This is a genomic window from Kineosporia succinea (assembly GCF_030811555.1).
Classification (GTDB): domain Bacteria; phylum Actinomycetota; class Actinomycetes; order Actinomycetales; family Kineosporiaceae; genus Kineosporia; species Kineosporia succinea.
This window is the reverse complement of the sequence record NZ_JAUSQZ010000001.1, coordinates 4193197-4250382: the sequence shown is the minus strand read 5'-3', so window position 1 is coordinate 4250382 and position 57186 is coordinate 4193197. Positions and strand designations below refer to the sequence as shown.

50 protein-coding genes and 2 tRNA genes (2 of these 52 cut by a window edge) are annotated in these 57186 nt (G+C 68.9%); 26 read left to right on the top strand and 26 right to left on the bottom strand.

Annotated elements, in window-relative coordinates:
- The 3 genes from J2S57_RS18315 to J2S57_RS18305 form a co-directional block, all read right to left on the bottom strand.
- A protein-coding gene (locus J2S57_RS18315) for an alpha/beta hydrolase (RefSeq protein WP_307244542.1) crosses the window boundary here: on the bottom strand, positions 1–1234 show its 5' portion. The gene continues 602 nt to the left of window position 1, outside the view; only the first 1234 of its 1836 coding nucleotides appear in the window; it begins with the start codon at positions 1232–1234; the stop codon falls past the left edge of the window.
- The gene (locus tag J2S57_RS18310) at positions 1231–1392 is read right to left on the bottom strand and encodes a hypothetical protein (RefSeq protein ID WP_307244540.1); all 162 of its coding nucleotides are present in this window, start codon (positions 1390–1392) and stop codon (positions 1231–1233) included. Before J2S57_RS18310 ends, J2S57_RS18315 begins: the two co-directional genes overlap by 4 nt.
- A gap of 257 nt (positions 1393–1649) precedes the next feature.
- Complete coding sequence (locus tag J2S57_RS18305; protein WP_307244538.1) at positions 1650–2234, bottom strand: hypothetical protein; 585 nt, start codon at positions 2232–2234, stop codon at positions 1650–1652.
- 258 nt (positions 2235–2492) lie between these two features.
- Here J2S57_RS18305 and J2S57_RS18300 point away from each other — a divergent pair, with 258 nt between their 5' ends.
- Together J2S57_RS18300 and J2S57_RS18295 are read left to right on the top strand one after the other, a co-directional pair.
- Positions 2493–3398 (top strand): YDG/SRA domain-containing protein, encoded by a 906-nt coding sequence (locus J2S57_RS18300; RefSeq protein ID WP_307244536.1) that lies wholly within the window; start codon positions 2493–2495, stop codon positions 3396–3398.
- Between the two features lie 130 nt (positions 3399–3528).
- The gene (locus tag J2S57_RS18295) at positions 3529–6648 is read left to right on the top strand and encodes a DEAD/DEAH box helicase (RefSeq protein ID WP_307244534.1); all 3120 of its coding nucleotides are present in this window, start codon (positions 3529–3531) and stop codon (positions 6646–6648) included.
- Positions 6649–6694: 46 nt separating this feature from the next.
- On the opposite strand, the gene J2S57_RS18290 is transcribed toward J2S57_RS18295, so the two are convergent.
- Together J2S57_RS18290 and J2S57_RS18285 are read right to left on the bottom strand one after the other, a co-directional pair.
- Positions 6695–6904, bottom strand: coding sequence for a DUF397 domain-containing protein (locus J2S57_RS18290; protein ID WP_307244530.1), 210 nt, complete (start codon positions 6902–6904; stop codon positions 6695–6697).
- Positions 6901–7785 carry a helix-turn-helix domain-containing protein gene (locus J2S57_RS18285; RefSeq protein WP_307244528.1) on the bottom strand — a complete coding sequence of 295 codons (885 nt, stop codon included), beginning with the start codon at positions 7783–7785 and terminating at the stop codon, positions 6901–6903. The genes J2S57_RS18290 and J2S57_RS18285 overlap by 4 nt, the downstream gene beginning before the upstream one ends.
- Positions 7786–8131: 346 nt before the next feature.
- Between J2S57_RS18285 and J2S57_RS18280 the strand changes: the two genes are divergently transcribed.
- Together J2S57_RS18280 and J2S57_RS18275 are read left to right on the top strand one after the other, a co-directional pair.
- Positions 8132–8431, top strand: coding sequence for a hypothetical protein (locus tag J2S57_RS18280; protein ID WP_307244526.1), 300 nt, complete (start codon positions 8132–8134; stop codon positions 8429–8431).
- Positions 8432–8442: 11 nt separating this feature from the next.
- The gene (locus J2S57_RS18275) at positions 8443–8790 is read left to right on the top strand and encodes a hypothetical protein (RefSeq protein ID WP_307244524.1); all 348 of its coding nucleotides are present in this window, start codon (positions 8443–8445) and stop codon (positions 8788–8790) included.
- A 218-nt stretch (positions 8791–9008) separates the two neighbouring features.
- On the opposite strand, the gene J2S57_RS18270 is transcribed toward J2S57_RS18275, so the two are convergent.
- Both J2S57_RS18270 and J2S57_RS18265 read right to left on the bottom strand, forming a co-directional pair.
- Complete coding sequence (locus J2S57_RS18270) at positions 9009–9320, bottom strand: excalibur calcium-binding domain-containing protein (RefSeq protein WP_307244522.1); 312 nt, start codon at positions 9318–9320, stop codon at positions 9009–9011.
- 86 nt (positions 9321–9406) lie between these two features.
- The gene (locus J2S57_RS18265; RefSeq protein WP_307244520.1) at positions 9407–9946 is read right to left on the bottom strand and encodes a hypothetical protein; all 540 of its coding nucleotides are present in this window, start codon (positions 9944–9946) and stop codon (positions 9407–9409) included.
- Between the two features lie 525 nt (positions 9947–10471).
- Here J2S57_RS18265 and J2S57_RS18260 point away from each other — a divergent pair.
- The gene (locus J2S57_RS18260; protein ID WP_307244518.1) at positions 10472–11302 is read left to right on the top strand and encodes a DUF7007 domain-containing protein; all 831 of its coding nucleotides are present in this window, start codon (positions 10472–10474) and stop codon (positions 11300–11302) included.
- A 25-nt stretch (positions 11303–11327) separates the two neighbouring features.
- On the opposite strand, the gene J2S57_RS18255 is transcribed toward J2S57_RS18260, so the two are convergent.
- Positions 11328–11828 carry a hypothetical protein gene (locus tag J2S57_RS18255; protein ID WP_307244516.1) on the bottom strand — a complete coding sequence of 167 codons (501 nt, stop codon included), beginning with the start codon at positions 11826–11828 and terminating at the stop codon, positions 11328–11330.
- 215 nt (positions 11829–12043) lie between these two features.
- On the opposite strand from J2S57_RS18255, the gene J2S57_RS18250 reads away from it, so the two are divergent.
- The 5 genes from J2S57_RS18250 to J2S57_RS18230 all read left to right on the top strand — a co-directional run bounded on the left by J2S57_RS18250 (position 12044) and on the right by J2S57_RS18230 (position 18186).
- Positions 12044–13102, top strand: a complete 1059-nt coding sequence (locus J2S57_RS18250; protein ID WP_307244515.1) for an iron-siderophore ABC transporter substrate-binding protein — start codon at positions 12044–12046, stop codon at positions 13100–13102.
- A complete protein-coding gene (locus tag J2S57_RS18245) occupies positions 13099–14142 on the top strand; it encodes a FecCD family ABC transporter permease (RefSeq protein ID WP_307244514.1) in 1044 nt (347 codons plus the stop codon). The genes J2S57_RS18250 and J2S57_RS18245 overlap by 4 nt, the downstream gene beginning before the upstream one ends.
- Positions 14139–15191, top strand: a complete 1053-nt coding sequence (locus J2S57_RS18240) for a FecCD family ABC transporter permease (RefSeq protein WP_307244513.1) — start codon at positions 14139–14141, stop codon at positions 15189–15191. Before J2S57_RS18245 ends, J2S57_RS18240 begins: the two co-directional genes overlap by 4 nt.
- Positions 15188–16024, top strand: a complete 837-nt coding sequence (locus J2S57_RS18235; protein ID WP_307244511.1) for an ABC transporter ATP-binding protein — start codon at positions 15188–15190, stop codon at positions 16022–16024. The genes J2S57_RS18240 and J2S57_RS18235 overlap by 4 nt, the downstream gene beginning before the upstream one ends.
- A 92-nt stretch (positions 16025–16116) precedes the next feature.
- Complete coding sequence (locus tag J2S57_RS18230; RefSeq protein ID WP_307244509.1) at positions 16117–18186, top strand: MMPL family transporter; 2070 nt, start codon at positions 16117–16119, stop codon at positions 18184–18186.
- A 29-nt stretch (positions 18187–18215) separates the two neighbouring features.
- On the opposite strand, the gene J2S57_RS18225 is transcribed toward J2S57_RS18230, so the two are convergent.
- Positions 18216–18674: a DinB family protein gene (locus tag J2S57_RS18225; protein WP_307244508.1), complete on the bottom strand. Its 459-nt coding sequence runs from the start codon at positions 18672–18674 to the stop codon at positions 18216–18218.
- Positions 18675–18806: 132 nt separating this feature from the next.
- Between J2S57_RS18225 and J2S57_RS18220 the strand changes: the two genes are divergently transcribed.
- Genes J2S57_RS18220 through J2S57_RS18200 form a run of 5 tightly spaced genes read left to right on the top strand, consistent with a single transcriptional unit; the run spans position 18807 to position 27249 of the window.
- Complete coding sequence (locus J2S57_RS18220) at positions 18807–20564, top strand: ATP-binding protein (RefSeq protein WP_307244506.1); 1758 nt, start codon at positions 18807–18809, stop codon at positions 20562–20564.
- A gap of 8 nt (positions 20565–20572) precedes the next feature.
- Positions 20573–21736: an exonuclease SbcCD subunit D gene (locus J2S57_RS18215; protein WP_307244504.1), complete on the top strand. Its 1164-nt coding sequence runs from the start codon at positions 20573–20575 to the stop codon at positions 21734–21736.
- Positions 21733–25026 carry an AAA family ATPase gene (locus J2S57_RS18210; protein ID WP_307244502.1) on the top strand — a complete coding sequence of 1098 codons (3294 nt, stop codon included), beginning with the start codon at positions 21733–21735 and terminating at the stop codon, positions 25024–25026. The genes J2S57_RS18215 and J2S57_RS18210 overlap by 4 nt, the downstream gene beginning before the upstream one ends.
- Positions 25023–26042, top strand: coding sequence for a hypothetical protein (locus J2S57_RS18205; RefSeq protein ID WP_307244500.1), 1020 nt, complete (start codon positions 25023–25025; stop codon positions 26040–26042). Before J2S57_RS18210 ends, J2S57_RS18205 begins: the two co-directional genes overlap by 4 nt.
- Positions 26043–26055: 13 nt before the next feature.
- Positions 26056–27249 (top strand): winged helix DNA-binding domain-containing protein, encoded by a 1194-nt coding sequence (locus J2S57_RS18200; protein WP_307244498.1) that lies wholly within the window; start codon positions 26056–26058, stop codon positions 27247–27249.
- Here the strand turns inward: J2S57_RS18200 and J2S57_RS18195 are convergent.
- Entirely contained in the window at positions 27165–27776 is a 612-nt protein-coding gene (locus J2S57_RS18195) for a TetR/AcrR family transcriptional regulator (protein WP_307244496.1), read from the bottom strand. The two genes, J2S57_RS18200 and J2S57_RS18195, sit on opposite strands and share 85 nt — an antisense overlap.
- 121 nt (positions 27777–27897) lie before the next feature.
- On the opposite strand from J2S57_RS18195, the gene J2S57_RS18190 reads away from it, so the two are divergent.
- Positions 27898–30120 (top strand): MMPL family transporter, encoded by a 2223-nt coding sequence (locus J2S57_RS18190; protein ID WP_370882485.1) that lies wholly within the window; start codon positions 27898–27900, stop codon positions 30118–30120.
- A 75-nt stretch (positions 30121–30195) separates the two neighbouring features.
- Here J2S57_RS18190 and J2S57_RS18185 read toward each other — a convergent pair whose 3' ends face one another.
- Together J2S57_RS18185 and J2S57_RS18180 are read right to left on the bottom strand one after the other, a co-directional pair.
- Positions 30196–31851, bottom strand: coding sequence for a sensor histidine kinase (locus tag J2S57_RS18185; RefSeq protein WP_307244492.1), 1656 nt, complete (start codon positions 31849–31851; stop codon positions 30196–30198).
- A 245-nt stretch (positions 31852–32096) separates the two neighbouring features.
- Entirely contained in the window at positions 32097–32747 is a 651-nt protein-coding gene (locus J2S57_RS18180) for an NUDIX domain-containing protein (protein ID WP_307244490.1), read from the bottom strand.
- A gap of 183 nt (positions 32748–32930) precedes the next feature.
- On the opposite strand from J2S57_RS18180, the gene J2S57_RS18175 reads away from it, so the two are divergent.
- The 7 genes from J2S57_RS18175 to J2S57_RS18145 all read left to right on the top strand — a co-directional run bounded on the left by J2S57_RS18175 (position 32931) and on the right by J2S57_RS18145 (position 42132).
- Positions 32931–33776, top strand: coding sequence for a calcium-binding protein (locus tag J2S57_RS18175; RefSeq protein ID WP_307244487.1), 846 nt, complete (start codon positions 32931–32933; stop codon positions 33774–33776).
- A gap of 221 nt (positions 33777–33997) precedes the next feature.
- Complete coding sequence (locus tag J2S57_RS18170) at positions 33998–35482, top strand: hypothetical protein (RefSeq protein WP_307244485.1); 1485 nt, start codon at positions 33998–34000, stop codon at positions 35480–35482.
- A 215-nt stretch (positions 35483–35697) separates the two neighbouring features.
- Positions 35698–38361, top strand: a complete 2664-nt coding sequence (locus J2S57_RS18165; protein WP_307244483.1) for an AMP-binding protein — start codon at positions 35698–35700, stop codon at positions 38359–38361.
- Positions 38362–38449: 88 nt separating this feature from the next.
- On the top strand, positions 38450–39922 hold the full coding sequence (locus tag J2S57_RS18160; protein ID WP_307244481.1) for an AbeC-like domain-containing protein: 1473 nt from the start codon (positions 38450–38452) through the stop codon (positions 39920–39922).
- Complete coding sequence (locus tag J2S57_RS18155; protein WP_307244479.1) at positions 39919–40683, top strand: discoidin domain-containing protein; 765 nt, start codon at positions 39919–39921, stop codon at positions 40681–40683. Before J2S57_RS18160 ends, J2S57_RS18155 begins: the two co-directional genes overlap by 4 nt.
- Before the next feature lie 190 nt (positions 40684–40873).
- Complete coding sequence (locus J2S57_RS18150; protein ID WP_307244477.1) at positions 40874–41677, top strand: hypothetical protein; 804 nt, start codon at positions 40874–40876, stop codon at positions 41675–41677.
- Between the two features lie 101 nt (positions 41678–41778).
- Positions 41779–42132, top strand: coding sequence for a PASTA domain-containing protein (locus J2S57_RS18145; protein ID WP_307244475.1), 354 nt, complete (start codon positions 41779–41781; stop codon positions 42130–42132).
- 696 nt (positions 42133–42828) lie between these two features.
- Here the strand turns inward: J2S57_RS18145 and J2S57_RS18140 are convergent.
- From J2S57_RS18140 to J2S57_RS18125, 4 genes are all read right to left on the bottom strand, one after another.
- A complete protein-coding gene (locus J2S57_RS18140) occupies positions 42829–44598 on the bottom strand; it encodes an ATP-binding protein (RefSeq protein WP_307244472.1) in 1770 nt (589 codons plus the stop codon).
- Positions 44599–44720: 122 nt separating this feature from the next.
- Positions 44721–45092, bottom strand: coding sequence for a hypothetical protein (locus J2S57_RS18135; RefSeq protein WP_307244469.1), 372 nt, complete (start codon positions 45090–45092; stop codon positions 44721–44723).
- Between the two features lie 136 nt (positions 45093–45228).
- A tRNA-Ala gene (locus J2S57_RS18130) sits at positions 45229–45304 on the bottom strand.
- Positions 45305–45414: 110 nt separating this feature from the next.
- Positions 45415–47004, bottom strand: a complete 1590-nt coding sequence (locus tag J2S57_RS18125; RefSeq protein ID WP_307244467.1) for a pectate lyase family protein — start codon at positions 47002–47004, stop codon at positions 45415–45417.
- Between the two features lie 232 nt (positions 47005–47236).
- Between J2S57_RS18125 and J2S57_RS18120 the strand changes: the two genes are divergently transcribed.
- Entirely contained in the window at positions 47237–47617 is a 381-nt protein-coding gene (locus tag J2S57_RS18120; protein WP_307244465.1) for a hypothetical protein, read from the top strand.
- A 187-nt stretch (positions 47618–47804) separates the two neighbouring features.
- Here J2S57_RS18120 and J2S57_RS18115 read toward each other — a convergent pair.
- From J2S57_RS18115 to J2S57_RS18090, 6 genes are all read right to left on the bottom strand, one after another.
- Positions 47805–47877: transfer RNA gene (locus J2S57_RS18115), tRNA-Ala, on the bottom strand.
- Between the two features lie 75 nt (positions 47878–47952).
- Positions 47953–48534 carry a hypothetical protein gene (locus J2S57_RS18110; RefSeq protein ID WP_307244463.1) on the bottom strand — a complete coding sequence of 194 codons (582 nt, stop codon included), beginning with the start codon at positions 48532–48534 and terminating at the stop codon, positions 47953–47955.
- A gap of 97 nt (positions 48535–48631) precedes the next feature.
- Complete coding sequence (locus J2S57_RS18105; RefSeq protein WP_307244461.1) at positions 48632–49243, bottom strand: histidine phosphatase family protein; 612 nt, start codon at positions 49241–49243, stop codon at positions 48632–48634.
- Positions 49240–49674: a ribosome silencing factor gene (rsfS, locus tag J2S57_RS18100; RefSeq protein ID WP_307244459.1), complete on the bottom strand. Its 435-nt coding sequence runs from the start codon at positions 49672–49674 to the stop codon at positions 49240–49242. The genes J2S57_RS18105 and rsfS overlap by 4 nt, the downstream gene beginning before the upstream one ends.
- A 36-nt stretch (positions 49675–49710) precedes the next feature.
- On the bottom strand, positions 49711–50322 hold the full coding sequence (gene nadD, locus J2S57_RS18095) for a nicotinate-nucleotide adenylyltransferase (protein ID WP_307244457.1): 612 nt from the start codon (positions 50320–50322) through the stop codon (positions 49711–49713).
- A 4-nt stretch (positions 50323–50326) separates the two neighbouring features.
- Positions 50327–50494, bottom strand: a complete 168-nt coding sequence (locus J2S57_RS18090; protein WP_307244455.1) for a hypothetical protein — start codon at positions 50492–50494, stop codon at positions 50327–50329.
- A 136-nt stretch (positions 50495–50630) separates the two neighbouring features.
- Between J2S57_RS18090 and J2S57_RS18085 the strand changes: the two genes are divergently transcribed.
- Positions 50631–51590: a glycosyltransferase family 2 protein gene (locus J2S57_RS18085; protein ID WP_307244452.1), complete on the top strand. Its 960-nt coding sequence runs from the start codon at positions 50631–50633 to the stop codon at positions 51588–51590.
- Here the strand turns inward: J2S57_RS18085 and J2S57_RS18080 are convergent.
- Both J2S57_RS18080 and J2S57_RS18075 read right to left on the bottom strand, forming a co-directional pair.
- Positions 51557–52288, bottom strand: coding sequence for a matrixin family metalloprotease (locus J2S57_RS18080; protein ID WP_307244449.1), 732 nt, complete (start codon positions 52286–52288; stop codon positions 51557–51559). The two genes, J2S57_RS18085 and J2S57_RS18080, sit on opposite strands and share 34 nt — an antisense overlap.
- A gap of 2 nt (positions 52289–52290) precedes the next feature.
- The gene (locus J2S57_RS18075) at positions 52291–52755 is read right to left on the bottom strand and encodes a hypothetical protein (protein WP_307244448.1); all 465 of its coding nucleotides are present in this window, start codon (positions 52753–52755) and stop codon (positions 52291–52293) included.
- A gap of 112 nt (positions 52756–52867) precedes the next feature.
- On the opposite strand from J2S57_RS18075, the gene J2S57_RS18070 reads away from it, so the two are divergent.
- On the top strand, positions 52868–55438 hold the full coding sequence (locus J2S57_RS18070; RefSeq protein WP_307244446.1) for an ATP-binding protein: 2571 nt from the start codon (positions 52868–52870) through the stop codon (positions 55436–55438).
- Here the strand turns inward: J2S57_RS18070 and J2S57_RS18065 are convergent.
- Together J2S57_RS18065 and J2S57_RS18060 are read right to left on the bottom strand one after the other, a co-directional pair.
- The gene (locus J2S57_RS18065; RefSeq protein ID WP_307244443.1) at positions 55404–56099 is read right to left on the bottom strand and encodes a class I SAM-dependent methyltransferase; all 696 of its coding nucleotides are present in this window, start codon (positions 56097–56099) and stop codon (positions 55404–55406) included. The genes J2S57_RS18070 and J2S57_RS18065 overlap by 35 nt on opposite strands.
- Positions 56100–56114: 15 nt before the next feature.
- Positions 56115–57186, bottom strand: partial view of a glutamate-5-semialdehyde dehydrogenase gene (locus J2S57_RS18060; RefSeq protein WP_307244441.1) — the 3' portion only. The gene runs 239 nt beyond the window's last position; 1072 of the gene's 1311 nt are visible here — the last part of the coding sequence; its start codon lies off the right edge, out of view — the gene reads right to left on this strand; the stop codon is at positions 56115–56117.

Here is a 57186-nt window from a genome sequence, read left to right as displayed (position 1 = left end):
CCTCCTGGGTAAGGGCGTCTCCGTTTTTGACGAGCAGCGCGGCTGAACGCTCCCTGAGATTCTTCATGTCGGTGTCGTACCCGTCGATCGTCTTCGCGTTGGACGACAGACCTGGGGTGAAGACCGCAACGTTCTCCGCGACGTCGACATCACCGGTGGCGATGGCCACCTGGGCGCGCTCCTGACTGAGATCCAGGGCGAGAAGCTGTTTGTCGTCCTTCTCGACAGCCTTGCCGTCCATCGAAACTCCGTCCCGGTCTATCAGCTTCTCAGCCATCTTCAGCGAATCGACCTTGTCGCGAGCTTCCTGGTACCGCGAGTAGGCGTCACTCAGTTCCTGGGACGGATAACCCGACAGCCCCGCGTCCGCATGCTCTGTGACGATGCGGAGCTGTTCAGCTTCGGCGTCTCTGAGCTTGCGCTCCCACTCGGCCAGGTAGCGAGGCAGCAGAACGCGATTGGCCGCATCGCGGGCGTCGGCCGCGATGCCATCTCGATTGTTGATCCATTCCGGGTGCCCCAGAATGACTTTCAGCTTCTCCGACGGGCTGAGACTGTTCCAGTAGGCGCTGTTCAGATCGGGCGTTCCCTTACCCTCCGGAGGAGGGTAGACATCCGGCTTGCGCCAGTTGTCGCCGTCTTGGGCGGCCGTCTCCAGATCGGGCGCATCCATCCTCGCCAGCTCACCGGACAGGACCCCATTGTTGAGCACATGGGTCAGTTCTTGATCCAGGTAACCGGCGCGACGCAGGACCGCCTCGATCATGGTGACGCACTTGTCCACCAGCCGCTGACGTTCTTCGGCCGCCAGCTCGAGGTTATGGGGATCACGCTCGGGCGGGATGTACGTCTTGTCGACGACGATCCCTGCCCCACCCTCCGGTTCCTTCACATCGGTGACTGTGCCCTCAGCGTCGATACTGAGCTCGTTGGAGGCGGCGAAGTCGATGATGTCCGCCACCAGGCTCTGGATGCCGGTCACCGCATCGTGAGCGGTGAGCAGTCCTCGCCGCACTGCGGCGACCTCGGTCATCCGGTCTTCGAGAACCTCACCGATGGCGGTGAGCTCCTTCTTCGCACCGTCGGCCGCGGTACCGGTCCAGTGGGTGGGCTCGACCTTCACCAGGTCGTCGCCGAGATCGATGAGCTTGTCCTCGATCGAGCGCAGCTCCTCGGCTGCGTCGTGCAGGGCCTCGGGGGCCCACTTCTTGATCTGCGACCACGTCGCCGTCACCGCGAAGCCTCGGGGACCAGGTCGTTGAAGCTCTTGGCCCCGGCGTTGTCGCCCCGCTCGTAGCCTGCAGCAGCGGTACCCAACGTGTCACCGTACGAGGACACGCGTTCACGCAACTGCTTGAACTGGGCATTCCACAGGGAGCCGACGTTCTTCATCAGAGTGACGCTGGACGCCCCCCGGGATCGACCCCGTCGCCTTGCTCAGCTCGCCACCCGGATCGAGTGCCCCAACCCCCGAGGCGACACTCGCTGCCTTCTCCTTGCTGCTCAGCAACTCTGACGCAAGAACTTTGAAGTGCCCGCTCACGTACTTCCCCTCCCTGGCTGGAGGAGAAGGTATCAAACACATAAATGTCACTCTTCGTGGATGTTTCGCTACCGCGGACGGTGCCGGGGTGGCCTGCCTCCAGCTCTCACCCGCCCGCGCCCACGTCGTTGTTCGGCGCGTTGTCCCCCGAGATGTCACCGCGCTCAACGATTTCGGAATCCGGCGGGAGCACGTCGTCCAGCTCCTTCGAGGTGGCGGGCCGGGCCTCGAGCGCAGCTTCACGCATCAGATTGGCCCCGGCCCTGGTACCGCTGACCCGCACCAGGAGATCGTCGCGGAGAACCGCGTACTCCTCCCGATCGCCAGCGACTCGGCGCCAGCCGTCGTCGTCACGGGTGCATTCCACCGTGATGTCCACCCCCTCGGCCCCGGGAACCGGCAGCGCCGGACAGGTGATGTCGTCGAGCGTGGCCCGCTCGACGGTGAGGCGCAGGTCGTCACCACTCTCGGACACGTAGATGGTCTGGTAGCCGTCAGCGCCGTAGACCCCGCTGCCGCCGGCTGCGGCGTTGTATCCGTCCACCTCGAGCACGTAAACCAGATCGGCGTCGAAACCGGCGGCCAGAGCGCGTTGTCGCTGTTCCTCCGTCGCGGCGGCGGCTGACTCACCGCATCCGACGAGCGCCAGGAGAAGGGCACCCGCTATCAGGGCCGAGATCCCTTTTATCATGACTCACAAGCTACGAGCGCGGCACTGGGCGCAGCATCCATCGAAAGCATGATCGGAGCCCAGGCGAGCGGTGTCCGCTTCCTAGCACTCCCGCCGAGCCCATGCACCCTCCCCTGAAGTGCAATCCGACCGGCACTCCTGAGGGCATCTCGCTACAGACCTCCCGACTAGGCCCAGCGACTCCCTCCACCAGAGTTCGACGCCGCTACTTGGCGAACAACACTCGTATCATAAGTCACAGTTCTCTAATATCGACACATGAGCGAGCCAAGCATCTTTGGTCACATTGCCGGGCATCCCACAGGGTCCGTCTTCGCGAAGCGCGAGGATGTTCGCCAGGCCCGACTCCACCGACACGGGAGGCGTGGAATCAGCGGAAACTACGAGGAAGGAGCGGACGCCATCTGCCTTTCCGGAGGCTACAAGGACGACCGCGACGAAGGCGATTGGATTCTCTACACCGGCGAAGGTGGCCAAGACGAGAAGAAGGTTCAGGTAGAGGATCAGAAGGATACACAGGGAAACTCGGCATTGAAGCTGTCTGAGACCATGAGTCTTCCCATCAGAGTCATCCGAGGCGCGAACGCGAAGGGCACACACTCGCCCAAGTCCGGGTTTCGCTATGACGGTCTTTACATCGTGGCCCGCCATTCCTACCGCGCCTCATCAGACGGTCCAATGATTTTCCAATTCGAACTGGAACGCGTACCCGAAGCTGACGGCGAATCCTGGAAAGAAACTTCTGCTCGCAGTTTCGCACTCACCCCTCCCATCGGAAACACCAAACCCGTTCGTACTGCTGGTGTCATACAGCGTGTCGTGCGCAACACCGAAGTATCTCAATGGGTTAAGCAGGCATACGACTCAACCTGCCAAATTTGCGGGGTACGCCTGGAGATTGACGGCAAGGGTTACGCCGAAGGGGCCCACATCCGGGCTCTCGGCAAGCCACACAACGGTCCGGATATTCCAGCCAACATTCTCTGCCTTTGCGCCAACGATCACGTACTTTTCGACCGAGGGGCTCTGTACATTCGCGAAGGATGGGTCTTTTTGACGGCGAACCGGACGAAGCTTCAGAAGTTGCGAACGTTGAAAGGCCACGACATTAAGGAAGCTTTCACGCGCTACCATCGAGAAAATTTTGCACAGGTTAGGGACTAGCAATTCCCGAGATGCTGGCGATTGTCTGACTGTCGCTCGCGCATGCGCCGCGGCTCAAATCGCCGAGATGGCCCCCCGCACGTCCTAGGATGACGAGGTTGGTCTCACGAGTGCGCGAGGAGCACACCTCTTGGACACCGGGCTCTACGAATCTCTGATCACGACTGAGCTACAGAATCGGCTGACGCTCCTTCAGGGTCTCGCCAGTGAAACAGCCGCAGTAGACCCTGCCGAGCAGCCCATAGTGTTGACGCGGTACCTCAGTCGAGTCATTCAAGACACGCTCACTGCTGCAAGATCAGCCGATCGCCCCTCGATTGTCGAGGGCATCCTGGAGCAGCTACGCTCCTACGGCGCCGCCGCTGAGACACCTGCCTTGGACGAAAAGCTCAACCATCAGCAGTTGCACCAAATCTATCGGCGTGACTTCATAGCCACGGGTGGTGCGGTGCTACTTCGCCCGGCCACGCCTCTTTCCGAGGCTTCTTTACTGACAAACGCCCGCGGTGAGCCAACCCTGGCTGCCGAGCTACGCGCCGAACTGGCCAGCGCCGACCGAGTGGATCTGCTCTGTGCCTTCGTGAAGTGGTACGGCCTGCGGCTGCTCGAAGACCAGCTTCGCGAACTCAAGAACCGCGGCGTCCCGATCCGCGTCCTCACCACGACCTACATGGGTGCCACAGACGCCAAGGCTCTCGATGCCCTGGTCAACGAGTTCGGGGCGGAGGTCAAGGTCAACTACGAGACCAACCGCACCCGACTGCACGCCAAAGCCTGGATGTTCGAGCGCAGAAGCGGTTTTCACACGGCCTACGTGGGATCCAGCAACCTGTCGCGTGCAGCGCTCGTTGATGGCCTCGAGTGGAACGTTCGACTGTCGGCGATTGACACACCTGACCTCATGGAGAAGTTCGAGGCCACCTTCGAGTCATATTGGCAGGACAAGGAATTCGTCACCTATGACCCCCGGGAGCATGGACCGCTGCTCCGCCGAGAGCTCGACCGGGCCGCCGGTAAGAACGCGGGCGGAACGCAGAGCGCTCTCCTTTTGTCCGGCCTTGAGGTCCGGCCGCTGCCACATCAGCAGGAGATGCTCGAGCAGCTCGATGCCGAGCGCAAGCTCCACGATCGCCACCGCAACCTCGTAGTCGCGGCGACAGGTACCGGTAAGACGGTCATCGCTGCGCTGGACTACAAGCGGCTTGTTCAAGATCAAGGAGACCTGTCGCTCCTCTTCGTTGCCCACCGGATCGAGATCCTCCAACAAGCGCAACGCACCTACCAAGAAGTGCTAGCCAACGCGTCTTTTGGAGAGCTTCTTGCAGACGGTAAGACTCCGAGCCGAGGCCGGCACGTATTCGCGAGCGTTATGTCGCTCCATGCTGACAACCTGGCGCTGATCCAGCCGGAGGCTTTTGACGTCGTCGTCATCGACGAGTTCCATCATGCTGCAGCGGCGTCGTACCGACGCATCATGGACCAGTTGCAGCCGAAGGAGCTGCTCGGTCTGACAGCAACTCCCGAGCGCGCAGACGGGGTCAACGTCAGGGACTTCTTCGGCGGGCGGGTGGCAGCAGAGCTCCGCCTTTGGGACGCGCTTGATCAGAACCTTCTCGCCCCGTTCCACTACTTCGGAATCCACGATGGAACCGACCTCGAGAAGATCACCTGGAACCGGCAGCGCCGTTCGTACGACACCGAGGCGCTCACCGAGCTCTACACCGCCGACGCGGCTCGACTGAACATCATCTTGCGAGAGGTGGGCGAAAAGGTTCTCGACCCTGGGCAGATGAAGTGCCTGGGCTTCTGCGTCAGCGTCAAGCACGCCGAGTACATGGCCGAGCGGTTCTCCGAGGCCGGCATCCCCTCCATCGCGCTCTCCGCGAATACGCCAGCCGCCGAGCGACAGCATGCTCGCGGTGCTTTGCGGAGTGGCCAGGTCAACGCCATCTTCACCGTGGATCTCTTCAACGAGGGTGTCGACATCCCCGAGGTCGACACGGTGCTCTTCCTCCGGCCGACTGAGAGCGCCACGGTCTTCCTTCAGCAGCTGGGGCGAGGCTTGCGCATGAGTGAAGGCAAGGCGGTGCTCACGGCGCTCGACTTCGTGGGCCATCAGCGAGCAGAGTTCCGATTTGACCAGCGTTTCCGTGCTCTCACCGGCCACCTCGGCAAGACCTTGGAGCAGCAGGTCGCCAAGGACTTTCCGCTGCTACCGCCTGGGTCACAGATCGTTCTGGATCCGGTGGCCAAGGAAGCCCTGCTCGCTTCCTTGAAGCAGCAGATCTCTCCACGCTGGGCGACCATGATTTCGGAAGTCCGCGAACTGCAACCTTCTTCACTCAAGGACTACTTGGAGTTGGGACAACGCGAACTCGCTGACGTCCTCAAGAAGGGAACCAAGGACCGATCCTGGGCAGCTCTCGAGCGGGCTGCCGATCCGGATCTTCCACCGCTGAGCACGATCGAGTCAGCGCTCCTTCGGCGCATCCGGGCTTTCGCCCACGTAGACGACCGGGAACGAGCTGAGCACTACACCCGCATGCTCTCGACCTCAGACACCGGAGACAGCCTCCGACAGCGGCGCCTCGCAGACATGCTGTTCTTCTCCTTCTACCCGACTGGCGATACGTTCACCAGCGCTGATCAGGGCTTGACGAGTATCCGCACCCAGCCCACGGTTCGCCGCGACTTTCAAGAGGTGGTCGAGCTCAGCTTCGATAGGGCTCGGCGCATGACGGAAGACCTCACTCCCTACGGGCAGGAATTTGCGGATGTCCCCCTCAGCATCCATGCCAGCTATCAGCGTGAAGAGATCCTTGCCGCGGTTGGCCACGCATCGCTGAAGAAGCCCCCGAGCAACTTCCGCGAGGGCGTCGCCTGGTGCGAAGCCATCAACTCCGACATCCTCTTCGTCACCTGCAAGAAGGCTGAGAAGGACTTCTCGCCCTCCACGATGTACAAGGACTTCGCCCTCACCCCTGAGCTCTTCCACTGGGAGAGTCAGTCGACGACGTCGGACGCTTCACCGACCGGTCAGCGGTATATCCATCACGCAGAGCGCGGTTCGCACGTTCTTCTTTTCGTACGAGCCATGCAGGATGGTGAAATGGGCACGTCGCCTTACGTTTTCATGGGACCACTGGAGTATGTCTCCCATCAACACAGCCGCCCTATGGCCGTTACCTGGCGATTGAAAACCCCCATGCCGACCGACATGTTCATGGCCACTCGAATGGTCAGTGTGTAGCCAGTTCGAGGGGGCAGACCGGTGCCTGCCCCCTCGAACCACCCGCTTAGATTTCCGGACGGTCGAACTCTGCGTTGCGAACCCCTGCCAAGAAGGCGTCCCACTTGACCGCAGACGTGATGACGACCGAACCAGGCTCGTCGCTCTCCCGCAGAGCAATATCTCCATCTTCCAGGAAGGCAACTTCGACGCAGGCACCGGTGCCGTTGCTGCGACTACTCTTTCGCCAGACGGCATCCTTCAAACGATCATTCATTTTCTGAACTCCCTCGCGACGTGTCTCATCAGTTCAGCAGAGGCAGCCTGGTCGAGCGATGAAGACCAGATGCTCGTCCAGGCCGTGTCATAGTGCTGCACCTCGGCCGGCCTGTCGAGGTACAGCGCACCCGTCAACGACTCGATGTAGACCGTCGGCGGTTCACTTTCCCGCCCGTCAGCCGTCACGGGAAAGCGCAGGGTGATAAAGGGACCCGAGTGAATCCCGTCGTGATACCCGGCGGCGAAAGGCAGGACCCTGATGGCAACATGATCCAACTGGCTGAGCTTCGCGAGGTGCTCTACCTGGTCAGCCATGACCTCGGCTCCGCCGACGGGACGCCGTAGAACCGACTCACCGATGACGGCCTGAAATCTGGGCGGCGCGGTCACCCTGGTCAGTAGCGTCCCTCGCCCTATGCGCACACGCACACGGTGGTCGATCTCTTCAGGTGACTCCCCGAGATGCGCATTCTCGATCAGCGTCCGCGCGTAAGGCTCGGTCTGCAAGAGTCCTGGGATTAGATCCGACTCGTACCAGCAGAATTCAGAGGCAGCCTCCTCCAAGCCTATGTAGACGTCGAAGTACTCAGGGATCACATCTCCATAACTGTGCCACCATCCACGCGCCCGCGTCTCTCGCGCCAGCGCCGTGAGAACCCCCGTCATCTCAGTGCTTGCACCGAAAACCCGGCACATCGCCTCTGCGTCATGGATGCGAATCGACGTCTGCCCCGTCTCGATGCGCCAGATCTTGCCTTCCGACCATCCCAACTCTTTAGCCGAGGTCCGAACAGTCATGCGTGCTTGGCCTCGCAACTCACGCACGCATCTGCCGAACTGGCGACGTGGAACGGTCGACCCCGTGACTTCTGCTTGCACCTCATCCCCCTAGGTACGCAGTAGATCGTACATCCACAATAGAAGACTTCAGTCGGCACCACTAAATGGCCTGTCACCCCGCAACTTCCACACTGTGAGTGCCGTAATTAGAATCTTGCACAACGATCGGGAAATTGCCAATCTAGATCCCGACAGGCAACAATCCAGCAGCACAAGGACTTGGAACCAGGTGTTGGGACGGGGGTTTCAAGCCAGCACCCGTCGGGCACCCGCGCCCACAACACAGGCCGGCGGCCCCTCCCAAGAACGCCGGGCTCCTCGCCGAGCCTCCCTCCGCTCCGGCGGGGAGTCCGGCCCATGAACCGGGGAAAGAAGACACGTACAAATGTCATTGGAGACGATGTGGACCGGCTGGCTGTCCATAGAACTACGTAACGGCCCGGCCGTCACGAACGTGGACGTCAACGTCCGCTACGAGCTCGTGCTCTTCTACCTCGGTGACCGCAACATCGCCGTCATCGACCGGGAGCGGTTCCGGGGCTGGCTGGTGCACCCGCACCACGAACTGCGGCACGACGACATCGTCCTGCTGCAACTACTCGGCGAGGCCTGCATCAGCATCGACGCCTCGACCCCCTACGTCCTGCCGAAAGACGCTGTGCAGGAACTCGTCCGACTCGTCTAGGAGACCCTTTCATGCGCGAAGTGCAGCACGACGAGATGCATCTCTGGGAGAAGACCTCCGTGGTCGATCACGAGGCCATCGATCACGAGCGTCAAATAGGGGACGTGGTGCTCGCCTCCGGCGACACGGTGCGCGTACGGGTCGCGCAACGCATCGACTTCGATCTCTTCGCCGACCCGGTGGCCAGTGACGTGAGCCCTCCCCGCATCACTCTGGGCGAGACGTTCGAGCTCACCGCGGTCGAGGCGGTGGCCCTGGCCAACCACCTCTACGAGTCCGCCGACTTCGTCGACCGGATCGTGGCCGAGACCCACCGCCCGAGCCTGGTGACCGAGATCCGCAACCGCCGCGTTCTCTAGAGAACCGGCCAGGTGGAGGGGGTGCCGCGAGAAGCCGCGACTCTGCGGGGAGTCCCGTGGTCGTCCTCGCCGACTCCCCGCACGGACCTCGACCTACTCACGGGCGACGCCATTGACGTCACCCAGAGCTGCTGCCCGAGAACCACTTCCCCGCTCAGGACAGCATCTCTGCCCGGGAGTGCACCGGCCTCCACCCCGTGATCAGCCGGAACGAAAGCTCAGCGAGCCTCGCAGGCCACGCCGTCCTTGTCGCGGTCGAGCTTGGTGTTGACCTTGTACAGCGCGGTGCGGATGGGAATGAGGCTCGAGGGCACCGGCTTGCTCTTGCCCTTCACCACGTCCTTGCCACCCTTCTTGCGGATGCCGTGCTGGTAGTCCTTGTGCAGCGCCGTGCAGTTCTTGTACACCTTCGGCTTCTTCGCGGCAGCCGCCTCGTACGACTGCGCGGCCACGAGCTGGGCCGGCGCGGACGAGGCCGCCGTGGCACTCGGCACTCCGGCCAGCCCCGCCACGGCCAGCCCCAACGTCATGACACCGATTGTTGCAATGCGTCTCATGTCGGTGACGATAAGGGAACCTGCGGTGCCCTGTGGGACAAATGGGAAAGCTCGGGACCTCAGTTGCCGAAGTACAACTCGTTCAGGCTTCCGAGCCCGCTGGCCTTCAGCACGTCCGCCCGCACGTCGGGGCAGGCGGCCGAGGTCTTCTCGTCCAGCTTCACCGCCGCGAACGACGTGTACGCCCCCGAGTCCACTGCCTTCACCGCCGACGTCCAGTAGGCCCCGAGCGTCATGGCGATCAGCTCGGCGTAGTCCTTCTCGCCGTAGGTCAGGAGCTGCACCGGCATCACCGAGCACGCGACCTGCCCGATGCCGTCCGCGCCGGCGTCCGTGGCCATCGACGTCAGCAGCTTCTCCAGGGCGATCATCTGCTCGGTGCGCGACTCGGCGGCCTTCGCCGTCGTCGAGTTCTTCAGGCCCACCAGCTCGAGCTTGATCTTGCCGAGTTCGGCCGCCTGGGCCGCACCGGGGCTCCAGGTGGTCTGCGGGGTCTTTTCAATGGTGGACGCGTCGGCACCACCACCCGACGAGCTCCCGCCGCCACATCCGGTCACCGCAAGACCGACTGCGGCCACCGCCACCACGAACCGCTTCATCGACTCATCCCTCCGGACCAGGGCATCCGTTCCCCGGGCCGCAGCAGCATGGCAGGTGAGCCGGGTGCCGATCCAACCGGTGAACCGGGCCTGCGCACCCGGAGGAGACGGCACGCTCTGCCAGCCTCGGGACAGCGTCGAATCGTCGCTCCCGGGACATCGGCGCCAGATCCTCCCGAGATCCGGTCTCGCTTCCCGAGATTTTTTCGGTCGGCGACACCGTCACACCCGCGATCACCGAGAGCCAAGGGGTTCATCGCCGAAGCACCGCTCCCCGCACGATCGGGCCGGTCATCTCGACAACGTCGGCGCGCATCCACTACGCAGCGCGACTCCGAGCACTATCGCAGGGCCCTGACCAGGGACGTTGTATCTATGCCGGGGCAAATCACATCGCCTATACCTGTCCACATCCGGGCAGAAGTCAGTTACCGTCGATGCCTCACCTGTCACAGAGAGCCGGTTTCGTCACTGGCTCCCCCACTTGGCGGGCACGCGCCACGCACCAACAGGAGGACCGAACCGATGCTCACCACCGAAACGCCGTCCCTGAGTCCCTGGGGCAGCATCCGCTCGTTCGAACCGGTGGGCGACGACGGCATCCTGCGCGTGCACACCGACTCGAGCACCGGCTACTTCGTGCCGCGGCAGCTCAACGCCCGCGTCCACGGCGCCTGGCAGGTGCGCACCGGCTGGTACCGGGACAGTGAGACCGATCCGCACTGGGCCATCGTCGCCATCACCTTCCCCACCCTCTTCCCCGAGGACACGGTGACCCGCGCCCACGAACTTCAGCAGCAGGCCCATCCCGCCTGCTACACCACCGTTCTCGCCGACGAGCTGGCCGCCGTCACGTCCCCCTCCGGTATCGCCCTCCCCGCGGCGACCACTCCCCCGGCGACCACTCACAAGGCGACCACCTTCAAGGCGATCGAACCCCGCGTGACCCAGCCCGACGCGTCCTCCGTCCACCCCCAGCTGACCGCCCTGATGACCGCCACGAACAACAGCGAAAACCCGCTCCCCGCCCGCACTCCGCGCACCCCCGAAGCCCCGGACGGGCCCCAGACCCCGGACGCTCCCGAGGCTCTGGCCCCCGAGCCGGAGCCGATGAGCGGCAAGCCCCCGACGCGCCGCCCGGCCTGGGTGCGCAAGGCCGGCCCCATCGCCCGCCAGGCCTGGGCCGACTGGCACGAGACGGTTCCCACCGGCTTCGTCGGCGTCGTCGCCTCTCCCGACGCCGACCCGTCCGACGAGTCCTGGCACCTGGTGCCGGTGAAGGAGTACGAGGAGCGCGGCACCTTCCGCTTCGTCGTCGACCCCGAGCGTCACGAGACCTGGCCCGGTCACCCCTGATTCACGATCGGCCGACCCGCACGACCTAGACCGGCAGCTCACGCACCCAGACGACCACGTCGTGCTCAGGCCCGGGCGCCGATCCTCGACGCCCCCATCCGAGCGATGCGATCCCGGCCGCCACGGGCGATTTCGTGGTCGCCCGCTGCTCACGCCGGTGCGACAGCAGCGCCCGCGCCAGCTCGTCCCCCAGTTCCGCGGGAGAACCCGGCACCAGGCACAGGTCGAGCACGGCGAACGTGCGCATGCCGTCCTCCCAACTGAAATCCGCGCCCTGGTGCGGTTCCAGACCGTGCCACCACCGCGTCCCCAGTTGAAGCGGGCCACCGTAGACGCACCCGACGAGGTGCTCGCCCTCGAAAGCCGCGACCGTCATGAACCCCGGCGCGGCCGCCTGACGCGTGAGCAGGTCGCGGTGGTCTGCCAGCGAGTGTCTCGGGTGGGCGAGGTGGTACACACCGCGCACGTCGGCGAAGTGCTCCATCGTGGCCGGCCCGTCCCACACCCTCAGTTCGGCAGCACTCATCCACCTATTCAACGCCTGTCGCCCCGCAACGAACCAGAGGGGTAACGGAAGGAAAACAGAACGGTCACAGTGAGCATTCGACGTGAACCGGGCGTGGGCGAAGTAAGGTTAGGCTAGCCAATGCTTGCGATCTCCTATGGATCCACGGCGAAACGTCGTCCCCAACAGCACGCGCCCTCCTTCCCGACCGGGAGGTCCGCGCGAAAGGAAACACCGTGTTCTCACGTCGTCGCCTGATGACGGGTGCGGTCACCGCCGCAGCCGCCCTCGTCCTGGCCGCCTGTGGAGGCGGCTCGGACTCCGAGGCCGGCAGCTCCACCTCCGAGACCTCCAGCGCGTCCGGGGCGTCGTTCCCCATCACGGTCAAGCACGCGCTGGGCGAGACCGTCGTCGAGAAGAAGCCTGAGCGCGTCGCCACCGTTCAGTGGGCCAACCACGAGGTGCCGCTGGCCCTGGGCGTCGTCCCGGTCGGCCTGGCCAAGGCCAACTTCGGTGACGCGGACGGCGACGGCTACCTGCCCTGGGTCAAGGACAAGCTGACCGAGCTGAAGAGCGACACCACGCCGGTGCTGTTCGACGAGACCGACGGCATCGACTTCGAGGCCGTGGCCGACACCCAGCCCGACCTGATCCTGGCCACCTATTCGGGCATGACGGCCGAGGACTATAAGACCCTCTCCGAGATCGCCCCGACCGTCGCCTACCCGAACGGTCCGTGGGAGACCAGCTGGCGCGACATGATCAAGCTGAGCAGCCAGGCCATGGGCCAGGCCACCCAGGGCGACGAGCTCATCGCGAGCATCGAGTCCCAGATGAAGGACGCGGCGGCCAAGTACCCGCAGATCGCCGGCAAGAAGACGATGTTCCTCACCCACGTCGACACCGCCGACCTGAGCAAGGTCAGCTTCTACACCGACAAGGACACCCGCGCGCAGTTCTTCACCGACCTGGGCATGGGCACGCCGGGCAGCATCGCCGACGCCTCCGCCCAGACCGATGAGTTCTCGCAGGAGGTCAGCGCCGAGACCGTCGACACCTTCGACGACGTCGAGATCATCGTGACCTACGGCGACGACAAGCTGCTCAAGCAGCTGAAGGACGACCCGATCCTGTCGAAGATGCCCGCGGTCGCGAGCGGCGCCATCGTGGCCCTCGACGGCACCAGCGAGGTCGGCACGGCCGCCAACCCGACGCCGCTCGCCATCAGCTACGTGCTCGACGACTACGTCAAGATGCTCGCCGACGCGGCCGACAAGGTCGACGCCGCTCAGTGAGCACGACTGAATCCGTGACACCCTCGGGCGCCGCCGTCGTGCGGCGCCCGAGGCGTGTGCGCGTGCTGTGGTTCTTCGTCTGCCTGGCCCTGCTGGCCGTGCTGATGGTGGCGTCTATCGCCATCGGCACGCGTTTCGTCGCGGTGGGCACGATGTGGGACGCGTTGAACGGCGCCGACGACACCCTCGACGAGGCGGTGATCAGGGTCAGGATCCCGCGCACCGTGCTGGCCGTGCTCGCCGGTGCCTCACTGGCCGTGTCCGGCACCGTTTTCCAGGGGGTGACCCGCAACCCGCTGGCCGATCCCGGCATCCTCGGCATCAACATGGGCGCCTCGCTCGCCGTGGTCGTGGGCCTGGCCTGGTTCGGGCTCAGCAACCCGAACAGCTACATCTGGGTGGCCATCGCCGGGGCCGGGCTGGCAGCCGTGTTCGTCTACGCGGTCGGTTCTCTGGGACGTGGTGGTCCGACACCGCTGAAACTCGCGTTGGCGGGGGCGGCCACGTCGGCGGCACTCGTCTCGTTCGTCACCGCCGTGATCCTGCCCCGGGGTGACATCTCCGAGAACGTGCAGTCGTGGCAGATCGGCGGCGTGGGCGGAGCCACGTTCGAGCGGATCGGGCAGGTCGTGCCGTTCCTGGCCGTCGGCCTGGTGATCTGCCTGCTGTCGGCGCGCAGCCTGAACTCGCTGGCCCTGGGCGACGACGTGGCGGCCGGTCTCGGTGAACGCGTCGCGCCGGCCCGAGGTCTGGCGTCGCTGGGCGCGGTCATGCTCTGTGGGGCGGCCACCGCGATCTGCGGGCCGATCGGCTTCGTCGGCCTCGTCGTCCCTCATCTGTGCCGCCTGCTCGTCGGGCCCGACCACCGCTGGCTGCTGCCCTTCACCGCGCTGACCGGCGCCAGCCTGCTGCTGGCGGCCGACGTGATCGGCCGGATCGTGGCCCGCCCGGCCGAGATCGAGGTCGGCATCGTCACCGCACTGGTGGGGGCACCGTTCTTCATCTACATCGTCCGCCGCCAGAAGGTGCGCGCCCTGTGACTGATCTTCGTACTGCCTCTACCGCAACGGTTTCTGCTGTCACCCAGGGGCGGCGGCGTCGTCAGCGCCGTCTGTTCGCCGTGGTCGCGGTTCTCTCGGTCCTGATCGTGGTCATGGCCGCGATCTCGCTGATGGTGGGCCGCACGTTCTACCCGGCCTCCGACGTTCTTCGCGTCATCGTCGGTCAGGAGGTCCAGGGCGCGACCTTCACCGTCGGGCGCCTGCGCCTGCCCCGCACCTGTCTCGCCGTGCTGGCGGGCGCCTCGTTCGGTCTGGGCGGCGTCACCTTTCAGACCATGCTGCGCAATCCCCTGGCCAGCCCGGACATCATCGGGATCAGCACCGGGGCGAGCGCGGCCGCGGCCGTCGCGATCATCACGCTGGGCCTTTCCGGTTCCGCGGTGTCCGTCTTCGCGATCACGGCCGGGCTCGGCGTGGCCCTGTGCGTGTACCTGCTGGCCTACAAGGACGGCGTGAGCGGTATCCGGCTGATCCTCATCGGCATCGGGATCGCGGCGATGATGAACTCGATCATCTCGTACGTGCTCTCGACGGCCGGGCAGTGGGACCTGCAGGAAGCACTGCGCTGGCTCACCGGCAGCCTGAACGGGGTGCGCTGGGAAGAGGTGGTGACGGTGCTGGTCACGATGGTCGTGCTGGTGCCGCTGCTTCTCCTTGGTTCCCGCGACCTTTCGATGCTTCAGCTGGGTGACGACACCGCGTCGGCCCTGGGCGTCCGTGTCGACCGCACCCGCCTGCTCGTGGTGGTGTGCGCGGTCGGCCTGATCGCCTTCGCCACCTCGGCCACCGGCCCGATCGCGTTCCTGGCGTTCCTGGCCGGCCCGATCGCCGCCCGCCTGGTCGGCCCGGGGCACTCGTTGCTGCTGCCCTCGGCCCTGGTCGGGGCGCTGCTGGTGCTCGTGGCCGACTTCGCGGGGCAGTACGCGCTGGGCACCCGCTTCCCGGTCGGCGTCGTCACCGGCGTGCTGGGCGCGCCCTACCTGATCTATCTCATCATCCGCTCGAACCGGGCCTCAGGAGCACTGTGACCGCCGAACACCAGCTCAGTGCCGAGAATCTCAGCCTGGGTTACAAGGACCGCACGGTCATCGAGGGCCTGGAACTGGCCGTGGCGCCGGGAAAGGTCACGGCGATCGTCGGGGCCAACGCGTGCGGCAAGTCCACCCTGCTGCGGTCGATGTCACGGCTGCTCCCGCCCCGCGCCGGGCAGGTGCTGCTCGACGGCAAGGAGGTGCACAAGCTCCCCGCGAAGGAACTGGCCCGCACCCTCGGTCTGCTTCCCCAGTCACCCATCGCGCCCGAGGGCATCACGGTCTCCGATCTGGTCGGACGCGGCCGGCACCCGCACCAGGGGGTGTTCTCACGCTGGTCCGCGGCCGACGACCTGGCCGTGGCCGCCGCACTCGAGGCCACCCACACCGTGGAGCTGGCCGACCGAGCGGTGGACGAGCTCTCCGGCGGTCAGCGGCAGCGGGTGTGGATCGCGATGGCCCTCGCCCAGGAGACCGATCTGCTGCTGCTCGACGAGCCCACGACCTTCCTCGACGTGCAGCACCAGGTCGAGGTGCTGGACCTGCTCACCGACCTGAACCGCTCGCGCGGCACGACGGTGGTGATGGTGCTGCACGACCTGAACCTGGCCGCGCGGTACGCCGACCACCTGGTGGCCCTCGCCGCCGGAAAGGTGCACGCAGCCGGTCTTCCCGCCGAGGTGCTGACCGAGGACACCGTGCGGGCGGTGTTCGGGCTCGACTCGAAGGTCATCATCGACCCGACGTCGGGCGGGCCCCTGATGCTGCCGATGGGGCGGCACCACATGGTGGACGCTTCGGTCGGTCTCCCCCCGCCAGAAAAGGCGTGACTTCCGGCGAGCACGTCGGGGCCTGCGTGGATACCGTGCCCATGGTGCTCACGTGATCTTGGCCGGTCCCTGACTCTGCCCGGAGGATGCTCATGACCACGCTCTCCCGTCTGGTGATCGCACGACGCTGGTGGGTGGTGGGGCTGTGGGTCGCGCTCACGGCCTTCGGCGCCTTCGCCGCGCCGAAGGCCACCGAGCGTCTGACCTTCGACTTCGGGCTTCCGGGGCAGCCCGCCTACGAGACCAACGTCGACATTCTCGAGGCGTTCGGGTCGGGCGGGAACGGGGCGCCGGTGCTGCTCGTGGTCGGCGACGGCACCCGCGAGCTCCCGGATCAGACCGCCGGGGCGGTCGCCGAGACCGTGGCCCGGGCGGCCCCGAAGGCGCGCATCGCCACCTGGGCCGACGACCCCGACCTGCTCTTCGCCGACGGGAAGACCGGCGTCGTGCTCGTGTACCCGGTTCCCGTCGCCTCCGACCAGCCCTACGCCCCCGCGTTGTCCGCCCTTCGGCCCGCCGCCGAGCAGCTGACCGCCGAGCTCGGCACCCCCGTCGTGGTCACCGGGCGCGACGCCCTGAACTTCGAGGAGGACGACACCAGCGGCAGCGCGCTGGCCGAGACGCTGGCCGGCGGCATCGGGGCCGCGGTCGTGCTCACCCTGGTGTTCGGGTCGTTCCTGGCGCTGATGCCCCTCGTCGTCGCGGCCGCGTCCATCCTCACCACGTTCGCCATCCTCTGGGGACTGACCGGGCTCACCGACGTCTCGTTCGTCGTCCAGTACCTGCTGGCTCTCATCGGCCTCGGCGTCGCGATCGACTACGCCCTGCTGCTCGTGACGCGCTGGCGCGAGGAGACCGGCAACGGCGCGAGCCCGGAAGAGGCTGTGCGTTCGGCGATGTCGACCGCCGGCCGTTCCGTGCTGTTCTCCGGCATCACCGTCGCCGTCAGCCTGGCCGCGCTGATCGCGGTGCCGGTTCCGTTCATCCGCAGCGTCGGGTACACCGGCCTGCTCATCCCGATCCTCAGCGTCGCCGCGTCGCTCACCCTGCTGCCGGCCCTGCTTCTGATCCTGGGGCAGCGACTTTCGTGGCCGCACCGGCGCACCACCGATCCGGAGAGCAGACTCTGGCGCGGCGTGGGACGTTTCGTGGTGCGGTACCGCTGGATCTCCGCCGTCGTCGCCGCCGTGGCCCTGATCGTGCTGGCTCTGCCCAGTTTCGGGCTGCGTCTGGGCCAGGCCACCAACGACTCGATCGCGGCCGGGTCGGGTGCGCCCGCCGCCGCGATCCGGGTGCTCGCCGGTGACGGCCCGGGGGCGGGACTCTCGGCACCGGTCGAGATCCTCACCGACTCCCCCGAAAGCCTGCTTCCGAGACTGCGGATGATGGACGGCGTGGGCGGCGTCGCCTCTCCCGGTCAGTGGCGCTCGGCGAACGGTGAGTACGTGGTGGACGTCTGGACGCAGGACGACGCCAACTCCCGTTCCGGGGCTGCGGTCGCCGCTGAGATCCGGGACGTGGCCGAGGGCCTGGGCGCCCGGGTGGGCGGGATACCGGCGCAGGACGAGGACTTCATCTCGTCGGTCTACGGCAGCGCCGGATGGATCCTGGTGGCGATCGTCGTGGTCACCTTCGTGTTGCTCGCCGCCGCCCTGCGCTCGATCGTGCTGCCCGCGAAGGCCCTGCTGCTGAACGTGATCTCACTGGGCGCGGCGTTCGGGGTCACGGTCTGGATCTGGCAGGGCGGGCACGGCACCGAGCTGCTCTTCGACCGTCAGCCGTCCGGCGCGGTCACGGTCTGGATCCCGATCGCCATCTTCGCCTTCCTCTTCGGCCTCTCGATGGACTACGAGGTCTTCCTGCTCTCGCGCATCAAGGAGGAGCACGACGCCGGCCACAGCACCGACGAGGCCACCGTGCACGGCGTCGCCCGCACCGGCCGCCTCGTCACCAGCGCGGCGCTGATCCTGTTCCTGGCCTTCGTCTCGCTCAGCCAGATCCCCACCGCCGACGTGAAGATCCTGGCCACCGGCCTGGCGCTGGGCATCATCATCGACGCGACCGTGGTGCGGGGCGTCCTGGCCCCGGCCCTGGTCGCGGCGCTGGGACCGGCGAACTGGTGGTGGCCGTTCCGCCACCGGAAGGTGACCTCAGACGACTGAGGTGACCGGCGCGTCCGCCGTCGACGCTCTCAGAGCACCAGCCATCGGCGCCCGTCGAGCAGTTCGCGGGCGGCGTCGAGATGACCGGCGTGGCAGGCCGTCTCCGTGATCACGTGCAGCAGCGTCTGGCCGAGGTCGCGGTGTCCCGTCGGGAAGTAGGGGGGCCACCAGACCGGGGGCCGATCGAGCGCAGTGGCCTCGATGATGCGGTCGGCCTCGGCGATGCTGGTGCGGTAGTAGCCGATGATGCGCGCGGAGTCACCCAGCTCCTGGTTCCAGCCGTCGGTCTCCTGGGCCTCGACCCGCCCGGCCACCACGCCCTGGAACCAGAACCGTTCCACGTCGTGCGTCAGGTGACTGACCAGCGCCAGGCAGTTCCAGCCGGACGGAAGCACCGGTCTGAGCAGGGCTTCGTCGGGCAGGCCCTCGAGAATGCCCAGCACGTGCTCACGCTGACCGCGCAGGGAATCGACCAGGAGGTCCTTCATGACGGCCACCCTACGTTCGCGATTGTCCGCTTCGCGGGGCTTCCGCGCGGTGGGTCGTGACCGATCTTGTCGGTGGTCTTCCCTAGTCTCTTTTCGAAGGTTCAGTGACGGACGGATCGAGAAGGTGGACGAGTGAGCGACGCGGTCGGGCTGGTGGTCGGCACGGAAGACTCCACGCCCCTGAAATTCCATGTCGCGGTCGCGCCCGACGCCTACCTCCAGCTCGACGACGTGGTGGTCACCCGGCGCACGATCCCGGGGGTCGGGCCGGTGATGACGTCGGGCATCGTCACCGAGGTGCGCTCGCGGCACGAGGGCGCCAGCTTCGGGTCCGACGTGTTCCTGATCGCCGACGGCGTGCTGCCGGCCCAGGTGCAGGAGATCGCCGAGATCACCACCACGCGGGTCGACCCCGAGGTCTACGTGCCGCCGCGCCCGGGGGCCACCGCCCAGCGGGCCCAGGGAGAAGAACGCGCACGGGCGCTGTACTTCGACCAGATGGAGAAGAAGGTTCCGGTCGGGCTGGGGCGGGACGGGGCGCCGGTCTACCTGAACCTCGAGTTCCTCAACGGGGTGCGGGGCGCGCACGTCTCGATCAGCGGCATCTCCGGTGTCGCCACCAAGACCAGCTTCGCGCTCTGGCTGCTGCACTCCATCTTCCGCTCCGGTGTGCTCGGGGGCGGTGGGCGCAACTCGAAGGCGCTGGTGTTCAGCGTCAAGGGCGAAGATCTGCTGTTCCTCGACAAGACCAACCTGCGCCTCGACGACAAGCTGCGCGAAGACTACGCGATGCTCGATCTGCCGGCGGCGGCGTTCGAGTCGGTCGGGTTCTACTCCCCGCCGACGCCGCAGGACCCGACGGGCCGACCCCACGTGACCGGGCGCACCAGCGGGGTTTCCGCCTTCTGGTGGACGCTCTGGGAGTTCTGCAACGGCGGCCTGCTGCCCTACGTCTTCGCCGACGTCGAAGACGAGCGCAACCAGTACACGATGGTCGTGCACAACGTGGCGTCGAAGCTGAAGTACGAGGCCGCCGAGGCCGGGGTCGACGGCGCGGTGACCCTGGAGGGGCGCACGATCCGCACCTACGAAGACCTGGTCGACTTCGTGGTCGAACAGCTGAGCGACGACTCCACCCGTGGCGCCTGGGCCGGGCCGGCGATCGGGCAGGGCACGGCCAACGCGTTCATCCGGCGGCTGATCTCGTCGGTGCGGCCGCTGCGCGAGCTGATCCGGGGCGACCTGGCCAAGAGCGACACCCGCCGGGTCTCCACCGAGAACGCCCAGATCACCGTGGTCGACCTGCACAACCTGCAAGAGCGAGGCCAGCGGTTCGTGGTCGGCGTGGTGCTGGCGGCCGAGACCGCGCGCAAAGAGGCGGCGGGCACGGGCAGCCTGCTCTTCACCATGATCGACGAGCTGAACAAGTACGCCCCCCGCGAGGGCAACAGCCCGATCAAAGACACGCTGCTCGACATCGCCGAGCGCGGGCGCTCTCTCGGCATCATCCTGATCGGCGCGCAGCAGACCGCGAGCGAGGTGGAGCGGCGCATCATCAGCAACAGCAGCATCAAGGTGGTGGGGCGGCTCGACCCGGCCGAGGCAGGGCGCCCCGAATACGGTTTCCTGCCGCCGTCGCAGCGGCAGCGGGCCACGCTGGCCAAGCCCGGCACCATGTTCGTCACGCAGCCCGAGATCCCGGTGCCGCTCGCGGTGGAGTTCCCGTTCCCGGCCTGGGCCACGCGGTTGTCGGAAGTGATTCCGGGTGACCTTTCCGCACCCGACCCCGCGGTGGCGTCCGGGCGGGGCCTGGCCTCGATCAAGACGACCACCGCCGACGTGTTCAGCAAGCTGCCGCCGGTGTTCGCCGACGACGAGCCGGATTTCTAGGGGTTGCGGTGAAGTTTCTGCACACGTCCGACTGGCACGTCGGCAAGCAGCTCAAGGGGCAGGACCGGCTCGACGAGCAACGCGCCGTGCTGCGCGAGATCGTCTCGGTGGCCGGTTCTCACGAGGTCGACGCGGTGCTGATCTCGGGCGACCTGTACGAGAACGCGGTGCCCGGCGCGGGGGCTCAGCAGCTGGTGGTGCGCACGCTGATGCAGCTGCGCGACCTGGGGTGCGAGGTCATCGCGCTGGCCGGGAACCACGACCACCCGGGCAGTTTCGACGCCTACCGGCCGCTGATGGGCCGGGCCGGCATCACGCTGCTGGGCAACCCGCGGCGGCCCGAGTCCGGCGGCGTGGTGCGGTTCAAGGCCCGCTCCGACGGGCACGAGACCGCGGTGGCGCTGCTGCCGTTCCTGTCGCAGCGGTACGCCGTGCGGGCGGCGAACCTGATGGCACAGACGCCCGCCGAGAACGTGGGCGCCTACGACCAGCTGGTGCGGCAGGTGCTCGGCAGTCTGTGCGGTGAATTTCACGACGACACGGTCAATCTCGCGATGGCGCACCTCACCGTCACCGGCGGATCGTTCGGCGGGGGTGAGCGGCAGGCCCAGTCGATCTTCGAGTACTCGGTGCCCGCCAGCATCTTCCCGGCCGAGTGCAGTTACGCGGCCCTGGGTCACCTGCACCGGCGCCAGACCCTGCCCGCGGCGTGCCCGGTGGTCTACAGCGGGGCGCCGATCGCGGTCGACTTCGGTGAGCAGGACAACCCGTCGGTGGTCTGCGTGGTCGAGGCCACGGCGTCCACCCCGGCCAAGGTGCTCGACGTGCCGATCGCCTCGGCGCGCAAGCTGCGCACGGTGCACGGCACGCTGGGTGAGCTGGAGGCCGCGGCGCCCGGGTACGGCGACGACTACCTACGTGTGTGGGTGCGGGAGCCGGCCCGGGCCGGGCTGCGCGAGGCGGTGAGCGACATCCTGCCGTTCGCGCTCGAGGTGCGCATCGATCCCGAGTTCAGCGGATCGGCCGAACGTTCGGCGCAGCATCGCGACCGCACCACGGGCAGTCCGCAGGAGCTGTTCGAGCGCTACCTGGAGTCCACGGGCGTGAAAGACGACGCGGTGTCGAAGTTGTTCGCCCGGCTGAGCGGTGAAGTGGAGGAGCACCCGTCATGAGGCCGGTCCTGCTGGAGATGGAGGGCTTCGCCTCGTTCCGGGAGCGGGCCCTGGTCGACTTCGAAGACGCCGACTACTTCGCGATCGTCGGGCCGACGGGTGCGGGCAAGTCGACCATCGTCGACGCGTTGACGTTCGCGTTGTTCGGTTCGGCGCCCCGGTGGGGGCGCAAGAACGCGGTGAGCATGGCGCTGTCGCCGCACGGCAACCGCGCCGTGGTGCGGCTGGTGTTCGAGCTGGCCGGGCAGCGCTACGTGGTGGCGCGCGAGGTGCGCCGCACCGGGCAGTCGACCACGGCCAAGAACCAGCGGCTCGAGCGCCTGCCCTCGGTGACGAGCCGGGGCGAGCCCGACGAGATCACCGAGTCGCTGGCCGCCGACAGCAAGGTCACCGAGGCCGTCGAGAAGCTGCTGGGGCTCACGTTCGAGCAGTTCCGGCAGTGTGTGGTGCTGCCGCAGAACGCCTTCGCCGAGTTCCTGCACTCCACACCGAAAGACCGGCAGGAGATCCTGCTGCGCCTGATCGGCGCCGAGCACTACGAGGTGGTGCGGGGCGAGGCGAACCAGCGGGCCCAGGCCGCCCGCGACCGGGTGGAGCACCTCGACCGCACGCTCGCCGACCTGGGGGACGCGACCCCCGAGGCCGAGGCCGCGGCCGCGGCGCGAGAGCAGACGCTGGCCGGGCTGGTGACCCGGGTGCGGGCGGCGCTGCCCGGGCTCGCCGCCGCACAGGAGGCCCTGGCCGGCGCGCAGGCGGTCGAGCAGCGGCTCGGGGCCGAGCGGGACCGGCTGACCGCGATCGTCGTGCCGGCCGGGGTGTCGGAGATCGACCGGGCGGTGTCGGAGGCATCGTCGGCCGCGTCCGCCGCCGCGTCGGGTGAGTCGGCCGCCGAGACCGCCGACACCGCCGCCCGTGAGCAGCTTTCGGCCGCACCGGCCCGGGGCCCGCTCGAGCAGACCGTCAAGAACCACACCGAGCTGGCCCGTCTCACCGCCGAGCGGCCCGGGCTGGTCTCGAGCGAGTCCTCGGCCCGCGCCGCCCACGAGGCCGCCGGGCACCAGGTCACGCAGGCCGAGCTGCGGTTCACACAGGCGCAGGTGGCGGCCGAGCGCGCGGGGCGGGAGGCCGACGAGGCCACGCGCCGGGTGGCCGAGCTGGAGGGGCAGCACCGGGCCCTCGGCGCGCCCGCGCTGCCGGCCGGGCTGGACGAGCTCGACCGCGACCTCGGCGCCGCCCGCGCCGCTCGCGACGCCGCACTCGCGGTGCTGGCCGAGGCCGAGAAGGCCGACGAGGCGGCTGCTTCCGCGCTCGAGGCCGGTCCGCCCCGCGGTCCGCTCGAACGGGCCCGGGCGACGCTCGAGGATCTCGAGGTTCTCGCCGGCCAGCTGGCCGGGTTGCCGGAGCGGGCCGAGTCGGCGCGTTCCGAGACCCGGGCGGCCACGGCCGCCGTCGAGGACTGCGAGGCGGCGCTGCGCGAGGCCCAGGCCCGGCGGGAAGAGGCCCGGGTGCAGCACGCGGCCTCGGCGCTGCGCCGGCATCTGGTGGCCGGCGAACCCTGCCCGGTCTGCGTGCAGCCGGTGGCGACGCTGCCGGAGCCCGGTCCCGACCAGGCGCTGCCCGGGACCGGCGAGGCCGAACGGGCCCTGGAATCGGCGCGGGCCCGGCTCAACCAGGTCGCCCGGCAGGAGAGTTCGGCCCAGGCCCAGCTGGAGGCCGCCGAGCGGCGCCGCGAGGAACTGCGCACCAACGTGCCGCGGGCCTGTCCCGACCTGGCCACGGCCGAGCGGCTGCTGACCGAGCTCGGCGCCCTCGAGACCCGCCGCCGGGAGGCCGGGCTGGCGATGCGTCAGGCCCGGGCCGCCGCCGAGGCCGCACGCCGCACCGCCGACGACCTGGTGGCGTCCGAGACCCGGATCCGCAGCGCGCTCGGGCAGGCCCGGGATCCGCTGGTGGTGCTGGGGGCGCCCCCGATCGAAGACCTCTCGCTGGCCGAGGCCTGGCACCGGCTGATCGGCTGGGCGTCCGAGCAGGCCGGTTCGGTCGGCGCCGAGCTGGCGCAGGCCCGCGAGGTCCTGGCCCGGGTCACGGCGGCCCGGCAGGCGGCCGGGGCCGAGCTGGCCACGGCCGGGAAGGAACTGCGTCAGGCGCGGGCGGTGCAGGCCGAGGCCCTCTCCGCGGCCGAGCGCGTGCGCGAGCGGGTGGCGCAGGCGATCGAGCACGAGGCGGGCCTGAAGGCCGCACTGGCCGGCGCTCTTTCACTCGACGTCGCGACCGCGCAGATCCGGCAGATCGACGGGTTCGAGGCCGCGGTGCGGGCCGCCGACGAGTCGCTGCGGGTGGCCCGGCAGTCCCGTGAGCGGGCGCAGCAGAAGCTGCACGAGCTCGACGGGCAGCTCGCCGCCGGCTGGGCCGGGCTGCGCCGCACCCGCGACGAGGTGGTGCCGCTGGGAGCGCCCGAGCTCACCTCCGACGGGCTGCTGCAGGCGTGGAACGGCCTGGTCGCGTGGAGTTCCGGGGCGGCGGCCGAGCGGGCCGAGCAGCTCGGGACGGCCCGCGCGAGCACCCGGACACTCCGTGACGAGGCGGGGGCGAAGGCCACGGAGCTGGCCGGGGTGCTGCAGCAGCACGAGATCCCACTCCCCGCCGAGGATCTGGCCACCACGGCCCTCGCCGCCGCCACCGGTGCGCACGCTCAGGCGCGGGCCGCGCGGGAACGCGTCCAGGAGCGCCGGGCCCAGGCCGCCGGGGTGCTCGAGGAGCGGGCCGCCGAAGAGGGGCACGCCCACGTCGCGAAGATGCTCGGTGACCTGCTGCGGGCCGACAAGTTCCCGCGCTGGCTGGCCACGGCGGCGCTCGAGAGCCTGGTGCTCGAGGCGTCCGACACGCTGCTGCGCCTGTCGAACGGCCAGTTCGACCTGAGTCACGACGACAAGGGCGACCTGGTGGTGGTCGACCACACCGACGCCGACGCGCGGCGCTCGGTGAAGACGCTGTCGGGCGGTGAGACCTTCCAGGCCAGCCTGGCGATGGCCCTCGCGTTGTCGTCGCAGATGTCGCAGCTGTCGAGCGCGGGCGGGGCGCGGCTCGACTCCATCTTCCTGGACGAGGGTTTCGGCACCCTCGACCCGGACACGCTGGAGACGGTGGCGGGCACGCTCGAGAACCTGGCCCGGGGTGAACGCATGGTGGGTGTGATCACGCACGTGCCGGCGCTGGCCGACCGGGTGCCGGTGCGGTTCAACGTCCGGCGGGACGCCCAGACATCGAGAGTGGAGAGGCAGAACCTGTGACGATCGCGGCCGTGCCGATGACCTATTCGGTCGAGGCGTGGGACCCCAGCTACGGCACCACCTTCGCGACCGAGGAAGACGACGGGCTGGCCGGCTCGAAGGCCGAGCTCGAGGTGGACATCGAGGTGCCCGCGGCGCGGTGGCGGCAGATCGCACCGCGTCCCGGGCAGGCGCATCCGCCCACGGTGCTGTTCGTCGACGGGGTGCGGCGGGTGGACGCGCGGATCTGGATCCGGGAGCCGGCCGACGTCAACGCTCTCGACGACGGGGCCGCTCTGGGCCTGTGCGCCTCGTACGCGTCCGGGGTGACGATGTGCCGTCACACCCCCGCCGGCAACACGGCCCGGGTGGTGAGCAGCGAGATCCGGCGAGGGCTGTTCACCACGGCGGTCTCGGCGGCGAGCATCCCGGCGCCGGGTGGTGACTACCGGGCCCACGTCACCGACGCCGACCCGTCGAAGCCTCTGCCGCAGTTGCTCTCGACCGAGCTGCAGGTGCGTCTGGCCGAGCTGGAGGTGGCGACGGCCGTGGCCGCCCGCGAGCAGCTCGAGCCCGCGCACCGTGACGACGACCTGCTGGTGATCGACGGCCCGTTGCGGGGTCGGCAGCATCTCCCCCGAGCGCTCGGGTACATCAAGACCCACCACAGCCGGTATCTGGAGCCCGAGCAGAACCAGCTCGTCAGCCGACTCGAACCAGGTCATCGCACACCGGTTTTCCGGATGGGCACGAACTGGAAACGCTTCTCCTGGTATCTGCGCCTGCCGTATCGCGAGGGGGCGCCGTGGGCGGGCATCGTGCGGGTGGAGTGTGCGGCCGACCTGGCGGCGGCCGATGCGGTGGAGCTGGCCTATCTGAGTCAGGCGGTGCTCGTGCGCTATGCGAGCAGCGAGATCAAGGATCCGCGGGCACCCCAGAACCTCTACCCCATCGCCGGTCTCGAGAAGGAGTTGCGGCGGAGGCTCGGGAATCCGCAGATCCTGCACCGGTCACTGCGCACGAGGCGCTCCGGGTGACCAGAGGCTCGCGGTGAAAGTCACCGCCCGGCAGCTGAACCGGGCCACCCTCGAGCGTCAGATGCTGCTGCGGCGTGTCTACCGCGAGGTGCCCGACGCCGTGCACGAGCTGTGCGCGCTCCAGGTCCAGGAGCCGGCGTCACCGTACATCGCACTCTGGAACCGGATCTCGGGGTTCGACCCGGCCGATCTCGATCGGGCGTTCACCGACCGCAGCGTCGTGAAGGCGACGCTGATGCGGATGACGCTCCACGGCGTCCACCATCAGGACTACCCGCACTTCTACGCCGCGATGCATCGCCGCATCCGCTCGGGCCGGGTCGGCGACGACCGCTTCACCGTGAGTGGGCTGACCGGCGAGGAGGCAGACGCCCTGATCCCGGTGCTGCGCAGGTACGCGGCCCAGCACATCCGCACCGGCACCGAGATGGACGAGCACCTCGCGCAGCATCTCGGCCGACCCCACCCGGGCCTGTGGTGGGCGCTGAAAACCTACGCCCCGCTGCATCACGCCCCCACACGTGGGCCGTGGGCGTTCCGGGGGCGATCCTCGTTCCGGGCCGCCGACCGGGCCTGGGAGAAGGTGAAACCGGATCACGCCCAGCGCCATCTGGCCACGCGGTACCTCGAGGCCTTCGGCCCGGCCACGGTGAGAGACTTCGCCCAGTTCAGCCTCCTGGCGATGTCCTCGGCCCGCGCCGCGATCGAGTCGGCGGCGACCCGGCGTCTGGAGGGACCCGAGGGACGCGACCTGTACGACGTCCTCACCAAGACCGTGCCGGACGGCGATACCCCGGCCCCCGCACGACTACTCGGGATGTGGGACAGCACGCTGCTCGCCTACAGCGAGCGCGATCGCATCATCCCGCCGGAGTACCGACCCGTCGTCATCCGGCGCAACGGCAACGTGCTGCCCACGATCCTCGTGGACGGGTATGTCGCCGGGGTGTGGCGCATGCTCGACGGCAACGTGGAGGTGTCGGCGTTCACGGCGCTGCCGAAGCGCCTGGGAAGAGCTGGCGGTGGAGGCGGAGGCGCTGAGAACGTTCGTGGCCGAGAGGGATCCGTCGTTGTACAGCGCCTATCACCACTGGTGGGCGAAGGGCCTGGAGGCGAAGGAGGTCAGGTCGCTTCGGTGAGCACCGGGAACACGGGCGGCTCGGCGGCCAGCTGCCGGGTGACCGACCCGAAGAGCTCGCGGATGTAGGCCTCGGGCGGGTTGTCCTGCACGTCGAAGGTGAGCTCGCCGATGTACTCCAGCAGGGAGGTGGTGAGCCGGGCGGTCATCACGCAGAACACGTCGTGCGGGGGGCGGCCGAGACGGTCGGCGATGGCCTCTTCGAGCAGCTTGCGCTCGTTCATGAACTCTTCGAGCAGGCGCATGCGGGGGGCCGGGTTGTCGTTGACGACTTTCTGGATCTGCCGGATCTGCTGCTGGTCACCGCGCGGCACCAGGAACAGCTCGATCATGACGTGCCCGAGCGCGATGTCGAGCGGCTCGTCGGCCGGACGCGACTTCAGCCCCTCGGCCAGCTTCCCGCGGAACGCCAGCGGATCGATGATCAGCAGGTCTTTCGTGGGGAAGTACCGGTAGAGGGTGGAGGTGCCGATGCCGGCGGCCTCGGCGATGTGCTCCATCTTCGTGGCGTCGTAACCGCGCTCCAGGAACAGGTTCAGCGCGGTGTCGATGATCAGCTCGCGCGTGCGTGCAGCATTGCGCTCCCTCAGCCCCATGACTCCCAGAATAACAGTGCGAGTCATCTTGGTAGTCACTTCCACTTAGGGATACTGTGCCGACAGGGCAGTCACTGCTGACTTCATGTGCCCTGCAATCCTGCTGAGAGGTTCCGCCGCTATGGCTTGGCATCTGTTCCGGTTGGGCAGGTGGTCGTTCGTCCACCGCCGGATCGTCGTGAGCGTGTGGCTCGCCCTGCTCGTTCTCGTGGGGGCGGGCGCGCTCACCCTCTCGGGCAAGACGAACGACAACTTCACACTGCCCGGCCTGGAGTCGACCGACGCGTTCAGCCTGATCGAGGAGCGCAGCCCGTCGGCCTCCCCCGACGGCGCGACGGCGAACATCGTGTTCCAGGCCCCGGAAGGCCAGACCCTGGCGAAGGACACGGTCGACGCGGCTCTGGCCAAGGTCAAGACGGACGACGTGGCCTCGATCGCCGACCCGTTCACCGCGGGCACGATCTCGCAGGCGGGCGACGTCGGTTATGCGACCGTCAGTTACAAGGTCACGTCGGCCGATCTGAGCGAGGCCGACAAGGACGCGCTGCACGCCGTGAAGACGGCTGCGCAGGAGGCCGGGCTGACCGCGGCCATCGGTGGTGACGCGCTGCAGGAGACGCCGGCCGCGGGTTCCGCCGAGGTCGTCGGCATCGTCGTGGCCATGGTGGTGCTGCTGATCACCCTGGGCTCGCTCGTGGCCGCCGGGATGCCGCTGATCACCGCGGTCATCGGCGTCGGCATCGGGTACGCGGGCATCACCGCGCTGACCGGTTTCGTCGAGCTGAGTTCGGTGACCCCGGCGCTGGGCTCGATGCTCGGCCTGGCGGTCGGTATCGACTACGCGCTCTTCATCATGTCGCGTTACCAGCACGAGGTGCGCACCGGCCGCTCGCTGGCCGAGGCCGCCGGGGTCGCCGTCGGAACGGCCGGTTCCGCGGTCATCTTCGCCGGCCTGACCGTCATCATCGCGCTGGTCGGGCTGAGCATCACCGGCATCACCTTCCTGATCCAGATGGGTGTCGCGGCGGGTGTGATGGTCGCGATCGCCGTGCTCATCGCGCTCACCCTGCTGCCCGCATTCCTCGGGTTCGCCGGCGACAAGGTGATCAAGAAGAGCCGTCTGGGCCTGAAGCAGCGCGACCCGGAAGACGATTCGACGCGCACGAACGGCCGCCGCTGGGTCGAGGCCGTCAGCCGGTACAAGTACCCGGCGCTGGTGCTGGGCATCGTGGTCGCGGCGGTCATCTCGATCCCGGTGACCAAGATGGAGCTGGCGATCCCCGACAACGCGACCGCCGCCGCCGGCAGCGACAGCCGGGTCTCCTACGACCTGATCGCCGAGAACTTCGGCGCCGGGGCGAACGGGCCTCTGGTCGTGGTGGTCGACACGCTGGGGGCGACCGACAAGGCCGCCGCCGTGGCCGCGGTTCAGACCAGGCTGGCCACGATCAAGGACGACGTGGTCGCCCTGGTCCCGCCGGTCACCAGTGACTCCGAAGAGGCTCAGGCGGCGTTCCAGCAGCAGCTGGAGGCGGTGAACCTGGCCAACTTCACGATCATTCCGGCCAGCGGGCCCTCGGACGTCGCGACCAAGGACCTGGTGGAGAGCATTCGCGCGGCGGTGGCCGACCTGCCCGCCGAGACCGGCGCCAAGGCCATGGTCACCGGCCAGACCGCCGTGGGTGTGGACATCTCGCAGAAGCTGATGGACGTCTTCCCGCTCTACCTGGTCGTGGTGGTGGGCCTGGCGTTCATCCTGCTGGTGCTCGTGTTCCGCTCGATCCTGGTGCCGCTCAAGGCCGCACTCGGCTTCCTGCTCTCGGTGGGCGTGGCGCTGGGCTCGACCGTCGCGGTGTTCCAGTGGGGCTGGCTGATCGACCTGGTCGGGCTGGACGTCACCACGCCGGTGCTGTTCATCCTGCCGCTGCTGCTCACCGGCGTGCTGTTCGGCCTGGCCATGGACTACGAGGTCTTCCTGGTCACCCGCATGCGCGAGGCGTACGTGCACGGCACCGAGGCACGGCAGGCCGTGATCGACGGGTTCGCGCACAGCGCCCGGGTCGTCACCGCGGCCGGGATCATCATGTTCGGGGTGTTCGCGGGCTTCGCCCTGGGCCACGACGTGATGATCAAGACCATCGGTTTCGCGCTCGCCGTGGGCGTTCTCGCCGACGCGTTCCTGGTGCGCATGCTGATCGTGCCGGCCGTGATGGCGATCGTGGGTCAGCGGATCTGGTGGCTGCCGGCGTGGCTCGACCGGGCGCTGCCGAACCTGGACATCGAGGGTGAGGCGCTGAACGAGAAGCTCGGGCCGCCCAGCTCGCAGGAGTCGGTGCCCGCCTGACAGCAGTTGAGAAGCGCGTGCCTCACGCGCTTCTCAACTCGCCGGGCTCAACTCGCCGGGCTCAACCCGCCGGGCTCAGCTGACCGGGATGGCCGCCACCATCAGGGCCCCGCCGTTGGCCAGCGTCGAGAACATGACATCACCGCCGAGCGCCCGCACCTGGTCGATCATCCCGGGCAGCTCGGCGCCCAGGCGCAGCTGGGCCGGACGCACCGAGCCGTCCTGCACCTCGATGATCAGCACGCCGTTCGCCTCGTGGCCCCGGATGTCGAGACCGCCACCGCCCGGGTGATCCCCCGCCACCGCCAGCACCGAGCAGATCAGGCTGTAGGCGGTCTCCTCGGCGGCCTCGGGAAAACGGCCGGGCGGCAGGCTCACGTCGACCGGCACCGGCTGGCGCTGCACCACCGCCTCGACCGCCGCGTGCAGGCCGGCCTGGCTCAGCACCGCCGGGTGGATGCCGCGGGCGAGGGTGCGCAGCTCGTCGAGAACCTGCGAGATCTCCTTGCTGATGCCCTTGAGCTTCTGGCGCGAGGTGTCGGGCAGTTCCTGCGAGTCGGACGCCGCCAGGAACAGTTTCAGCGCCAGCAGCCGCTGCTGCGCACCGTCGTGCAGGTTGCGCTCGAGGCGGCGCCGCTCGGCCGCGCCGGCCTTGACCGCCTGCATCCGGATCGTGCGCACCTGCCCCAGCCGGGCCAGCACAGCGGCCTGGAGCTGGGCGTTCTCGAGGGCGAGCCCGCCCGCGGCGACCGCGTTGGCCACCACCCCGGAGTGCCTGCGCAGGGCCGGGTCGGTGTCGATCACCGCCAGCGGGGCCCCCGTCGCCGACGCGACCGGGAGCACCAGGCGTCCCTCATGTTCGTTCTCCTCGGTGGGCGCGCCGTTCGTGTCGACGTACGCGTTGAGCTCGGGCGCCCAGTACCGCACCCGCAGGGTGTCGTCGAGCAGGGCGGACCGCAACGCGGTCTGCACCGCCTCGGGCGTGGGGTGCCGCTGCACCTGCCGCACCAGCGCGAGCACCGCCTGGTCGGCCAGGCGACGCCGCACCACACTGGCCAGGAAGGCCAGCGGCACCAGCGCGAACAGGGCAGCCTGCAGGGCGAACAGCGCGTCTCTCCAGACCCCGTGCACGCCGATCAGCTGAGCCACCGGCACCGTGACCGCGGCCAGGGTGGTGGCGGGCGCGGCGATCGCCATCGGCGCGAGCAGGGCCCGGTCGAGACCCCACATGCGGCGGATGCGGTTCATCCACAGCAGCGTGAAAAGTCCGGCCAGCACCAGCTGCCCGGCACTCGCGACCTGGATGACGGCGCGGTTCAGCTCCCGGTCGGCGTACACCGTGACCCACCAGGTGGACGGGTCGTAGTCCTTCCACTCCGGGAGCATCGTGAGGTCCTGCGCCACGATGCCGCCGACCAGCACGATCGCGAGCGCCGCCACGAAGACGCGGTCGGCACGGCTCATCAGCGTGGGCTCGGGATAACGGAACATGGCCCACACCGCGAGCGACAGTGCCACGTAGCTGGACACGCCGGACACGAGCGGCATCGGGCCGAACGCCCATTCCTCGCTCCAGCCCAGCGACCACAGCAGGGCCGCGGCGACCAGCAGGCCGGCGGTGGCGCGGTGGCCGGGTTCTTCCCAGAGGATGACGCCGGCGCCGGTGAGCAGGGCGCCGAACAGCAGGCTGCCGGCGGCCACCCCCGGATACTCACCCCAGAGCGGGCCCATGACGAGGGCACCGAGGGCTGAGAGCGCAACGGTGACAGCAAGGGTTCGTGACCACTGCCGGCTGCGTGACGGCGGCACGGACGGGAAGGGCGAGGTCACGACCAACGACGTCGAGCTCACCGGCCTCAGCCTGATCGCCGGGCCGAATCAGGACAAGAGGGAAAGCTCCCGTCTGTGCTTGTCCAAAGGTCACCTCACCCGGTCAGCCGTTCGCCGGGCGTTCGTCGGGCGTTCGTGGGCGTTGGTCAGCGGCGGGCGCCGACCCGGTCGCCGCGCTGGGTGCGGGAGCTCGCGAGCAGGGTGAACCGGCGGCGGAACCGGCTGCCGAAGCCGAAAGTGGCCGCCGCGGGATCGAACTCGGGACGCGGTTCGGGCAGGGTGGTGAGGTCGAGCACCTCGGCGGTCTCCGTCGCGGGTTCAGTCGGCTTCTGGGCCGAACGGGGGACGTTCGGGCCGACGACGCCTTCTTCGTGCACCGAAGGTTTCACTGTCGCCACCGTGGCGCTGACCGCGAGCGCCGCCGTGGTGACGAGCTGGCGCACCGGCTGGCGCAGGGGCAGACCGTCGAGCGTGGCCGCGTCGACCCAGCGGGGTGTGTAGCGGTTGTTGCGGTTGGCGTGCTTGGTCTCCGGGCCGGACATGGTCAGCTTCGCCTCGTCGGGCACGACCGCGAGGAAGTAGGCCTGGCCCTCGTGGTCGGGCAGACGGCCGGCCAGGGTGACGCGCAGGCCCAGCTCTTCCTCGACCTCGCGGACGGCGGCCTCCTCGGGCGACTCCCCCGGCTCCAGGCGGCCTCCGGGCACGCTGAGGAACCGGTGCCCGCGCACGTACCGCTCGATCATCGCCACGCGACCGCTGGGAGCGAGCGTCACCACACGGGCCCGGCGAATCTTCATCGGTCGTTCTTTCCGTTTCGTCCGCGCCAGGCCAGCCACCCGGCCATCGTGCCCCGACCTCGCGCACCCGGCCAACCTGAAACACCCAAATCACATCCGACCCACGACCTGCCGCCGGGGCCGTTGTGGCGTAGCGTGCCCACCGCGACACGAAGTGTGACGACGACCACCTGGAGGCCAGCCATGGTTCCGCACCCCCGCCGCACCCACCTGACCGGCGCCGCGTCCGTGCTCGCCCTGGCCCTCGTGCCCCTGTTCGGCCTGTCCGCCCAGGCGGCGAGCGACCCGGCCACCGCGAGCGTGAACCCCGGCGGCTGGAAGCTGACCTACAAGGCCGCGAAGGGTCAGATCAACAAGGTCACGGCGTCGGTGGCCTGGAACGAGCCGCGCACGAAACTGGTCTACCTGATCGACGACTCGGTCGACGTGCGGATCGGCGCGGGCTGCTCGTACCCCATCGCCGACGACCGCACCAGCATCCGCTGCGAGCTCGCGCCGATGGACAGCCAGGACCCCTACGCCAGCATGGCCATGAACCTGCGCGACCAGAACGACTCGGTCGAGTTCCACAACAACACCACGCAGGTCTACTACTTCAACGAGTTCTGGCTCGGCGACGGCAAGGACACCTTCGACAGCAGCCACGCCGCCACGGCCGACGGCACCTTCGTCTGGGGCCAGAACGGCGACGACACGATCAGCACCGGCTCGGTCTCCACGGTCTCGGGCGGCAACGGCCGGGACGCGATCACCACCAGCGGCAACTACAGCGACGTGGACGGTGGTCAGGGCGACGACACGATCCTGGCCGGCCTGGGCCAGCAGTACCTGCGCGGTGGGGGCGGCAGCGACGTGATCCGCGGGGGCGGCGGCAAGGACACGCTGTACGGCGGGCCGGGCGACGACAAGCTCTACGGCGAGGGCGGCGCCGACACCCTGTACGGCAACAGCGGCGACGACCTGCTCTCGGGCGGGGCGGGCGCCGACACCCTCAAGGGCGGGCCGGGGAAGAACACACTCAAGCCCTAGCCGAAACAACCGACGCGGAGCAAGTTTTAACGCATCCTGATGCTTGCCCGGCGCGGCTCGTACTCGTCCGCCCAACGCCTCACCTGAGGGATCTTCACAGCGGGCACGCAGAGGGGCACCTCGCCGACGCACTGCAGCCGCCTGGTCCGACAGGTGTAGATATGCCAGATTTAGCCCGAGGCCCCAGGCGTGCTTAAACCGGTCTCCGGCAGCCTGGCGGCATGCGAAACTCCTCCAAAACCCGAGGCGGACGCCGGGTCTCGCGGCGCATCTGGGCCGTGAGCCTCGGCGCCGTCCTGATCGCCGTCGCGGGCACCACCGTGGCCGTGCAGTCGGCCTCGGCGCGCGGGCGGCACCATCCGCGCCCCACCGCCCATCACGGGCAGCCCCGTCCCGGCACGCCCGCCCCGACCACCACGACGCCCGGCACCACCACCGAGCCGACCGCGTCCGCCGAGCCCAGCGCGTCCGCCGACCCGACGGGCACCACCGACCCGGGCGGGACGACCAGCCCGGTCGCCACCACGTCCGCCCCTTCCACCGCACCGGCCGGCGACACCTGCGCCCGCAAGGGCTCGGCCGCGGCTGAGGTGAAGATCACCGACGTCAAGCTGCCGGTGAACGTGAAGGGCTACGGCCAGGAGAGCGACACCGAGGTGCTGCCGATGGCGATCGCCTCGTCGCCCGGCGGGACGTCGTGGCTGGCCTGGGTCGGCACCGACGAGAAGGTGCACCTCGGGCAGCTCGACTGCGACGACGAGCTGGTCGGCACGCCCGTCACCTACGACGGTTTCGACCTGCAGGACGTGCAGGCCGACAGCAAGGGCGGCGTCCTGCTGATCACCCGCAAGGGTGACTGCGGCACCGGTCCGCTGTGCGGCGGCGAGTCCAGCCCGTGCAACACCATGCACATGATCCGCTTCGACACGAGCGGCGCCCAGGTCTGGGACCAGCAGGTCACCAACCTCACCGACAGCCGCCAGGGCTACAGCGACGGCGCCCGCTTCGTCTGGTGGTACCAGCACCACGGCCGGCTGGCCTACGACGGCGAGAACTACGCGGCCTACTTCGGGGTGGCCATCACCGTGAAGAACGGCAGCTGCGTCGACATCCACGAGGGCGACCGCATGCAGGTCGTCAACGCCACCACCGGCAAACCGGTGGCAGGCAAGGGTTTCGAGGTGGGCTGCAGCCACGCCTGGACGTCCCGGATCGCGTACGACCCCACGAAGAAGGACTTCGTGACGACCTGCGCCACCGACAACAGCTGCCGCATCGCCCAGCCCGATCCGTATCGCACGGTGGCCGCGAGCACCTGCGACGGCACGCTGTTCAACGGAGACCTGGTGCTGTCGAAAGACTCCGGCTACTGGAACGCGTGGAGCCAGGGCGGCACCGCCAGGCTCGCGCACTTCACCACCGGGGCCGCCGACAAGACGGTGACTCCCGGGGCGTCGACGCAGCATCCGCACCTGGTGCCCTACGGCGCCGACCGCATGCTCCTGACCTGGGGTTCGGGAAGCAGCACGCAGGCGAAGGTTCTCGACCGCTCGACCGGCGCCACCGTCGGCGCAGCCCTCACGATCGACGTGAAAGACCACAACTACACGGCCTACAAGGACTACGCCGACGGCAGTGTGGCCTACCCGGCCGAGGGCAGCACGAACGGCTCGATCAAGGTCGCCCGGGTCATGCCGCTGAGCTGATCCGACGCGCCCTGCGGAGGAGGCCCGGTGGCCGTCGCCGACTCCGGCGACTGCCGGGCCACCCGGCTCAGGGGAAAGCCCCTGCTCCATCAGGGTGATTGCCGGTGCGAATTCCTGTGTTGATCATGTGATTTGATGCGGTCCGCCTTTTCCCGGCCCTACGTTGTGCCGTCCCACTCACCGGTCAGCAGAACCGGCAGGCCAGGAAGGCTGAGATGAACCCGCGGTACGAGCAGACGCAGCGCCCGGTCGATCCGCTCGGCTACCCGGACATCGACGGCGGCGCGATCGCCCGGCTCCACCGGGTCGTCACCGCTCAGCCCGACGCCGTGGCCGTTCGCGACGACTCGACGAGCGTCACCTACCGCGAGTTCGCCCTCCACACCGCCGCGGTTCGCCGGGAGGTAGTCGACGCTGAGGGCACCTCCCCAGCCCGAGGGGTCAGGGAGACCACCCCGGCCCCGCCCGAAAGAGCTGTGGCCCTGCTGTATTCGCACGACGTGAGCGCGGTCTCGGCACTGTGGGGCGTCATCGCGTCCGGCCGGCCGGTGCTCGTGCTCGACCCTCGCACGCCCGTGGCCCGCCTGCGCTCGTTCGTGGAACGCGTCGACGTGAAGGTCTGCGTGACCGACCAGGCCAACGCCCAGACCGCCGCCGAGCTGGTCGACGACGTGATCGTGTCGAGCCCGGACGGCACCAGCACCGCCACTGACGCTGACCTGGCGGAGCTCTGGTCCCAGGCGCCCGAGCCGACCACGACGGCCGTGTACGCCTTCACCTCCGGTTCCACCGGGCGTCCCAAAGTCGTTGTCCACGACCACCGCATGCTGGTGCGCGAGGCCTGGGCCATCGCGATGGCGACCGACACCTACGGCGCCGACGACGTGGTCGCCCACAGCCTCCCGATGGCCTTCTACGCCGGGCTGATGGCCGCCTGCGCGGGCCCGCTGATCGGCGCCACCACCGCGATGTACGACATCCGGGCCCGGGGCCTGGCCGAACTGCCCGCCTGGATCGAGCGCAACGGCGCCACGATCCTGCAGGTCAGCCCGGCCATCCTGCGCAACCTGACGGGCAGCTCCCCGGATCCGCAGCGGCTGCGCACGATCCGCTCGGTGACGTTCGCGGGCGAGGCGACCTACGGGCCCGACCTCGAGGCCGCCCGCGCGCTCTTCCCCGAGACCTGCGTCTTCCGCAACAAGTACGGCTCGTCCGAGACCGGATACTGCACCGAGTACCGGGTGGACCCCACCCATCCCCCGGTCGACGGCGTCCTCCCCTCCGGCGCCCCGATGCCCGACGTCCGCCTCGGTCTGGTCAACGACGACGGTTCCCCGGTCAGCGGCACGGGCACCGTCACCCTGACCGGCCCGCACTTCGCGCTGAGGTACCTGGGCGACCCCGCCGCCACCGACAAGGCCTTCAGCGGAACCGGAATCGACCGCACCTACCGGAGCAACGACGTCGGCACGATCGACGAACACGGCGTGCTGCGTCTGCTCGGCCGCCGCGACCACAGCGTCAAGATCCGCGGCTACCTGGTCGAGCCCGGTGAGGTCGACGCGGCCCTGTCCTCCCTGGACGACCTGCGCGAGTCGATCACGGTCGGCGCCGAACGCGGCAACGGGGCCACCGGGAAACGCCTGGTCTCGTACATCGTCTCCAGCTCCGACCGGCCCAGTGCCACCGTGGTGCGCCAGCACCTGGCCACGCTGCTGCCCTCGTGGATGGTGCCCGAGACGGTGGTCTTCCTGGAGGCACTGCCGCGCACCGACCGCGGCAAGCTCGACCGCGCCGCGCTGCCGGAACCGCCCGTGGTGAAGGCCGGGCAGGGCTCCGAGAACCTGAGCGAGTGGGAGGAGGTCGTGCGGGCACTGTGGTGCAGCGTGCTGGCCCTGCCCGAGATCGGGCTCGACGACGACTTCTTCGAGCTCGGCGGCGACTCACTGGCCGCCGAGAGCCTGATGACGCGAATGGCCGCCGAGCTGGGGGTGCCCTCCAACGAGGCGCAGACCACGGTGCTCGTGCAGGCGCCCACGCTCAAGGAGTTCGCCGAGCGGGTCACCCGCAAGATCGACGCGGCCGGTCAGACCCTGATCCCGCTGCGCGCCGGGGGCAGCCGCCCGCCACTCTTCATCTTCACCGGCGGGGGCGGTCTCGGCGTCACGATGGTGCCACTGACGCGTCATCTACCCTCCGACCAGCCGGTTTTCGCACTGCAGGCACACGGCCTGGAGGCCCGCGGCGTGCCCGACTGGAGCGTCGAGGCCTCGGCCCGCCGTCACATCCGCACGCTGCGCTCGATCCAGCCGGCCGGTCCGTACTTCATCGCCGGGCACTCGTTCGGCGGCGTGCTCTCGCTGGAGGTGGCCCACCAACTGCGCGAGGCCGGGCAGGAGGTGGCGCTGCTGATCGTGCTCGACTCATTCCCGCCCGACGGCAAATCGCACGTGCCCCTGGAGGGTTCGACCGTGCAGAAGTTCCGCGCGGTGCTCGGCGTGGCCACCACCGGTCTGCGCGGCACGCCGGGCGACGACCAGTACTGGCGGTTCTGGCGGCAGAGCAATTTCCTGCACATGCGTTACCGCGCAAAGGCTTACGACGGCGAGACGCTGGTGATCGTGGCGGCCGACAGCGACGAGAAGGCCGTACGCCGTTCGTGGGCGCCGTATCTGACCGGAACCTGGCGCCTGACGCACGTGCCCGGCGACCACATGTCGATCCTGCGCGACCCGTACGCGGTGCGTACGTCCGCGGTGATCCGGGAGCAGCTCGAGTCGGCCCAGCGGAAGACGCGTGGTGCCCCGGCGAGGGCGCGCGAGCACACCCGCCGGCCGCGTCTGTTGCGTACGGGTAAGGCCTGGCCCGACCAGTATTGACAGACCTGGTTGATATGCTCGCTTCAGGTCGATCATCGGGGGCTGTGTGAGCACGGCGGGAACACTCCAGACGTCGGCGCGGCAGAGAATGCTCCGCAGCAGCTCGACGCGTCACCTCGCGGTCGGCACCTATCTCGACGCCGACTTCCGCGACGCCGTGCTCGACGAGGTGCTGGCCCGGCGGGACCGGGCCGTGGCCCCCACCTTCACCACCGACGCCGTTCCCGTGGTGCGGCACGCCCTCAACGCCCGGCGTCACCAGCTCGCCCGCGACGCGGCGCTCACCGGCATCCTCCTGCTGTTCCTGGTGGTCGAGGGCCGCACCGTGCTGGGGGTGCTCGCGCTCACCGGGGCGGTGATGCTGGGCTGGCGCGCACTGAAGGCGATGCTGCGGCTGAAGGCCTTCGCGGCGCTCGCGCTGGTGGTGCCGGCCGTGCTGCTCGTCCTGATCGCGGCCCTGCTGTTCGAGTCGAACTCCGGCTGGTACTCCTCGATCAACGGCTCCACCGGCTACGAAGCCCCGGTCTCCCTCACCGGCGCCCTCGGCCGGGTGCTGGGTGTGCTCGCCGTCCTGCTGGGCGCCGCCTGGACCGCCGTGGTGGTGGAGCGCCTGGTCAACCGGCAGACGATCCTCGACCACCTCACGGCCCCGGTCTTCGATCCCGACGACAGCCCGGCCGAGCCGCGCAGGCACAGCGCCCGCATCGCCTACGTGGCACAGGCGCAGACGGGCAACGTCACCTACTACGCCGCGGAGCACCCGTTCGTCGGGAGCGGCACCGTCGTGAACAGCTGGACGGGCAGTGTCCCCCTGGTCCTGGCCGGGCCGGGTGGCCTCCCCCTCACCACCGAGGCGCTACGAGATGCCCTGTCCCTCGCGGTGTCCCAGCTGAGCGGGGCCGACGCGCAACTGGGCGACGCCGAGGAGGTGTCGGTGCAGGAGCGGATCCTGGCCCCCAGCACCCTGGCGCTCGTCGACCCGTCGACCGGCCTGCTGCGGCACCGCCTGTCCCCCGAGGAGATGGACGACGTCGCCACCGGCGCGAACCGCTACCTCGCCGTGCGCTCGACCGCGGGCGAGACCGAGATCTGGGTGTTCGTGCGCTGCGAGGTTCAGGGCCGGTCCCTGCACCTCGAACTGTTCAGCAGCAGCATTGCGCCGGTGCGGGCGGCCTATCGCGAGCCTGAGCTCGGCCGGGGCCCCGGCGTGGTGCTCCGCACGGCGCTGGGTGCGCTCCCCGACCTGCCCGACCTCCTGCTGCGAGCGCCGCTCCGCCTGCTGCTCACGGCGGCCGGGCCCGGGTCCGGCGGGCTGCGTCAGCAGCTGCGGCAGCTGGGCACCACGTCGTCCGCCGGCCGGGGGGCGCGGGCCTCGGTGCGCGAGCTGGGGGCCGAAGACGCCTCCGGAGACTTCCTGGCCGGTCTGGCCGTCGAGCGGCACGCCCGCAGGATCGAGCAACAGGTGCTGGAGACCGTCGCCACCACGCTCGAGCAGTCCGGCTACGACACCGAGGAACTCCGCCACCGCACGCAGGTCGTCCTCGACGGGCCGACCCGGTGAACTGCACCCGGTGCGGCGCGGCCTACCTGCAGGCCGATCCCGAATGCCCGCGCTGCGGTCTCGCGCTGCGGCTCTCCGGGGCAACAACTGCCGGCCCGGTGCCGGCTGCCCCTCCCGGCGCGTACCGCACGTCCGAGCGGCCTCTCGTCGTGCGGGGGGCCGGCCTGGTGGCCGTGCTGCTGTCGGCGTTCCTGGTGCTGCAGTTCGTCACCCGCGACTCCGAGGTCTCCTCGAGCTGGAAGCCCCAGCTGCCCGCCGATCTGGCCTCGCCGAGCACCGCTCCCCGGCCGACCGGGGTGAACCTGGCCACCGGGGCCGTCGTCACCGCCGAGGAGACCGACACGCCCCAGGAAGACGGCGCGGGTGACCTCATCACCTACGACGCGAGCAACATGGTCGACGGTGACCTCACCACGGCCTGGCGGGTGGCCACGTTCTACAACGGGCGCGCCATCACGATCGACTTGAAGAACCGTTCGCAGATCACGCAGGTCGGGCTCACGAACGGCTACACCAAGGTGGACGGGACCAACGGCAACGACGCGTACGAGATGGGCCGCAAGATCCTCCAGGTGACCTGGATGTTCGACGACGGCACGAGCGTGCGGCAGAAACTCGCCGACGACGTCCGCACCATCCAGTACCAGGCGATCGAGCCGGTGCAGGCTCAGCGCGTGACGCTGCGCATCGACTCGACCAGCACCCCGGGTCACGCCCTCAGCGACTACACCGCCATCACCGAGCTCTTCGTGGGCTCGTAAGCACGCGCGCGCATTTTCGAGCAAAACCCGACATTCTGCGCCAATGCGTCCTACCGTGAGAGTGTCCCGGACGGGTAAGGGTCCGGCGATCACCTAAATACGTTGCTGGCCAATGGCTTACCCGCCACGACGGGTTCTGGCCGCGCGTATCCCGCGCTCCATGTCAGGACCACTTAGAGGGGGATCCCCGATGATCAGACGCACCGTCACAGCTGGGCTGGCCACTGCCGCCCTGGCCGCAACCTCACTCCTGCTCGCCGGTCCGGCGCACGCCGCCGGCACGGCCGAGTGCAGCATCACCGACATCCTGCCGCAGCGCGCCGTCATCGGGATCGAGGGCGAGCGCGTGCAGTTCGGGGTCCGTACGACCTGCGACGACCAGGACATCAAGTTCTCCGTGCGCGGCCAGCTCATCGGTACCAGCGCCCACTCGTTCCGGTTCGCGGCGTGCAACTACGCGATGGTGCAGGGGCCGACGAATTTCGACTGCACACACGGCGGTTCGGGAGTCATCAACCCCAACGGCGGCACGTACTACGGCTACGACTTCATTCCCGGCAACGATCTCGCCGGGCCCAACCTGATCTCGGCCAGCGCCTTCGTCGACGCCAACCACAACGACAAGGACGACGACGACACCCACCTCGACGGCCTGTCCGAAACCATCACCCTGCTGCGCAAGACGCAGTTCGGGTCGACGTTCAACGCCTCCCCCGAGCCCGTCCGCAAGGGCAAGCGGCTCAAGGTGTCGGCCACGTTGTCCACCGCCGACTGGAACGACGGCACCTGGGGCACGGTGGACGCGCGGGTGAAGGTTCAGTTCAGGGCGTCCGGTCAGAAGACCTTCCGCACGGTGAAGACCGTCACGGCCACGGCCGGGCAGCTGCGCACCCAGGTGACGGCCACCCGCTCGGGGTACTGGAGGGCGTACTACCCCGGCAGCGACACCATCGCGGCCTCGTACTCGGGCAGCGACTTCGTGAAGGTGCGCTGAGCCGGGAGCTCTCACGCCGTTTCAGGGCCGTTCCAGCGGTCCCGTCCACAGTGAGCGGGAACTCGGACACCCTCGAACTCTGGATGGGAAAGGGATTCTCCATGAAGATCCGCTCCGTCGTGGCGCCCCTGCTGGTCGTGGGGACGGCCATCGCACTGTCCCTGGGCACGGTCTCGCCGGCGTCGGCCGCGCCGACCCGGGTGACCGGCGCCGCGCAGACCCAGGCCACCGTGATCGTGCCGGACGAGGTCGGCAAGAACGTCGGCATCGCGATCGACGACCTGCTGGCCGCCGGCTTCCGGCTCGGTTTCAAGGAGTACAAGGACAACAACTGTTCCTACGACAGGTGGCAGGTGATCCGGCAGAGCCCGGCGGCCGGTTCCTCCGTGCCCGAGGGCTCGGTGGTGACCCTCACCTTCGCCGTGTGGCCGGCGGCACCGGCGCAGTGCCCGTGACCCGCCGGGGCTGATTGCGCGGATGCCAACGAAAGAACGCCCAGGCCTGTCGGCCTGGGCGTTCTGATGTGGTCCTGATGGGACGTTGTTCGAACTTTTGTGCCCTGGTCAGAGCGCCTTCCCCCGCGCGCCTCACCGTCTGAGAGTGACGACAGTGCCCCCCTGTCACCGCCCAAACGGCCTCGACCGCTCAGGCGTCTCACCGACGATCAGATCCGGACGCTCGCGAACCGCTATCGCCAAGGTGCAACGATTAACGAGTTGGCCTGGAAATTCGGCATTCACCGACGAACCGTTTCCGCGCATCTCCATCGCAGCGGAACAATGATGCGCCGCCTGGGCTTGGACAACACCGCCGCGACGGAGGCAGCGCGCCGGTACGAGGGCGGCTGGTCGCTGACCCGCATCGGCAATCGACTCGGCGTCGCCCCAAGACCGTCTGGTCGAACCTCAGGAACCTGGGTGTGCGGATGCGCGACAGCCACGGCCGAGACCGATGATCGCTCCACCCCTGTCCCCCGTTCATGGCTCAATCGATCCACGCACGGGAGCGGTCCTGCCAGTGCTGGGCGACACCTTCGCTCAGGATCGGTGGTACGAAACGTGGTCGACGATCACGAAGAACTTCTCCGGCAGGATTCAAGCGCCTGACACCTTTGGTCGGATCTGCTGCGCCAGGCTCGATCAGGTTGCCGATCAATCGCCTTGAGGTGGCGCCACTATCCGGTATCGGCTGTCACGGTGGCCTTGGCTACCGATCAGGGCGACGGAGCCCGCCTCCCGCATGAGTTGGAGCGCGTACTGAACCTGCCTGGCGGTCAACCCAGTGGCTTCGCTGATTTCGACAGCCGTCATATCGCCGGTGTTCAGGTGCCGCTGGATGAGGTCCCAGTTCTTTCGTCGGGCGTTGGGCGATGTTTTATCGGCTGGCGAGTTCCCAGGCTGCGGTGCGGATTGCGAAGTGATCCGCGCTGTCGGAATGAGCGCTTCGCCGGTCAGGTGAGCTGCGATTCGGTACACACGTCCGCCACGTTCACCATCAGCCGTAGCGACGCCTGCCTCGACGAGCCCGGCGAGTTCGGTCCGGGCTTCGCGCGAGTCCATCGGAAAAGTTTCCCGGAAGCTCTGATTGGTCCAGGTCTGCCCGCGCCGCATCGCTACCAGGGCATGTCTCTGACGATCCCCGAGCGTCGCCGCAGCCGGAAGCCCGGCCAGCCAGTCCAAGTCCTCGCGAGCCAGCAGCGCGTGATTGGGAACCGCGACGGTGAAGCTGATTCCCTGGTCGTGGAACCGAGGCGGGACCATGCCGGCGTCCCGAAGGCTGGACAGGACGGCTGGGATGCCCGAGGCGAGCGCCTCTACGACGCGGTTGCCCTCCTGACTGCGCACGTTCTGGCAGATTCTGAGGAGCTGACCGTTGCGAGCCGAGGTGACACCGGTCTTACCGAGCCGGTCAACGGTAATCCCCCACAGGCCACCGGGGTTCGAAAGGACCAGCTGCCGTTCATCCAGCCGCAGCGTGATGGCCTGGGTGAGGGCGTAGGGGCCGAGATCACGGTGGATCAAGGCGTTGGACAGCAGCTCGCGGACAGCTTCAACCGGGAATTCGGGCTCGTCGCGTCCTTGGCCGTCAATACCGAAACGAACTCTGGTGCGGGTGTTGCGCTGGACCCAACGCAGGGCCTCGTCGAGCATGAGTGGCAGCGGCCCGTCGAAGCGGCGCACGTCGGCGGCCCGGGTGCCCGGTGGGTCACCCGCCCGCGGAGCTACGGAGGCTTGAATCACGGCGTTGGGGACGTACTGCTGCGGGTAAGTGCCCAACGCGATCAGACCGGCAAGGCTGGGTGAGCGATCCGAGCCGGTGGTGACGCCCGTGCGGTACAGGACCTCGTCGTCCGGCATTGCGGCCAGCGCGGTGGACGAGGCACGGCAAGAGGCCAGATACGCCGCCAGCAGATCCGGATGCAGGTCGTTCCTGGTCGCGCCAGGGACGACCTGCTGATCGAACATCGGAGTACTGCGATTGGCGATAAAAGTCTGCTCCTCGACCTGGGACAGCTCGTAGTCGCCATCGTAAGAACGCAGGTAGGCCTTGCCGGAGGAGGTGACCCGGCAGGGCTTTCCGTGGGAGGGCTGCTCATGGATTTTCGCTACCAGGACGGCGGCACCCTCGAACTCCAGGTCCCAGGCCTCGAAGGTGGCCGGCGGGTCCAGGGCCTGGCGGGTCTTCGTCGCCAGCGTGGCCTTGCAGGCGACGACGTCATACACACCCACTGCGGCGAAGCCGTCCCGCTCGTCCAACCCAAAAACGATCACTCCCCCACCAGGCGTGTTCGCGAAGGCAGACACCGTGGGCAGCACGCTGTCCGGAAACCCTCCGGCTGCCCGCTTGACCTCGATCTCAGGAGTATCACTGCCTTCCTGCCGCAGATCGACGATCAACGCAGCCAGCTCATCCGGGGTCACCACTCAAATATACAAAGGTTTTGTAGAAGTGGCCGACCTTTGTAGAACTGACTTCACACGTCTTGCCGAACGTCCAGGATGCCCGATTTCGGTAGAGGCAGGCGCAGCCCAGGACGCCGGGCCTACAGCACCGGCCCGTGTCGGCCCGCTCTTGTCGCTCCCAGGACATCGAGGGCCCTACGCATGGGACCAAGGACACCGAGCGCCCGCGTGAGCTCGATGAGCTCGCTGCGGTCAGCATCGCGCCGGACGAAATAGCGGCGCGTGGGACCCAAAGCGAGTGGTCCTCCACCGGCGAACGCCGCCAACAGGGCGCCGACGTCCTCACCACTCAACTGGACCTGCTCGAGCGCCCCGACGAGCTCTACCGACGGCTCCCCGGCAGCGGTAAGCGCCAGCTCAACCAGGCCATCTTCGAACAGCTGCTCGTCGACCTCGACCCGGACGATCCCGACGTCACCATCGCCGGACAGAACTACACAGAACCAGTCCACGACCTCATGACCGCCGCCCACCCCGAGCAAGCCAACAAGTCCCCCAAACGAGACAGAGGGACCGTCATCGACGGTCCCTCTGCTGCCTTCTCCGCTGGTCGCATGGAGCACGACACATGTTCGAATAATGCTCCTCTGGTGGAGCTGAGGGGATTCGAACCCCTGACCCCCTCCATGCCATGGAGGTGCGCTACCAGCTGCGCTACAGCCCCGCCCCTGATTCGGAACCCGCCGAGGCGGTTTCCCTGCTCAGGAAGCTCCATGAGCATATCCCACTTCCGGGACTGCTCATGACCACCCCTTGAGCAGGGGCCACCTCACGTCACTTCGCGTAGGTCTCGAACTCGGTGATCTTCGTCGTCCCCGTCGCCGAGACGATCTGGAAGGTCAGCTTCTTGGTCGAGATCGGCGTGAAGGTCTTGGTGCCGGAGTTGGTGCCGGTCGAGACCGTCTTGCCGTTGGTCTCGTCGATCAGCTTCCAGGAGGTGACCTTGCTGCCCGAGGCCTCCTTGATCACGATCGAGCCGACCGTCTTGGCGCTCGTCCACTTAACCGAGATGTCGCCGGTGTTGCCGCTCGGCTGCCAGTACGTGCTGGTGTTGCCGTCGATGACATTGCCGAAGCTGGAGCCCGAGGCCTTGCTGCTGCCGTCGGCGCCCGCGCCGAGCGAGAGGTTGGTGCCGCCCGAGGCCGGCGGGGTGGTCGAGGTCACCGGCGGGGTGGTCGAGGTCACCGGCGGGGTGGTGGTGCTGACCGGCGGCGTCGTGGTGCCCGGCGCGCTGGTGGTGGTCGGCACGTTGGTCGGGGTGCAGGTGCCGTCCGAGACCTTCAGGCCGGTGCCGGCACCGGCGGTGGCCTTGACCACGGCGGGCACGCAGGACGCGGCGTCGAGGGTCGCCGAGTAGGGCACGGTGACGGTGCCGGTGGACGCCATGCTCGCCCCGGCCGGGAAGTTCTCCGAGTCGGCAGCGGTCCAGCTCACGTTGTCGAGCACGTTGCCCGAGGTCTGCCAGGTGCCCTTCAGGCTCGTGTAGAACGTGCCCAGCACGTCCTTCGAGTCCTTGAAGTAGTTGTTCTGCACCAGGGCCTTACCGCCGTTGCGGGGGTTGATCCCGGACTTGTTCAGCTTCTCGTAGTAGTTGTTGTAGATGTGCGCGGTGGCCGCGCGCAGCAGCGGCGCCCGCGAGTCGATGTTCTGGTAGTAGTTGTGGTGGTAGGTCACCGGGCCGTTGGCCGAGTCGGTGTCGCTGGAACCCACCAGGCCGCCACGGCCCGAGTTCTTCAGGATGCTGTACGACAGCGTCACGTACTTCGAGCCCGACTTCATGTCGAAAAGCCCGTCGTAGCCCTCGTCCTCACCGCCGGAGGCCTCGAGGGTCAGGTGGTCGGCCCAGACGTTGGAGACGTCGGTCTCCAGACCCACCGCGTCACCGCCGTTCGAGGTCGGCGAGCCGGACTTCTTCACGTTCTTCACGTGCAGGTTCTGCAGGATGACGTTCTTGGAATTGCGCACGTGGATACCGATCTGGTCGAACACGGCGGTGCTGCCGACGCCGACCAGGGTGACGTTGCTGATGTCCTTCAGCTCGATGACGCCGGCCGCGGTGTTGCAGCTGCCCGACACCTTGGCCGTGTTGCCGACCGTGATCGTGCCCGAGACCTGGATGATGATCGGCGTGCTGTTGCTCGCCCGACCGCACAGCGCCTCGTGAATCTGCGTGCCCGTGGTCGCTTTCACGGTGGTACCGCCCGCGCCACCGGTGGTGCCGCCGTTCTGGGCCGCGAAGCCGTTCGCACCACTGGGTTCGGCCGCCGTGGCACCCTGCAGGTTCACCACCGCGACGGTCGCCGCCGCCGCGACCGCGAGCGTCGCCGCACCACCGACACCCAGTACGCGCTTGCGCTGCTTCATCGTTGTCGTCCAACCCTTCATCGGCGTCCCGGGGCCCGCGGGTGCGGGCTGGTTTCGCCGGTTCAGACGGACCGCCGGGCGCGAAAGTTGCCCGAGTGGGTCAGATTTCCGAAAAAGAGTTGCGCGAGGACGAAGGGCGGAGATGAGTTGTTGCGCGCACCTTTTGCTTGAGTAAAGCGAGAGTCAACATGAGCATGATCCCATCGATGGATCGTCGATCGGAGGCAACGGAATGCTCAACCGATTCAGATCGCTCTCGCTCGTCGCGGCCAGTGCCCTGGCGCTGACCGGGCTCGGCATCGGCACGGCGGGCTCGGCCCAGGCCGTGACGTGGGACTGCGGGACGGAGGTACACGCCACGTGGGGCGGTGGCCAGCTGTGCGTCAGCACGGCCGGCGAGCAGTGGAAGGTGCGCACCCGCGACGAGTCGACCGACGGATACTGCGTGCACGCGAAGTACTACTCGGAAGACCATGGCTCGTACCAGACGATCGCCAACACGACGGAGTGCGACGGGGTCTGGAAGACCCGGGTCATCGGGAACACCCTCCCCTGGCGAGACGGGGTCCGTCTCTACCGGGGCGACGGACGGTACCTGACGCTTCCGCGGTAGGTGCGCCGCCGCGTCCACCCTTGGGCGAGCCCCGCCCCCAGGCGGCCCGAGCCTGTCGTCAGCCCGCCTGAGCGAGTGCGGTGCGCAGAATCTCCCCGCGGCGAAGACCTCGGCCGGCCTCAGGGCGGTACGCGGCCTGGACAAACCGCAGAGGGCCCGGTCGCTATGACCGGGCCCTCTGCGTCGGTGGAGCTGAGGGGATTCGAACCCCTGACCCCCTCCATGCCATGGAGGTGCGCTACCAGCTGCGCTACAGCCCCTTACCGTTCACCGCGCCGAGAAGGTTTCCCCTCCCGTTCGGTGCTGTGAAACTTTATCGCAAGACAGGGGTGCAACTACAAATCGAGGCCCCCGAGCGCGTCCTCGAGCGTGATCACCGCATCAGCCGTGACCGGCCCGGACGGCCTCGACGTCGCCACACCCTCCGCCATCAGGGCCGTGAGAACGCCCGTGGCGTAGGACTGTCCGGTGCCCGAGGCGCTCAGCCGCTGCCGGGTGCGGCGGTTCACCGCGATCACGTGCCAGTCGCTCGAGCCGAGGTGCGGCGAGCGCGCGATCACTCCACGCAACCAGGGCATATGGGCCACCAGACCGAGGGACGTGGTGGCCAGGCCCGAACTCAGGGTCAGGTAGGTGCGCACCTGGATCCGCCGGGGCCCGCCGACCAGGAGATGGTCGGGGAAGTCGGCCCGCAGGTAGCGGCGACCTCCCTCCCGCAGGCCGGACGTGAGGTTGCGCACCTGGCCACCCTCAGCCGGGTGGTACAGGTCGACGCCGATCAGGACCGGCCCGCCGGTGGCCCGGAGCTCGTCCAGGTAGGCGGCCGTCGCCGGGATCTCCACGAGCGGCACCGACCCGACGGCCGACCCGGGACGGGCGTCCTCGATCCCCGACGCGTTGACCACCACGTCCACCATTGCTGGCCTGGGAGAGCCTCGAGATGGATCAGGCGGTGGCGCTCAAGCGCTGCCGGCCGATCTGCGAGGGGCAGGTGTGAGCACTGACCGAGAAGCTTCAGGAGACGTTGTAGCGGCTCAGCCGCCAGCCCCGCTCGGTGTTCTGCAGCTCGGCCCAGTGCGCGTTGCGCAGGCCCTCGAGCGCGTTCCAGGGCCAGTCGGGCGTGCCGAGCAACGAGAAGATCGCCCCGCGCAGTGCACCGCCGTGCGAGACGCAGACCAGGGTGCCGTGGTCCATCGCCTTCTCGGCCTCGAGAATCGCGGCGGCGCACCGGTCGGCGGCCTCGGAACGCTTCTCGCCGGTGGTGCCGATGCGCACGTCGCGGCCCATCCGCCAGGACTCGAAGTCCTCGGGCCAGGCCATGATGATCTCGTCGCGGGTGCGGCCCTCCCACTCACCGGCCGAGATCTCCCGCAGACGCGGGTCGAGCTCGATCTCCACGTGCAGCTTGGTGGCCAGGGCGCGCGCGGTCTGGGCGGCGCGGGAGAGGTCGGACGAGACGATGCGCACCTCGGTGCCGACCAGCTGGTCGTACAGCGCCTCGGCGGTGCGCTGGGCCTGGCCCAGGCCGACGTCGTCGAGCGGCACGTCGGTCTGGCCCTGGAAGCGGGCGGTGGCGTTCCAGGTGGTGCGGCCGTGGCGAACCAGGATGACCCGGTTGGCCGTCACGCCTCGTCCTGGGCGCTCGTGTCCTCGGTGATGCCCCAGCGCTCGGTCAGCGAGGTCTTGGCGTCGGCGTTGATCTCCTCGGGCAGCTCGATGACCGGGCAGTCCTTCCAGAGACGCTCGAGCGAGTAGAACTCGCGCTCCTCCACGTGCTGCACGTGCACCACGATGTCGCCGAAGTCGAGCAGGACCCAGCGGCCCTCCTGCTGGCCCTCACGGCGGATCGGCTTGGCGCCCGCCTTGAGCAGCTCCTCCTCCACGCCGTCGACGACCGACTTCACCTGGCGCTCGTTGTTCGCCGAGGCCACCAGGAAGGTGTCGGTGATCACCAGGTGATCACTGACGTCGATGGCGACGATGTCGGTGGCGAGCTTTTCCGACGCCGCACGGGCGGCGCGGGTCGCGAGGTCGATGGCACGGTCTGACGCGGTCACGTGCCCAACCTTCTCACGATTGCGGCAGACCGGGATTCACGCGCGGTAGAGACGGTGCTTGTTGATGTACTGCACGACGCCGTCGGGCACCAGGTACCAGACCGGCTCACCGTCGGCGACGCGGTCGCGGCAGTCGGTGGACGAGATGGCCAGGGCGGGCACCTCGAGCAGGCTGATGCGGTCGGCCGGCAGCCCGGAGGAGTCCAGCCGGTGGCCGGGCCGGGTGACGCCGATGAAGTACGCCAGCCGGAACAGTTCGTCCGGGTTCTTCCAGCCCAGGATGGCCGTGAGGGCGTCGGCGCCGGTGATGAAGTACAGGTCGGCGTCGGGGTGTTCCACCGCGAGATCGCGCAGGGTGTCGGTGGTGTACGTCGGCCCGCCACGGTCGATGTCGACGCGGCTCACCGTGAAGCCCGGGTTCGAGGCGGTCGCGATGACCGTCATCAGGTAGCGGTGCTCCGCCGGGCTGACCCGGCGGTCGTCCACCTTCTGCCAGGGCTCGCCGGTGGGCACGAAGACCACCTCGTCCAGCCCGAAGCGGCTGCCCACCTCCGACGCCGCCACCAGGTGACCGTGGTGGATCGGGTCGAAGGTGCCACCCATCACGCCGATGCGCCGCCGCCCGGCGGCGGCGCTGGGTTCACCCATGTCGTCAGTGGTTGTGCGAGACGTTCCGGAACGCGTACGTCAGCAGGAACAGCGCGAAGAAGAGAACGCCCGCGATGACCGGGTAGACCCAGTTGTCCAGCGGCAGCTCGTGGTGTTCCTCGGCGGCCTCGGTCGCGGCCGCGACCAGCGCGGTGGGGACGAACATCGTCATGACCTCTCATCGAACGGGGTGCCGGGGTGATCGTCCCGGGCAGGCTCCGAGTGTGCCATGCCGGGGCGCGACGGGCGCGGACACCCCACGGGCCCGGGGAAACGCGTCACCGTCCCGGGCCACTAGGCTGGAGGGGATGAATCCCCCAGCCGTGCCGCCGCACCTGAGTGTGGTCGTGCCGATGTTCGACGAGGAAGCCGTCATCGGCCTCTTCGTCGAGCGCCTGCGGCCCGTGCTCGACGACCTCGGCGAGACCTACGAGGTGCTCGTCGTCGACGACGGCAGCCGCGACACCACCCCCGCCCTGCTCGAGAAGTCCCGGCGCGACTGGGAGCAGCTGCGGATCGTGCGGCTGCGTGCCAACGCCGGTCACCAGGCCGCTCTCTCGGCCGGGCTGATGCGGGCCCGCGGCCAGTGGGTCGCCACGATCGACGCCGACCTGCAGGACCCGCCCGAGACCATCGCCGCCATGCTGGCCGCCGCCCAGGAGCGCAGCGCCGACGTGGTCTACGGGGTGCGCAACGACCGCACCACCGACTCGATGTTCAAGCGGCACACGGCCAACGTCTACTACCGGCTGATCCGGCGCCTGGTCGGGCACCACGTGCCCGCCGACGCCGGCGACTTCCGGCTGATGTCCCGCGCCACGGTCGACGCGGTGAACCGGCTGCCCGCCCAGAACCGGGTGCTGCGCCTGGTCATCCCGGCCCTCGGCTTCCCCAGCACCCAGGTGGAGTACCGGCGGGAGGAACGCGCCGCCGGCACCACCAAGTACCCGCTGGCCCGGATGATCCGGCTGTCGGTCGACAGCCTCACCGGTTTCTCGATCGCCCCGCTGCGCCTGGCCACCTGGTTCGGGCTGGGTGGCGCCGCGGTCACGGCTCTGCTGTTCGCCGTGGCGTTCGGGGCCTTCGTCACCGATCACACGCTTCCCGGCTGGACGTCCACGTTCCTGGTGGTCGCCGGGGTCGGCGCCGTGCAGCTGCTGTGCCTGGGAATCATGGGCGAGTACGTCGGGCGCCTCTACACCCAGTTGCAGGGGCGCCCGACCTACCACGTCGCCTACGACTCCTCCGAAGACGTGCTCCAGGGGTAGAGCACCCCCAGCCGCTCACGGTCGTCGGGCTGGAGCTCCCGCAGCACGTAGTGACTGCTGATCGCCGGGTACATCACCGACCCGGCGACCGTGCCGTGCGTGAGCCCGAGCAGGTGCCCGAACTCGTGCAGGGCCACGGTCTCGACGTCGAACGCGCCACGGATCGCGCCGTCGCACCAGATGTGCTCGGAGTCGTCGAAATGCAGCGGCTTGGGCCGGTCCGGGGTGATGCTCCAGCACTGACCGGGAAAGTCGGCGTGGGCCAGGACCTTTCCGACCATGCTGTGATCGGGGTCGTCGGCGGGCCGCCACTCGACGAGAACGTCCGCGTCGGCGGCGTTCTCGACCCGTTTCACCACCAGCGGCACCACCGCGGCCCAGGTCGCGACGGCCCGTTCCACCGCGTCGAACGCTTCCTCGTAGTCGTGACACGGCGTGCCGAACGCGTACCTCAGCTCCCCCGACCCCCACGGACAGGAGACCTTGAGCGCCAGGCCGTCCGACGCGTCCACCATTCCGCATCGATCGAAATCAACCGCCGACCGGGTGTTCTCGTCGAGCAGACCGGTGACCGGGAGGTTGAGCCGGCCCTGGAACCGGGCCAGGGCCAGCGCGGTGGAGTCGTCGGTGCGCTCACGGCCCGGGCTCAGGTACCCGAACCGCTCGAGGTAGCGCAGGACCTCCGAATCCTCGGTCATGATCAGCTGAACAGACCGGCGAGGAAGCTGATCGCGTCGGAAACCGCCCCGCCCGCGGTCTGGATCGCCTCGGCCACCGCCACGATCACCTCGACCACGGTCTGGACACTGTCGATCGAGTCCACCGAGCCCTCGGCCTGAGCGGCCCGCGCGGCCAGGGACGCCCGCACCAGGTCGTAGACGGACGGACCGGGACGGCCCTCGTCGAACGGGATCTCCGGCAGGTCGGTGAATCCGCCGCCCCCGGTGATCAGCTCCCACAGCGCCTCGGCCTGACGCTGGCTGAGCAGGCCCGAGCCGATCAGGAACGCGAGCAGCTCCCGGGCGACATCGGTGTCCGCCGTGAGCTCGCTGAGGTTGGACTTCGAGGCGTTCAGGCCACCGGCCCGGGCGATCTCGGTGTGCAGCTCGTAGACCTTGGCGGCACCGGCGAACCTGGACGGGGCAGACGTATCGATGGTGGTCATTGAAGTCTCCATCTCTCGGCGGCCACCCTCCTGGCGGCCGGTGACGTCGACGCTACGAAGGCCCGGGCACGGGTTGACGGAACCTGACGAAGACTGACGGATCGGGACTGCCATGGGTGTGCTGACCAGGCCGGAACTGCCTCCGGGAGACCTGCGCACGTTGTCCGAGGCCCTGCACGAGGCACACCACCGGGCCGGCCGCCCCAGCCTGCGCGACCTGGCCCGGGAGGTGGGGTGCAGCCGGACAACGGTGTCGGCGGTGTTCTCCGAACCCCGGCCGCCGCGGTGGGGGCTGCTCGAGCTGGTGGTCGAGGCGCTCGGGGCGGATCCGGCGCGGTTCCACGCGCTCTGGCTGAGGGCGACGGGCGGGATGGCGGACGCGGTGGAACGGCCTCCGGTTCCTACCGCCCTCCTGCGCCAGACCCCCTCGGCCGTCAACGGATTCACCGGTCGTGACACCCTGGTCGGCGCCCTGGACCAGCTGCTCGAACCCGGGCCGCCGGCCGCCGTACCGATCGGCGTGCTCACCGGAACCGCCGGTGTGGGCAAGACCGCACTGGCCCGGCAGTGGGCCCACCGCCGGGCCGAGTGGTATCCGGACGGCACGCTCTACGTCGACCTGCACGGCTACCACCCGGGCCCGGCGGTGACGGCGCACGACGTGCTGGGCGAGTTCATCCGTGCCCTCTCCCCCGGAAAAGCCGCCGTCCCCGAGGGGTCTCGGGAGCGCGCGGGGCTGTACCGCTCGCTGCTGGCGGGGCGGCGGATCCTGGTCATGCTCGACAACGCCCGCACCGCGGCCCAGGTCGAGGATCTCCTGCCCGGCAGTGCCGGGTGCGCGGCGGTGGTCACCAGCCGCGACAGCCTCGGCGAGCTCGTGGTGCACTACGGGGCCGTGCGTCTCGAGGTTGATCTGATGAAGGACGCCGAGGCGCACGACCTGCTCTCGTCTCTCGTCGGCGAGCGGGTCACCTCCGAGCCCGGGCCGGTCGCCGAGCTGATCGGCACCTGCGCCCGGCTGCCCCTCGCCCTGCGGATCGCGGGCGAGCTCATCGATTCCCGCCCGGGCGAGTCGATCGCCGAGATGGCCGACGAACTGCGGGGTCTCGACCTGCTCGACGGCGTGCGGGCGGTGTTCTCCTGGTCGTACGAGCACCTCGAGGAGCTGCCCGCCCAGCTGTTCCGGCGCCTGGCGCTGCATCCCGGGTCCCGGTTCCAGCTCGCCGGGTGCGCCGCCCTGCTCGGGGTCGACCTGCGCACGGCCCGCACCGCCACGGACACCCTGACCCGCGTCCACCTGCTGGAACGCCTGCCCGGCAACCGGTTCCGCATGCACGACCTGCTGCGTTTGTACTCCACGGAGTTCGGCGAGACCTCCCCCGAGGCGTCGCGACGCCTGTTCGACGTCTGCTGCCGCGACGCCCGGGCCGCCGCCACCTACTCCTCGGCCGCCGCCGACCCGAAGAACCGCGGCCAGCAATGGCTCTCCGACGAACGCGCCACCCTGCTGGCCGTGGCCGGGGTCTCCGGGCGACACGCCGTGGAGCTCTCCGGGATCCTGGCCGCGTTTCTCGACGCCGGCGGCCACTACGACGACGCCGAGACCCTGCACGGCCTGGCCCTGCGGGCGGCGACGGACGCGGGTGAGCGCGCGGGCGCCCTCGACCGCCTCGGTCTCGTGCACCGGCGGCGCGGCCGGTTCGACCCCGCGCTGGCCGAGCACAGCGAGGCCGCAGTCCTTTTCCAGGAGTGCGGCGACCGGGCGGGCCTGGCCTCGGCCCGGCAGAACATCGGCATCATCCACTGGCGCTGCGGCCGCTACCCGCAGGCCCTCGACGCCCTGGAGCCGGCCCTGGAACTGCATCGGCAGGCCGGCAACCGCAGCGGCGAGGGAGCCACCCTGTTCAACCTCGGCATCGTGCACCGCCGGCTGGGCGACTACCCGCGCGCCGCAGCGTGTCACGAGCAGGCCGTGGCGTTGCTGGAGGAGATCGGCGACCGGCCCGGGCTCGGCAAGGCGCTGAACAACCTGGCCGCGCTGCTGCTCTACCGGGGCGAGCCGGAACCGGCCCAGACCGCGCTGCTCCGGGGCCTGGAGATTCAGCGTCACCTCGGCGACCGGGCCGGGGAGAACGCCGTGCTGTCCAACCTCGGGCTGGCGCAGGAACAGCTCGGACGGCTCGACGAGGCCGAGGAGTCGTTCCGGCTCGCGCTGCGCATCGCCGACGAGATCGCCTACCCGGTGGGCCGGATCGACGCCCTGCGCGGGCTGGGAGTGACGGCGGCGCGGCGTCTTTCGTTCGGGCGGGCGGCGGAGCTGCTGCGCGAGGCCGTCGACCTGGCCGGGCAACTGGGCGAGGGCGGTTCGCGGATCGGCGCGACCCGCGAACTCGGTGAGGTGCTGCTGGCCGCGGAGGCATCGGCGAAGCGCACCTCAGGCGCTTCGGCCGGGCCGGATTCGAGGGCTTCGGCCGGGCCGAGGCGGCTGGTGTCAGGCGCTTCGGCGCCGGACGCCTTCCCGGAGGCTGCGGCCGTGCTGGCCGAAGCGCTCCGGGCGGCGGTGCTCGCGGGCGACCGCTACGAGGAGGCCATGACCCGGGTGGCCCTGGGCGATCCCCTCGGCGCGGAACTGCTCGCGGAGCTGGGCCTTACGCCGGGCGCTTCGCCCGCACCAGCAGCGTGACGCCGGGCAGCTGCTTGACCGGCAGATAGCGCTCGAGGGTGATCACGGCCCGCAGCGCGTTGTTCAGGATCGCCGGCGGGTTGTCGAGGTCGCTGCCGGTGCTGCTGCGGCGCCGCAGGCTCACCAGCGGACGCATCAGCACGTTCCAGCTCGTCATCGGCTCGAGCTCGAAACCCGCACCCAGCAACAGATCCGTGAGCGTCGGCCGGGTGTAGCGACGAACATGGCCCACCGCGTCGTCGTGCGCCGACCACAGCTTCGGGTCGCACGGCACCGCCACCAGGAAATGACCGCCCGGCTTCAGCGCGTCGAAGACCCCGGCCGCGGCGGCCTTGTCGTCGTCGAGGTGCTCGAGCACGTCGAACGCCACCACCAGGTCGAGCGAACCGGTGCCCAGCGGCAGGGCCGTCGCGTCGCCGCGCAGCACCGGAATCCCGCGCGCGGCACACACTTCCGCACCGGTCGGGCCGTACTCCAGGGCGGCGGCCTGCCACCCCAGCGACTGCAGCACACGGGTGTTACCGCCACCCGCCGCGCCTACGTCCAGCGCCCGGCCGGGCACCAGGTCGGCGACGGCCTTGGCGAGCAGGTGCCTGCGCTCGCGGTACCACCAGTGCCGATCCTCGAGCTCGGTGAGCTTGCGGACCTCGGTCGCCTCCATGCGATCTCTACTCCTCTAGGAACGTGTCTGGCCGTTGCCGGTGACGATCCACTTGGTGGACGTCAGCTCGGCGAGACCCATCGGGCCGCGGGCATGGAGCTTCTGGGTGGAGATGCCGACCTCGGCCCCGAGACCGAACTCGGCGCCGTCGGTGAAGGCGGTGGACGCGTTCACGGCCACCACGGCCGAGTCGACCTCGGCGGTGAAACGGTTCGCGGCGCGCAGGTCACTCGTGAGGATGGCCTCGGTGTGACCGCTGGAGTAGGTGCGGATGTGCGCGATCGCCTCGTCGAGACTGCCCACCACGCCGACCGTGATCTCGGCGGCCAGGTACTCGCTGTACCAGTCGTCTTCGGTGGCAGGTTCGGCCGCGACCCCGAGCTTCGCGGCCTCGGCCAGGGCGGTGGGGTCGGCGTGGATCCGGACCTTCTCGGCGGCCAGGGCCTCGAGGGCGACGGGCAGGAACGAGCTGTCGCGGTGCACCAGCAGCGTCTCGGCCGCGTTGCACACGCTGGTGCGCCGCAGCTTGGCGTTGAGCAGCACCTCGAGCGCCATCTGCGGATCGGCGGACGCGTCGACGTAGACGTGACAGTTGCCGGTGCCGGTCTCGATCACCGGCACGGTGGAGTTCTCGACGACGGTCTTGATCAGCCCGGCGCCACCGCGCGGCACCAGCAGGTCGACCAGGCCGCGGGCGCGCATCAGGTGCTGCACACCCTCACGGCCCCAGGGGTCGATGGTGGCCACGGCGTCGGCCGGGAGCCCAGCACTCTCGAGGGCCTCGCGGATCAGGGTGACGAGCACGGTGTTGGTGCTCTCGGCCGCCGAACCGCCGCGCAGCACGGCCGCGTTGCCGCTCTTGAGAGCCAGGCTCGCGGCGTCGATCGTGACGTTCGGGCGGGCCTCGTAGACCATGCCGATGACGCCCATCGGCACCCGCACCTGCCGCAGCTGCAGGCCGTTGGGCAGCGTGGAACCGCGCACCACCTCACCGACCGGGTCGGGCAGGCGCACGATGTCGCGCACGGCCTGCGCGATGGATGCGATGCGAGGGCCGTCGAGCCGCAACCGGTCGGCCAGGTTCGGG

What these genes read in the sequence shown, in the direction of transcription:
- J2S57_RS18160 (WP_307244481.1), top strand. Translation starts at nt 38,450, where the DNA reads ATGCTCCGCAGCAGCTCGACGCGTCACCTCGCGGTCGGCACCTATCTC.
- J2S57_RS18070 (WP_307244446.1), top strand. Translation starts at nt 52,868, where the DNA reads ATGGGTGTGCTGACCAGGCCGGAACTGCCTCCGGGAGACCTGCGCACG.
- J2S57_RS18265 (WP_307244520.1), bottom strand. Translation starts at nt 9,946, where the DNA reads ATGAAGCGGTTCGTGGTGGCGGTGGCCGCAGTCGGTCTTGCGGTGACC.
- J2S57_RS18260 (WP_307244518.1), top strand. Translation starts at nt 10,472, where the DNA reads ATGCTCACCACCGAAACGCCGTCCCTGAGTCCCTGGGGCAGCATCCGC.
- J2S57_RS18145 (WP_307244475.1), top strand. Translation starts at nt 41,779, where the DNA reads ATGAAGATCCGCTCCGTCGTGGCGCCCCTGCTGGTCGTGGGGACGGCC.
- J2S57_RS18190 (WP_370882485.1), top strand. Translation starts at nt 27,898, where the DNA reads ATGGCTTGGCATCTGTTCCGGTTGGGCAGGTGGTCGTTCGTCCACCGC.
- J2S57_RS18310 (WP_307244540.1), bottom strand. Translation starts at nt 1,392, where the DNA reads ATGAAGAACGTCGGCTCCCTGTGGAATGCCCAGTTCAAGCAGTTGCGT.
- J2S57_RS18090 (WP_307244455.1), bottom strand. Translation starts at nt 50,494, where the DNA reads ATGACGATGTTCGTCCCCACCGCGCTGGTCGCGGCCGCGACCGAGGCC.
- J2S57_RS18195 (WP_307244496.1), bottom strand. Translation starts at nt 27,776, where the DNA reads ATGGGGCTGAGGGAGCGCAATGCTGCACGCACGCGCGAGCTGATCATC.
- J2S57_RS18080 (WP_307244449.1), bottom strand. Translation starts at nt 52,288, where the DNA reads ATGACCGAGGATTCGGAGGTCCTGCGCTACCTCGAGCGGTTCGGGTAC.
- J2S57_RS18170 (WP_307244485.1), top strand. Translation starts at nt 33,998, where the DNA reads ATGCGAAACTCCTCCAAAACCCGAGGCGGACGCCGGGTCTCGCGGCGC.
- J2S57_RS18290 (WP_307244530.1), bottom strand. Translation starts at nt 6,904, where the DNA reads ATGAATGATCGTTTGAAGGATGCCGTCTGGCGAAAGAGTAGTCGCAGC.
- J2S57_RS18120 (WP_307244465.1), top strand. Translation starts at nt 47,237, where the DNA reads ATGCTCAACCGATTCAGATCGCTCTCGCTCGTCGCGGCCAGTGCCCTG.
- J2S57_RS18165 (WP_307244483.1), top strand. Translation starts at nt 35,698, where the DNA reads ATGAACCCGCGGTACGAGCAGACGCAGCGCCCGGTCGATCCGCTCGGC.
- J2S57_RS18150 (WP_307244477.1), top strand. Translation starts at nt 40,874, where the DNA reads ATGATCAGACGCACCGTCACAGCTGGGCTGGCCACTGCCGCCCTGGCC.
- J2S57_RS18075 (WP_307244448.1), bottom strand. Translation starts at nt 52,755, where the DNA reads ATGACCACCATCGATACGTCTGCCCCGTCCAGGTTCGCCGGTGCCGCC.
- J2S57_RS18270 (WP_307244522.1), bottom strand. Translation starts at nt 9,320, where the DNA reads ATGACGTTGGGGCTGGCCGTGGCGGGGCTGGCCGGAGTGCCGAGTGCC.
- nadD (WP_307244457.1), bottom strand. Translation starts at nt 50,322, where the DNA reads ATGGGTGAACCCAGCGCCGCCGCCGGGCGGCGGCGCATCGGCGTGATG.
- J2S57_RS18225 (WP_307244508.1), bottom strand. Translation starts at nt 18,674, where the DNA reads ATGAAGGACCTCCTGGTCGATTCCCTGCGCGGTCAGCGTGAGCACGTG.
- J2S57_RS18275 (WP_307244524.1), top strand. Translation starts at nt 8,443, where the DNA reads ATGCGCGAAGTGCAGCACGACGAGATGCATCTCTGGGAGAAGACCTCC.
- J2S57_RS18280 (WP_307244526.1), top strand. Translation starts at nt 8,132, where the DNA reads ATGTCATTGGAGACGATGTGGACCGGCTGGCTGTCCATAGAACTACGT.
- J2S57_RS18180 (WP_307244490.1), bottom strand. Translation starts at nt 32,747, where the DNA reads ATGAAGATTCGCCGGGCCCGTGTGGTGACGCTCGCTCCCAGCGGTCGC.
- J2S57_RS18085 (WP_307244452.1), top strand. Translation starts at nt 50,631, where the DNA reads ATGAATCCCCCAGCCGTGCCGCCGCACCTGAGTGTGGTCGTGCCGATG.
- J2S57_RS18210 (WP_307244502.1), top strand. Translation starts at nt 21,733, where the DNA reads ATGAGGCCGGTCCTGCTGGAGATGGAGGGCTTCGCCTCGTTCCGGGAG.
- J2S57_RS18125 (WP_307244467.1), bottom strand. Translation starts at nt 47,004, where the DNA reads ATGAAGCAGCGCAAGCGCGTACTGGGTGTCGGTGGTGCGGCGACGCTC.
- J2S57_RS18065 (WP_307244443.1), bottom strand. Translation starts at nt 56,099, where the DNA reads ATGGAGGCGACCGAGGTCCGCAAGCTCACCGAGCTCGAGGATCGGCAC.
- J2S57_RS18300 (WP_307244536.1), top strand. Translation starts at nt 2,493, where the DNA reads ATGAGCGAGCCAAGCATCTTTGGTCACATTGCCGGGCATCCCACAGGG.
- J2S57_RS18185 (WP_307244492.1), bottom strand. Translation starts at nt 31,851, where the DNA reads ATGGGCCCGCTCTGGGGTGAGTATCCGGGGGTGGCCGCCGGCAGCCTG.
- J2S57_RS18110 (WP_307244463.1), bottom strand. Translation starts at nt 48,534, where the DNA reads ATGGTGGACGTGGTGGTCAACGCGTCGGGGATCGAGGACGCCCGTCCC.
- J2S57_RS18230 (WP_307244509.1), top strand. Translation starts at nt 16,117, where the DNA reads ATGACCACGCTCTCCCGTCTGGTGATCGCACGACGCTGGTGGGTGGTG.
- J2S57_RS18255 (WP_307244516.1), bottom strand. Translation starts at nt 11,828, where the DNA reads ATGAGTGCTGCCGAACTGAGGGTGTGGGACGGGCCGGCCACGATGGAG.
- J2S57_RS18175 (WP_307244487.1), top strand. Translation starts at nt 32,931, where the DNA reads ATGGTTCCGCACCCCCGCCGCACCCACCTGACCGGCGCCGCGTCCGTG.
- J2S57_RS18305 (WP_307244538.1), bottom strand. Translation starts at nt 2,234, where the DNA reads ATGATAAAAGGGATCTCGGCCCTGATAGCGGGTGCCCTTCTCCTGGCG.